Source organism: Micromonospora humi (assembly GCF_900090105.1).
GTDB lineage: Bacteria > Actinomycetota > Actinomycetes > Mycobacteriales > Micromonosporaceae > Micromonospora > Micromonospora humi.
The window spans coordinates 55448-101091 of sequence record NZ_FMDM01000020.1 but is presented as its reverse complement, the minus strand read 5'-3'; the positions used below and the strand labels follow the sequence as shown (position 1 = coordinate 101091).

The window sequence follows — 45644 nt, the reverse complement described above, 5'->3', positions numbered from 1 at the left end:
GCGCTCGTTCTTGCCGAGATCCTTGGTCGCAAGCAGGGCTTGCTTCACAGCTACACTCATCGCGGGCGGACCTCCGTTGTCCGTCAAGGCCCCGGGTAACAGGTGTTCCAGCACCTGCCGGGGCCGTTCTTCTCTTGTCGACTCACCTCCCTAACTCACGTTCACTGGTTCCAACGTCGCGATCATCGTGGGCGCGGTGCTGCTGCTGGCCCGCTGGGCGCGCGCCGGTCCGCGTACCGCGGTGGCGCTCTGCGGCCTCGCCCTGGTCGGCTTCGTCATCCTGGTCCGGCCCTCGCCGAGCGTGGTACGGGCCGCGGCGATGGGCGCGATCGGGCTCGCCGCGCTGGCCGCCGGGCGGTCCCGCGCGGCGCTGCCCGCGCTGGCCGCCGCCGTCGCCGGGTTGGTGCTGCTGGACCCGGACCTGGCCGGGGACCCGGGCTTCGCGCTGTCGGTCTGCGCCACCGGCGGGTTGCTGCTGCTCGCGCCCGGGTGGCGGGACGCGTTACGCCGTCGGGGCGTACCGCCGGGGTTGGCGGAGGCGCTGGCGGTGCCGGCCGCCGCGCAGCTCGCGTGCGGCCCGGTGATCGCCGGGCTGTCCGCGACCGTCAGTCTGGTGGCGGTGCCGGCGAACCTGCTGGTCGTGCCCGCCGTCGCGCCGGCCACGGTGCTGGGCGTGCTCGCCGCCGTGCTGTCTCCGGTGTGGCCGGCGGGCGCCGAGTTCCTCGCCTGGCTGGCGAGCTGGCCGGCACGGTGGCTGGTGGCGGTGGCGTCGCACGGGGCGGCGCTGCCGGCCGGGAACGTGCCCTGGGTGGGCGGGGTGGCCGGCGCGCTGCTGCTGGCCGCCGTGAGCGGGGCGCTGCTGCTCGCCGCCCGGCGGCGTCGGGCCCGACGGCTGGTCGCGGTCGTGGTGGTGGCGGTGGTGCTGGGTGCGGTGCCGATCCGGCTGCTGGCCTCCGGGTGGCCGCCGCGCGGTTGGGTGGTGGTGGCGTGCGCGGTGGGGCAGGGCGACGCGGTGGTGCTGCCGGTCGCCGCCGGGCGGGCCGTGGTGGTCGACGCCGGCCCGGAGCCGTCCGGCGTGGACGGCTGCCTGCGGCGGCTCCGCGTGCGCGAGGTGTCGCTGCTGGTGGTCAGCCACTTCCACGCCGACCACGTGGGTGGGGTGGCCGGGGTGTTCCGGGGGCGACGGGTCGGTGCGGTGGTCGGTCCGCCCTGGTCCGAGCCGCCCTACGGGGTCGCCCAGGTACGCGAGGCGGCCCGCCGCGGTGGCGCCCGCCTCGACCCGGTGCCGGCCGGCTGGCGCTGGCGGGCCGGCGTGGTCGAGCTGGCCGCGATCGGGCCGCCGTACCCGCTTCGCGGCAGCCGCTCCGACCCGAACAACAACTCCCTGGTGCTGACCGCCACCGTGGCCGGGGTGCGGATCCTCTTGGCCGGCGACGCCGAGACCGAGGAGCAGCGGGCGCTGGTGGAGACGGTGCCGCCCGCCGCGGTCCGGGCGGACGTGTTGAAGGTGGCGCACCACGGGTCGGCGTACCAGGATCCGGAGTTCCTCGCCGCGGTCCGTCCGGCGGTCGCGCTGGTCTGCGTCGGCGTCGACAACGACTACGGGCATCCCAATCCCGGTCTGATGGACCGGTTGACCAGGGGAGGGGCGCGGGTGATGCGCACCGACACCGACGGCGACGTGGCCGCGATCCGGGCCGGCGGCGGGCTGGCGGTGGTCGCGCGGGGTGTAGCGCGGGGGCGGTCGCGGTGAGGGTGCCGAACCGAGTCGAGGATCTTGTTGGCATAGGTGGTACATCAAGGCAAATGTCTGGATTTGCGTTGAGTGCGGGCTGCGCCGTCACAGTCCCCGACGAGCAGGCACGCACCGGTCGGGGTGCGTGCGAGTATGGGCGACGTGACCCCGGCCAGCCTGCCTCCCATTCTGCTCGTCCTCGGCGACGAGGAGCTGCTCGCCACGCGCGCGGTCTCCGAAGCCGTTGCCCGGGCCCGGGCGGTGGACCCCGACGTGGACGTGCGGGAATACCAGGCCGGCTCGGTGGCGGTCGGCGAGATCGGCGAGATGCTGAGCCCGTCGTTGTTCGGCGGTCGCCGGGTGCTGGTGCTCCGCTCCGGGCAGGACACCCGCAAGGATCTGTCCGCCGCGCTGCTGGCGTACGCGAAGAATCCCGACCCGGACGTGCAGCTCGTGGTGTTGCACCTGGGTGGCGGGAAGGGCAAGGCGTTCGCCGACGGGCTGCGGGCGGCGGGCGCCACCGTGGTGCCGGCGGCGAAGCTGAAGGGTCACCGCGAGCGGGTCGCCTTCGTCCGGGACGAGATCCGCCGCAACGGCGGGAAGTGTGCCGACGACGCGGCCGAGGCCCTGATCGCGGCGGTCGGCAACGACCTGCGCGAGTTGGCCGCAGCCTGTTCCCAGCTCGTCGCCGACACCGACGGGCGGATCGACGCCGAGACGGTCTCCCGCTACTACCGGGGTCGGGTCGAGGTCACCGGCTTCACCGTGGCCGACGCGACGATGGTCGGTGACATCCCCGGCGCGCTGGAGGCGCTGCGCTGGGCGCTGCACGTCGGGGTGGACCCGGTGCCCATCGCCGACGCGCTCGCCGACGGCGTCCGGACGGTGGCGCGTGTGGCTTCCGCCGGTCGGGGCAGCGCCTATCAGCTCGCCAGCACCCTGGGCATGCCGCCCTGGAAGATCGAACGGGCCCAGCGTCAGGGCCGTGGCTGGACGCCGGAAGGCCTGGTCGTGGCGATGCGGGCGGCGGCCGAGTGCAACGCGGCGGTCAAGGGCGGCGCCGACGACCGTGCCTACGCGCTGGAGCGGGCCGTCTTCTCGGTGGCGGCGGCCCGGCAGGGGGGCGCCCGGTGACCCGAGCGTGGTCGACCGTGCCGACGGAGGAGGAGCGGTACCGCCCGCTCTACTCCCGGGTGCTCGGGCTGCGCTTCGTCAACCCGGGCGGGGTGCTCTGCTTCCTCTTCTTCGAGGGCGCGGCGGCGCTGGCCGTGCTGCTCGCGCTCGCCGAACTGGTGAACTGGTGGGCGGTGCTGGTGTTGCCGACCGCCGTGGCCGCGATGGTCAAACTGAACGACGTGGTCGCCGAGATGGTGTTCCGCACCGCGGCCCAGGTGCCCGAGCAGGAGCGGGACCGCTTCCGCCGGCAGGTCGAGCCGGTCGTCGGCCGGGCGCGGGTGCCGACCCGGGCCCGACCGCTGCCCGGCGGCCTGAGCCTGGCCGCCGACCCGAGGGCGACCGGCCCGGCCGTTCCCTACCGCCAGTCGGGCCGCTCGGTGCTGCCGTTCGACCGGGCCGGGGAGGGTGAACGCCGGACGGAGTCCGAGATCACCTGGCCCGATTCCTTCCGCTGACCGCCGCCCGGTCCGCCCGGTGCCCGACCGGGAGCTTGATTGGATAGGGATCTGTCAATAGATTGAGGGTGGGCACCGCCGAGGTCCCGGGTGACCGGGCCGTCGGCGACGGACAGCTCCACCCCGAGCCGGGCACGCCGACCAGTCGCCGTGGCGCATCGCCGCGCCACATCAAGGGCACGTCGTCGCGCCGCATCCGGGCAGGATGCGCGTCGCCTCCGCCCCGCTCGATCCGAAGGATCCTTCATGACGCTTCTCCGCGCCCGCACCGCACCCACCCTGGCGGTGGTCGCCGCGCTGGCGGCCACCGTGGCCGCGACCGGAACGGCCCTGCTCGCCGGCCCGGCCGCGGCCGCCCAGGGCTGCCGGGTCGACTACACGCCGAACCAGTGGCCCGGCGGCTTCACCGCCGCCGTCAAGGTCTCACCCGGCGACACCGCCGTCTCCAGTTGGACCGTCACCTGGACGTACGCCGGGGACCAGCGTGTCACGAACGGCTGGAACGCCACGGTCACCCAGTCCGGCGCGACGGTGACCGCCCGCAACGTGTCGTACAACGGCGGCATCCCGGCCGGTGGCTCCACCGAGTTCGGCGTGCAGGGCACGTTCGCCGCCGGCGGCGGCGCGCCGACCGGGTTCACCCTCAACGGTGTGCCGTGCAACGGCGCCGGACCGACCGGCGGGCCCACCACGACGGTGCCGACCACCGCCCCGCCCACCACCGCCCCGCCGACCAGCGCGCCGCCCACCACGGCACCCCCGACCAGCGCGCCGCCCACCACGGCACCGCCGACCAGCCCGCCGCCCACCACGAACCCGCCCGTCGGGTGCGCCGGGGCGGTGCTCTGCGACGGCTTCGAGAACCAGGCCGGCTCGACGCCGTCCGGTGACTGGACCGTGGTGAACCCGGACTGCGCCGGCGCCGGCACGGCCACCATCGACACGGCCACCACCCACAGCGGCAGCCGGGCGGTCCGGATCAACGGCGCGGCCGGCTACTGCAACCACGTGTTCATCAGGTCCACGAAGAACCTCGCCGGCGTGGGCAGTGTCCGGTACGGCCGGATCTGGGTGCGGCACACCACCGCCCAGCCCACCGACCACACCACGATGATCGCGATGGCCGACTCCGCCGACGGCAACAAGGATCTGCGGATGGGCGGTCAGAACGGCGCCATGCAGTGGAACCGCGCCTCGGACGACGCGACGCTGCCCGAGCAGAGCCCGGCCGGCGTGGCGCAGAGCGTGCCGTTGCCCACCAACCGGTGGGCCTGCCTGGAGTTCATGGTCGACGGCTCGGCCGGTCAACTCCGCACCTGGCTGGACGGCGCCGCCGTCGCCGGGCTCACCGCCGACGGCGTACCGACGCACGACATCGACGGCCAGTGGTACAACCGCACCTGGCGGCCGCAGCTCACCGACCTGAAACTGGGCTGGGAGAGCTACGGCGGCGGCGCCGACACCCTCTGGTACGACGACGTGGCGGTCGGGTCCAGCCGGATCGGCTGCTGACCGGGTCCTGCCACGGCGGGGCCGGGTCCGGATACGCGGACAGCCGAAAGCCCCGGGACGACGTCGTCCCGGGGCTTCCGGTCGGGTCTACGGTCTCGTCAGGCCGAGAACGAGGCGACGCGCTTGGCGATCGCCGACTTCCGGTTGGCCGCCTGGTTGGCGTGGATGACACCCTTGCTGGCAGCCTTGTCCAGCTTGCGGGTGGCCTCCTGCATGAGAACGGTGGCCTTCTCGGCGTCGCCGGCCTCAGCAGCCTCGTGGAACTTCCGGATGGCGGTCTTCAGCGACGACTTGACCGACTTGTTCCGCAGCCGGCGCTTCTCGTTCTGCCGGTTGCGCTTGATCTGGGACTTGATGTTCGCCACGCGACAGCCTCGTCTTGATAGCTCGGGTTGGTCAGCTTCCGCGCACGACGAGCAGCCGTCATCGCCGCGCGAATGGCCAGGCTACCAGGTCGCCCCGGGCCGAGCCAAAACGAGGGTAAGGCGGGGGCCCCCTTTAACGCTTTCGGTAGAGGCGGGGGCCCCGCTTAACCAGCGTTGTTAAGCGGGGCCCCCGCCTAACCGCGCAGCCCGGCGAGCGGGCGGCCGGGAGAGCGGGCGGCCGGGAGAGCGGGCGGCAGGGAGGGGCGGGCGGCCGGGAGGGGCGGGCGGCCGGGAGGGGCGGGACGGCGCGGGCGGGTCAGGTCCAGCCCTGGCGGGCGGTCAGCCAGGCGAGCGCCTGCGCACCGCTCCACCGCTGGTGCGACCGCAGGTGCGGGGAGGAGGCGGTCGACGGTCCGGCGGCGGCGCCGGTCAGGAAGTAGCCGGCGAGCGCGGCGAGGCTCACGTCCAGCGCGTCGGCCGGCGCTCCGGCGGCTGCCGGGTGGCCGGCGAAGGCGGTATCCGCGTCCAGGCCGGTGGCGTACCCGGTGATCAGCAGTCCGGCCAGGTCGAACCAGGCCGGCCCGTGGCAGAGCCAGGTCCAGTCGCAGAGCCAGGCGCGACCGGCGGCGTCCAGCAGGAGGTTGTCCACCCGCAGGTCGCCGTGGGCCAGCCCGGGGGCGGCGTCGGCGTAGCCGGGCAGGCGGGACTCCAGCGCGACCAGCTCCGCCAGCGGGGCCCGGACCGCCGGCTCGGGCAGCGGCTCGCGGCCGGCGGCCACCTCGCCCCACCAGAGGATGTCGTCCCGGGCCAGGTCCGCGAGGCGGGGCAGGCCGAGCGCGACGAGGTCCGCGGGCGGGTCGCCGAGCGCGGCGGCCACCTCGGCGTACGTGGTGAGGGCCGCCGCCAGCTCGGCCGGGTCCCAGGGCAGCCGGGGGGTGTGCCCGTCGATCGCGTCCAGCGCGAGGGCGTACCAGCCGGAGTCGGTCAGCGCCCACCGCGGCCGGGGCACCGGCAGGCCGGCGGGGAGCCGGGCCAGGATCGCGGCCTCGTGGGCGTACCAGTCGACCAGGTGCCGTTGCCCGTCCAGCGCGGCCGCCTTGACGAACACCCGTTCGCCGGTCGGGCCGGTGAGCACGGCGGCGAAGCCGCTGGTGAAGCCGCCGCCGGCCACCTCGACCGCGGCCGGTGGGCCACCGAGCCGGGACGCCAGCGCGTCGCGCAGCCCGGCCGGCAGGTCTTCCCAGTCGGGCCGGACGGCAGTCGCCCCGTACGGCACGGGCGGTAGCGAGATCGGATGCACCGCACCATGCTGCCGCACCGGCGGCGCGTCGGTGGGCTCTGCCAGACTGCCGACCATGAGGACCGAGGAGTTCTGGCAGTTGATCGACCAGGCCCGGGCCGGGGCCGGGGGAGAGGCCGACGCGGTCGCCGCCCGGGCGGTCGCGCTGCTGGCCGAGCGCGACCCCGAGGAGATCGTCGGGTACGCCCACCATCAGCGGCGGGTGATCGCCGCCTCCTACCGGGTCGACCTGTGGGGCGCGGCCTACCTGATCAACGGCGGCGCCTCGGACGACGGCTTCGAATACTTCCGGGGCTGGCTGATGACGCAGGGTCGGGCCGTCTTCGCGCGGGCGGTCGGCGAGCCGGACTCGCTGGCCGAGCTGCCCGGGGTGCGGGCCGCCGCGCTCAGCGGTGAGGAGTTCGAGTGCGAGCGGATGCTGTCGGTGCCGTGGGAGGCCTACCGGAAGGCCACCGCGGCCGAGTTGCCCGCCGAGCGTGATCCGGTGCCGGTGCCCGACCTGAACGACTTCTGGGACTTCGACGACGAGGAGGAGGCCCGTCGGCGGCTGCCGAGGCTGGCCGCGCTCTTCGTCGAGCCGCCGGCGGAGTGACGGGGGAGCCCGGGCGCGGCCCGGACGGCGTGGGAGCATAGAGGGGGGCCGGCGCCACGCCGGCCCGCTCACGTCAGCCGACCAGAACGGACCGCTGTGCCACCGACGCTCGATCCCGGCGCGAACGCTCCCGGTGCCACCGACCCGGCGCGCATCCGGAACTTCTGCATCATCGCCCACATCGACCACGGGAAGTCGACCCTGGCCGACCGGATGTTGCAGCTCACCGGTGTGGTCGACCCGCGGCAGATGCGCGCGCAGTACCTGGACCGGATGGACATCGAGCGCGAGCGCGGCATCACCATCAAGAGCCAGGCCGTCCGGATGCCGTGGACGATCCGGGAGGGCGACCGGGCCGGCGAGACCGCCGTGCTCAACATGATCGACACCCCCGGTCACGTCGACTTCACCTACGAGGTGTCCCGGTCGCTGGCCGCCTGCGAGGGCGCGATCCTGCTTGTCGACGCCGCGCAGGGCATCGAGGCGCAGACGCTCGCCAACCTCTATCTGGCGCTCGAGAACGACCTGCACATCATCCCGGTGCTCAACAAGATCGACCTGCCGGCCGCCCAGCCGGAGAAGTACGCCGAGGAGCTGGCCCACCTGATCGGCGGTGACCCGGCGGACTGCATCCGGGTCTCCGGCAAGACCGGTGCGGGCGTGCCCTACCTGCTCGACGAGATCGTCCGGCAGTTCGTGCCGCCGGTCGGCGCGGCCGACGACCCTGCCCGCGCGATGATCTTCGACTCGGTCTACGACGTCTACCGCGGCGTGGTGACGTACGTCCGGGTGATCGACGGCCGGATCTCGGCCCGGGACCGGATCAAGATGATGTCCACCGGCGCGGTCCACGAGCTGCTGGAGATCGGCGTCATCTCGCCGGAGATGGTGAAGGCCGACGCGCTCGGCGTCGGCGAGGTGGGCTACCTGATCACCGGCGTGAAGGACGTGCGCCAGTCCCGGGTCGGTGACACCGTCACCATCAACGGCAACCAGGCCAAGGAGGCGCTCGGGGGCTACAAGGACCCGAAGCCGATGGTCTACTCGGGCCTCTATCCGATCGACGGCTCGGACTACCCCAACCTGCGTGAGGCGCTCGACAAGCTCAAGCTCAACGACGCCGCGCTGGTCTACGAGCCGGAGACCTCGGGCGCGCTGGGCTTCGGCTTCCGCTGCGGCTTCCTCGGCCTGCTGCACCTGGAGATCATCCGGGAGCGGCTGGAGCGGGAGTTCAACCTCGACCTCATCTCCACCGCGCCCAACGTGGTCTACCGGGCCATCACGGAGGACGGCGAGGAGATCGTCGTCACCAACCCCAGCGAGTACCCGACCGGCAAGATCGCCGAGGTGTACGAGCCGACGGTGCGGGCCACCGTGCTCACCCCGAACGACTACGTGGGCGCCGTGATGGAGCTGTGCCAGGGGCGTCGGGGCACCCTGCTCGGCATGGACTACCTCTCCGCCGACCGGGTGGAGCTGCGCTACACGCTGCCGCTGGCCGAGATCATCTTCGACTTCTTCGACCAGCTCAAGAGCCGCACCAAGGGTTACGCCTCGCTGGACTACGAGACCTCCGGCGAACAGGCGTCCGACCTGGTGAAGGTCGACATCCTGCTGCACGGTGAGCCGGTGGACGCGTTCAGCGCCATCGTGCACAAGGACAAGGCCTACAACTACGGCACGACGATCGCGGCGAAGTTGCGCTCGCTGATCCCGCGCCAGCAGTTCGAGGTGCCGATCCAGGCGGCCATCGGCAGCCGGGTGATCGCCCGGGAGACGATCCGCGCGATCCGCAAGGACGTGCTCGCCAAGTGCTACGGCGGTGACATCAGCCGTAAGCGCAAGCTGCTGGAGAAGCAGAAGGAGGGCAAGAAGCGGATGAAGATGGTGGGCCGGGTGGAGGTCCCCCAGGAGGCCTTCATCGCCGCGCTCTCCTCGGACTCCGGCGACGGCAAGACCGCCGGCAAGAAGTAGCCACCGGGGCCTCTCGACCGGCCGGTACCCCTGCGCGGGGTGCCGGCCGGTTCGCGTACTCAGGAATTTTTCAGCTTCTGACAGCGCTCCCACCTGCGGATTCGTTCGGCGGGGCGGTCGACGGCCGGATCGGCGGGGTTGGGGGCGGTTTCGATTTTCGGCCGGTCGGGCACTTAGCGGTCACGACAGCAACCGCACAGAACGTGCGAAACCGCTTATTTGGAGGACCGATCGTGGAGCTCACCGTCTGGGGCATCATCACCGCGCTGATCGTCGGCCTGATCGTCGGCGCGCTGGGCCGGCTGGTCGTGCCGGGCCGGCAGAACATGCCGATCTGGCTGCACATGGTCATCGGCGTCGGCGCCGCGCTGCTCGGCACCATCGTCGCCCGGGCCTCCGGCTTCGCCGAGACCGCCGGCATCGACTGGCGTGAGCTGCTGCTGCAGGTCCTCTTCGCCGCCATCGGTGTGGCCCTGGTGGCCGGTGTCGGCCGCCGGCGCGGCGTCACCCACCACTGATCGCGCAGCACGCGCCTCGACGGGCGCCCGGCCCACCGGCCGGGCGCCCGTCGGCGTTTGCGCATTGAAGCCCGTTAGTCCGCGCGATGCCGCGCCCAGCGGGCTTTTGCGGACTAAGCAGCAGCTCAGGGCCGGTTCGAACAATTCGTCACCGGAGTCGGTTTGGGATTTTGACGGGTCGGGAACTTAGCGGTCACGACAGAAACCACACGAACTCGTGTGACAAGATCCGAAGGAGGAGGGCGACCATGGAGCTCACCGTTTGGGGCATCATCACCGCGCTGGTCGTTGGTCTGATCGTCGGCGCGCTGGGCCGGCTGGTCGTGCCGGGCCGGCAGAACATGCCGATGTGGCTGCACATGCTGATCGGCGTCGGCGCCGCGCTGCTGGGCACGATCGTCGCCCGGGCCTCCGGCTTCGCCGAGACCGCCGGCATCGACTGGCGTGAGCTGATGCTGCAGGTGCTCTTCGCCGCCATCGGTGTGGCCCTGGTGGCCGGTGTCGGCCGCCGGCGCGGCGTCTCGCGCTACTGACCCCCGCACCACAGCTCGACGGGCGCCCGGCCGACGGCCGGGCGCCCGTCTGCGTACCCCCGCTCTGACCTGCCCGGACGGCACCCCTGCCGCCCGGGCCTTCGGCTGCGATACGGTCGCCTCGGCCGCCCGCCGCGAACTCCCCCTGTTGTAAAGGAAATTTTCCTACTAAGGTGCGGCGGAGAAGGTTAGTGCCAAACGGCCCTGAGGGAGATATGGCGTGAACAGGTGGAAGCGGCTGGCTCCGGTCACCGCCATCGTGGCGTCGGCCGCGCTGGTGCTGACCGGTTGCGGTGGCTCCGGCGACGACGACAAGGCCGCCGACAACAGCAAGCTGACGGTCTGGATGATGGGCGAGGGCGGCGACGCCCAGACCGCGTTCCTCGACACGGTCGAGGCGGAGTTCAAGAAGAAGCACCCCGAGACCGACGTCGTGGTGCAGTACATTCCCTGGCTCGAGGCGCCGAAGAAGTTCCAGGCCGCGCTGGCCGGTGGAGAGGGCCCGGACGTCACCGAGCTGGGCAACACCGAGACCCAGGGCTGGGCGGCCCAGGAGGCGCTCGCCGACGTCACGGACAAGTTCAACGGCTGGTCCGAGGGCAAGGACATCCTGCCCGACCTGGTGAAGAACGCCCAGCTCGACGGCAAGCAGTACGGCGTGCCGTGGTACGCCGGCGTGCGCGCCGTCTACTACCGCACCGACTGGTTCGCCGAGGCCGGCGTGAAGCCGCCGACGAACTGGGACGAGATGGTCGCCGCCGCCAAGACCGTCCAGGCCAAGAAGCCCGGCACCTACGGCATCGCCCTCCCCGGCAACTCGGAGCTGCCGTTCTACTCCTTCCTCTGGGGCGCCGGCGGCGAGATCGCCACCAAGGACGGCGACAGCTGGAAGTCCGGCTACAACACGCCCGAGGCGCAGAAGGCGGTCAAGTTCTGGACCGACCTGGTGACCGTGCACAAGGTCGCCCCGCCCGCCTCGGCCGGCTGGAACGAGGTCGATGCCCGCACCCAGTTCGCCACCGGCAAGGCCGCCATGGCGTTCGCCGGTAGCTGGCAGGGCGGCGCGATGAAGAAGGACAACCCCGACATCGAGAAGGTCTGGGGCACGTTCCCGATCCCCGGCCCGGACGGCAAGGCCGCCCCGGCGTTCGCCGGTGGCTCCGACATCGCGGTCTGGAAGGACAGCGAGCGGCAGGCCCTGGCCTGGGACTACACGACCGTGCTGCTGAGCAAGCAGAAGGACCAGGAGTTCGCCTCCAGCCTCGGCTTCTTCCCGGTCTACAAGGACCTGGTCAGCGGCGGCAACTACGCCGACGACAAGGTGATGGCCGCGTTCGCCACCGCCATCCAGAACACCAAGCTGACCCCGCTCACCCCCAAGTGGGTCGAGGTCAGCCGCACCAAGACGGTGACCCAGGCGATGAACAGCTCGGTCATCAAGGGCCAGAAGTCGGTCGAGAAGGCAACCGCCGACGCGGCCACCGAAATGGAAAGCATCCTCAACGCCAAGTGACCACGCTGACCAAGGCCACCGACGAGGCCGCCGCGCGGGAGAACCCCGCGCGGCGGCCCCGCCGAAAGGTGGACCGCCTCCCGTACCTGCTGCTCCTGCCCTGCCTGGCGATCATCGCCGTGCTCCTGCTCTGGCCGCTCGGCCAGGTCGTGATGATGTCCTTCTACAAGCTGGACAGCGTCCGACAGCTCCGGGGGGACCGCGAGTGGCCGTGGGTCGGCCTGGCCAACTACGCGCAGATCCTCGGCGACCCGTTCTTCCGTACGGTGTTGCGCAACACCGTGCTCTTCGCGGTCGCCAACGTGGCGCTGACCATGGTGCTCGGCACCCTGGTCGGGCTGCTGCTCAACCGGCTCGGCAAGAAGATGGCCACGTTCGTGGCGAGCTGCGTGATGCTCGCCTGGGCCACCCCGGCGCTCACCGGCACCATCGTCTGGAAATGGATCTTCGACGACACGAGCGGCCTGGTCACCTGGCTGTTCAACAAGCTCCCCGACGGCCTCTCCACCACCCTGTTCGGGCGCAGCGACTGGACCGGCTACGGCTGGTTCAACGACCCGCTGCTGTTCTTCGGCATCCTGACGCTGGTGGTGGTCTGGCACTCGTTCCCGTTCATCGCGGTGAGCGTGCTGGCCGGGCTCAAGAGCGTGCCGAGCGAGTTGCAGGAGGCGGCCCGGGTCGACGGCGCCGGCCCGTGGCGGGTCTTCTGGTCGGTCACGTTCCCGATGCTGCGGCCGGTCTTCGGGATCCTCGTGGTGCTCTCCACGATCTGGGACTTCAAGGTCTTCACCCAGCAGTTCGTGCTGGCCGGTGGCACCCAGGACCGGTCGACGTTCATGCTGTCGATCTACTCGTACGCGGAGGCGTTCTCGCCGCCGCCCAAGTACGGCCTCGGCTCCGCGATCGCCGTCATCCTCACCGTGATCCTGCTCGTGGTCACCGCCCTGTACGTCCGCATGGTGCTCCGGCAGGAGGACGAGTCGTGAAGAAGCTCGCGCTCAACGGGGCCGGCCTGCTGGTCGCGCTCTTCGCCGCGTTCCCCGTCTACTGGATGATCGCGACCTCGCTCAAGCCCAACCGGGAGATCTTCTCCGCCACGCCGCGCCCGGTGCCGGCGGAGCCCACCCTGGAGCACTACCGGGAGATCCTCACCGGCAACCTGATCCCGGGCGTGACGTTCCTCGACTTCTTCCTCAACAGCGTGCTGGTCGCGGTGGCCACCGTGCTGCTGAGCGGGTTGGTCGCGCTGCTCGCCGCGACCGCGGTGGCCCGGTTCCGGTTCACACTGCGCACCAGCTTCCTGATCCTGCTCCTGGTGGTGCAGATGATCCCGCTGGAGGCGCTGGTCATCCCGCTGTTCCTGATGATCCAGCGGCTGGGGCTCTACAACACGCTGCCCAGCCTGATCCTCACCTACCTGGGCTTCTCGCTGCCGTTCGCGGTCTGGATGCTGCGCGGCTTCGTGGCGGCGGTGCCGAAGGAGCTGGAGGAGGCCGCGGCGATCGACGGGGCCAGCCGGGCGCAGACCTTCCGCAAGGTGCTCTTCCCGCTCGTCGCGCCGGGCCTGGTGGCCACCAGCATCTTCTCCTTCATCACCGCCTGGAACGAGCTGATCTTCGCGCTGACCTTCATCAACGACCAGCAGAAGTACACGCTGCCGGTGGCGATGACGTTCTTCTTCGGGCGGGACGACACCGCCTGGGGTTCGGTGATGGCCGCGTCCACCCTGTTCACCCTGCCGGTGATCGTGTTCTTCCTGCTGGTCCAGCGCCGGATGGTCTCCGGGCTCGTGGCGGGCGCGGTGAAGGGCTGACCGCGGGCCGATCAGGTGTCGGCGAAGACCTCGGCCAGCACCTGTGTCGTCGGGTCGCCCTTCACCCGGGCCCAGGTGCCCTGCTCGGCCGTCCACTCCAGGCTGCCGAAGCGGACCGACTTCACGCCGTGGTCGTCGGCGTGTGAGACCAGCCAGTGTGCGTACCGCCAGCCGTTGCGGTCGTCGCTGGCCGGCACCGTCAGCCCGGTCAGGTTCGCCGCCGCGGTCAGCCGGGGCAGCCCCCAGTCGAGCGTCAGGCCCTCCAGCGCCGCGCTGGCCGCGGCCGGCCCGCGCATGGTCGGCGTCGACCCGACCGTGCAGGCCACCGCGCCGGTCGCCGAGCCGAGCAGCGCGCGGCTGAGGACCTCCGACTCGTCCGCCCACTTCTCGTACGCCTCGGGGTAGGCCGACCGCTGCACCCGCTGCGCGGCCTCGGTGACCCGCATGTCCTGCCAGCCCTTGACCTTCTTCAGCGCGGCGTAGAACTTCCGCGCCGCGTAGCGCGGGTCGCGGATCTCCTCCGGGGTGCCCCAGCCCTGGCTGGGGCGCTGCTGGAACAGGCCGAGCGAGTCGCGGTCGCCGTGGGCGATGTTGCGCAGGTGCGACTCCTGGTAGGCGGTGGCCAGCGCCACCACCACGGCCCGTTCGGGCATTCCGCGCTGCATGCCGATGGCCGCGATGGTGGCCGCGTTGGCCATCTGGTCGGCGCCGAGCACCACCTCACCGTCGGCCTGCACGGTGCAGGTCCGGCTGGCCAGCGGCAGCCGCAGGTGGTGACCGAACTGCTTGGTCACGAACCAGATCGCGAGCAGGGCCAGTACACACACCACCACACCAGATGCCACGATCGACGCTCGCGTCCGCACCAGCACCCCCAGTCCCGACAGTCCGACCAGCGTACGTCGCCGGCACCGCTTCCCGACTCGGCCGACCGGCCTGCTCGCCGCCGCGTCACCGCCCCGTGACGGGTCGCTGTTAAAAGGGGCCCCCGCCTATACCGAATACGTTAAGAAGGGGCCCCGCCTTTCATTCTCCGGCGGGCACCCACGCGGCGGGGCGCTTCTCGCGGAACGCGAGCACCCCCTCCCGCCCCTCGGCGGAGAGGAAGTACCCGGTGGAGAGCGCCGCCAACTCGGCGATCTCCGCCCGCAGATCGGTCGCGGCCGGCCGGCGCAGCAGTTCCTTCGCCCCGGCCAGCGCGGTCGGCGCCCCCTTCACCAGCGAGGCGCAGAGGCGCGCCACGGCGTCGTCCAGCCCCTCCGCCGGCACCGCGGCGGTGACCAGGCCGATCTCGGCGGCCCGACGCCCGTCGAAGGTGTCGCCGGTCAGGTAGAGCTCGGCGGCGGCCCGCGGGCTCAGCCGGGGCAGCACGGTCGCCGAGATGACCGCCGGGATCACGCCGATCCGCACCTCGGTGAACGCGAACGTGGCCGCCTCGGCGCAGACCGCCAGGTCGGCGGCGGCGATCAGGCCCAGCCCGCCGGCCCGGGCCGGCCCGGCCACCTTCGCCAGCACCGGCTTCGGGCACTCCCGCACGGCGACCAGCACGTCGCCGAGCATCCCGGCCGGCACCGACCCGCCGGCGTACGCGGCGGCGGTCTCCTTCAGGTCGGCGCCGGAGCAGAACACCGGGCCGGTGTGGTCCAGCACTATCGCCCGGACCGCGTCGTCGGCGACCGCCGCGGCCAGCCCGGCCAGCAGCTGGGTCATCAGCGGGGTGGAGAGCGCGTTGCGGTTGTGCGGGCTGTCCAGGGTGAGGGTGGTCACCCCACGGGCCGTGGCGACCCGCACGAGAGCGTCCGGAGAGGTCATGCCGGGCACACTAGTGGCCATGCCCGGCGTCCTTCCAGAAGGTGAACCCGTCCCGCGCGACGGGTCGCTGCCCGCTGCCGCCCGCCGCGCCGTCGGCGCCCGCGGCTTCGGGGTGTACGTGCACGTCCCGTTCTGCGCCAGCCGGTGCGGTTACTGCGACTTCAACACGTACACCGCCGCCGAGCTGGGCGGCGGGGTGAGCCGGGAGACGTACGCCGACAGCGTGCTGGCCGAGCTGGCGCTCGCCGCCCGGGTGCTGGGCGACTCCCCGCCGCCGCGGGTGGACACGGTCTTCGTCGGCGGTGGCACCCCCACCCTGCTGCCCGCCGACGACCTGGCCCGGATTCTCGACGGCATCGACCGCACCTGGGGGCTGGCGGCGGACGTCGAGGTGACCACCGAGGCCAACCCCGAGTCGGTGACCCCGGAGTCGCTGAAGACGCTGCGCGCGGCCGGCTACACCCGGATCTCGCTGGGCATGCAGTCGGCCGCGCCGGGGGTGCTCGCGGTGCTCGACCGGCGGCACAGCGCCGGCCGGGCGGTCGCCGCCGCGCGGGAGGCGCGGGACGCCGGCTTCGAGCACGTGAACCTGGACCTGATCTACGGCACGCCGGGGGAGACGGCGGACGACTTCGCCGCCTCGCTGGCCCAGGTGGTCGAGGCGGGGGTGGACCACGTCAGCGCGTACGCCCTGATCGTGGAGGACGGCACCCGGCTGGCCGCGCGGATGCGCCGGGGCGAGCTGCCGTACCCGTCCGACGACGTGGCGGCGGACCGCTACCTGGCCGCGGAGGCGGCGCTGCACGCGGCCGGTTTCTCCTGGTACGAGGTGTCCAACTGGGCCCGGTCCGAGGCGGCGGCGTGCCGGCACAACCTGCTCTACTGGACCGGCGCCGACTGGTGGGGCCTGGGCCCGGGGGCGCACAGCCACGTCGGCGGCGTGCGCTGGTGGAACGTCAAGCACCCGGCGGCGTACGCGGAGCGGCTGGCGGCCGGCGCGTCGCCCGCGCTGGCCCGGGAGCGGCTCACCGGCGACGAGCAGCACACGGAGGACGTGATGCTGCGGCTGCGGCTCGCCTCCGGGCTGCCGCTGGACGTGCTGGACACCGCCGGCCGCGCCGGCGCCGAGCGGGCCCGCGCGGGCGGGCTGCTCGACGCCGGGGCGTACGCCGAGGGTCGGGCCGTGCTCACGCTGCGCGGCCGGCTGCTGGCCGACGCGGTGGTGCGTGACCTGCTGCCCTGACCGGCCGGTCGGCCGAAGACCTCGGCCGACCGGACCGGGTCACTTGGTGAAGCTGTAGCTCATCGGGTAGCGGTAGAGCACGCCGTCGTTCGCCTTGACGCCGCCGATGATCCCGAAGATCAGCGGCACGAGCCAGACGAGCATCGGGACGAAGAACAGGATCCCGCAGGTGACCAGCGTGAGCACCCAGGCCAGCACGCCGGCGACGGCCCAGGTGATCTGGAAGTTCAGCGCCGCCACCGCGTGCGCGCGGACGGTCGGCGACTGCTGCCCACGGGTCATCAGCGCGACGAGCGGGGCGACCCAGCCGAGGAGGCCGCCACCGATGATCACGCCGGCGGCGCCGCCGAAGTGCGCGACCAGGGCCCAGGTCTTCTCGTCGTTGTTGGCGTAGGCGGCCGGGCCGTAGCCGGCGCCGGCGGGGTAACCGGCCCCGTAGCCCGGGGCGCCGCCACCCGGCGGCGGATAGCCACCCGCCGGAGGCTGGCCGCCCGGGGGCGGATAGCCACCGGGCGGGGGATAGCCGCCTCCGCCCGGAGGCCCGGACAGTGGTGCGGTGGGTGGCTCGTCGGTCGGCGACGAGCCGTAGGGGGCCGACGGCGCGGTCGGGTCGGGCTGGGGGTTGGGGTCCCCCGCTCCGGGCGGGCGAGGAGGTTCAGTCATGCACGTCACGGTAGGTCCCGGGAGCAAGCGGCACCAGGGCTGTTCGGCCCCGGCGCGGCGGGCCGTACCGGCGGGCCGGACCGGGGGTGCGTCACTGATCATCGCGTCCGCGGGGGTGCCGACGTAGACTGGCACTCGCTACAGTCGAGTGCCAGCCGCCCGGCGGATGCCGCGCGTCGTCCGGCCGAGGTGCGTCAGGAGGTGGGGGAGATGGGTCTCGACGACCGCAAGCTCGCCGTGCTGCGCGCCATCGTCGAGGACTACGTGGCCACGCAGGAGCCGGTGGGCAGCAAGGCCCTGGTCGAACGGCACCAGCTCGGCGTCTCGCCGGCGACGGTGCGCAACGACATGGCGGTGCTGGAGGAGGAGGGCTACATCCGGCAGCCGCACACCAGCGCCGGCCGGGTGCCCACCGACCGCGGCTACCGCCTCTTCGTCGACCGGCTCTCCCGGGTCAAGCCGCTCAGCCCGGCCGAGCGCCGGGCGATCGAGCGTTTCCTGGTCGGCGCGGTCGACCTCGACGACGTGGTGCACCGCACGGTCCGGCTGCTGGCCCAGCTCACCCGGCAGGTCGCGGTGGTGCAATACCCCAGCCTGGCCCGGTCCAAGGTGCGCCACCTGGAGCTGGTGCCGATCTCCACCACCCGGCTGATGGTCGTCATGATCGCCGACACCGGGCGGGTCGAGCAGCGGCTGGTCGAGCTGCCCGCCCCGGTCCCCGCCGAGGACGTGACCGACCTGCGCCGGCTGGTCAACGAGAAGCTGGTCGGCAGCCAGCTCGCCGAGACGCCGCCGCTGGTGCAGGCGCTGGTCGAGGAGTCCGCGACGCACCTGCGCCCGGCCATGACCACGCTCTCCACGGTGCTGCTGGAGACGCTCGTCGAACGGCACGAGGAGCGGATCGCGCTGGCCGGCACCGCCAACCTGACCCGGGGCGGCCTGCTCGACTTCCAGGGTTCGCTGCGGCCCATCCTCGAGGCGCTCGAGGAGGAGGTCGTGCTGCTCAAGCTGATCGGCGAGACGGAACCGAGCAACGCCACCCGGGTGCTCATCGGCGACGAGAACGAGATCGACAACCTGCGGGCCGCCTCGGTGGTCAGCACCGGATACGGCCCGGGCGCCACCATCGTCGGCGGGCTCGGCGTGCTCGGACCGACCCGGATGGACTACCCCGGCAATATCGCCATGGTAAGGGCCGTGGCACGCTACGTGGGCGAGCTGCTGGCCCAGAACTGACCAGTCAGGGCCGACGGTCGGCTGCGGCCGACGACCGGCGAGACGCGAGACGAACATGAGGACACCGAACCCAGTGGCCAGGGACTACTACGGCATTCTCGGCGTGAGCCGGGACGCCTCCGACGACGACATCAAGCGTGCCTACCGCAAGCTGGCGCGGCAGTACCACCCGGACGTGAATCCGGACCCGGAGGCACAGGAGAAGTTCAAGGACATCAACGCCGCGTACGAGGTCCTCTCGGACGACCGGAAGCGGCAGATCGTCGACCTGGGTGGCGACCCGCTCGCCCCGGGCGGCGGTGGCGCGGGCCCGGGCGGCCCGGGCGGGGCCGGCCCGTTCGTCGGCTTCCAGGACATCATGGACGCGTTCTTCGGCGGCGCCGCGGGCGGCAGCCGGGGACCCCGGCCGCGCACCCGGCCGGGCGCCGACGCGATCCTGCGCCTGGAGCTGGACCTCAACGAGACCGCGTTCGGCGTCGAGGCGCCGATCACCGTCGACACCGCGGTGCTCTGCACCACCTGCTCCGGTGCCGGCACCGCCGCCGGCACCCACCTGGCCACCTGCGAGGCGTGCGGCGGCCGGGGTGAGGTGCAGTCGGTGCAGCGGACGTTCCTCGGCCAGGTGGTCTCCGCCCGGCCGTGCACCGTCTGCCAGGGCTACGGCACCACGATCCCGCACCCCTGCCCGACCTGCGCCGGCGACGGCCGGGTGCGTACCCGCCGGTCGCTGACCGTCAAGATCCCGGCCGGCGTCGAGGACGGCATGCGGATCCGGCTGGCCCAGCAGGGCGAGGTCGGCCCGGGCGGTGGCACCGCCGGCGACCTCTACGTCGAGATCCACGAGCGGACCCACGACGTCTACTCCCGCAAGGGCGACGACCTGCACTGCCGGGTGACCGTGCCGATGACCGCCGCCGCGCTCGGCACCCGGCTGACCATCAAGACGCTCGACAGCGAGGAGGTCGTCGACGTCAAGCCGGGCACCCAGCCCGGCAGCACGCTGCGGCTGCGCGCCCGCGGCGTGCCGCACCTGCGCGGCACCGGCCGGGGCGACCTCTACGTCCACCTGGACGTGCGCACCCCGACCAAGCTCGACGCCGACCAGGAGCGGATGCTGCGCGACTTCGCCAAGACCCGGGGCGAGGAGGTCGCCGAGCTGACCAAGCAGGGCGGCTTCTTCTCCCGGATGCGCGACGCGTTCAACGGGCACGCCTGAGGTGTCGGCGCCGCTGTTCCTGGTCGAGGCGCTGCCCACCGGTGACACGGTGACGCTGGACGGCCCGGAGGGCCACCACGCGGCCACCGTGCAACGGCTGCGCGTCGGCCAGGAGCTGCTGCTCGCCGACGGCCGGGGCGGCACCGCCGCCGCGGTGGTCACCGCCGTCGGCCGGGGCGCCCTCGACCTGCGGATCACCGACCGGGGGTACGCCGACGCGTGCGTCCCCCGGCTGGTCGTGGTGCAGGGGATCGCCAAGGGCGACCGGGGTGAGCTGGCCGTGCAGGCGATGACCGAGGTCGGGGTGGACGAGATCGTGCCCTGGGCCGCGTCCCGCTCGGTGGCCCAGTGGCGCGGCGACCGGGGCGTACGGGCCCGGGAGAAGTGGGCCGCCACCGCCCGGGAGGCGGCCAAGCAGGCCCGCCGCCCGTGGCTGCCGGTGGTGGCCGGTTCCCCGGACGAGTCCACCGCCACCGTGGCGCGACGGATCGGCGGCGCCGCCGCGACCTTCGTGCTGCACGAGGAGGCCGACGAGCGGCTCACCACCGCCGAGCTGCCGTCGACCGGCGAGATCGTCCTGGTGGTCGGCCCCGAGGGCGGCATCGCCGAGCCGGAGCTGGCCGCGTTCCGCGAGGCCGGCGCCCGCACCGTCCGCCTGGGCCCGTCAGTGCTGCGCACCTCCACCGCCGGGGTCGCCGCGCTCAGCGTGCTCGCCACCCGCCTGGGCCGCTGGTAGGCCCTCGGCTCAGGGGCGCGGGAAGATCGGCACCGGCTGGTCCTCGGGGCCCAGGTCCAGGCCCGCCGGGCCGATGATCAGCGGGTCGGGCGTGCCGACCACGTCGACGTCCTTGCCGTCGTAGTCGAACCGGTGCAGCACGTGCCGCATCGCCTCCAGCCGGGCCCGCTTCTTGTCGTTGCTCTTCACCACCGTCCACGGCGCGTCAGCGGTGTCGGTCCAGAAGAACATCGCCTCCTTGGCCTCGGTGTACTCGTCCCAGCGGTCGAGTGAGGCCAGGTCCATCGGAGACAGCTTCCACTGCCGCACCGGATCCACCTTGCGCACCACGAACCGGGTGCGCTGCTCGTTGCGGGACACCGAGAACCAGAACTTGACCAGCCGGATCCCGGAGCGGACCAGCATCCGTTCCAGGTCGGGGGCCTGCCGCAGGAACTCCAGGTACTCGTTGCGGGAGCAGAAGCCCATCACCCGTTCCACGCCGGCCCGGTTGTACCAGGACCGGTCGAAGAGCACGATCTCGCCGGCGGTCGGCAGGTGGGCCAGCCAGCGCTGGAAATACCACTGGCCGGCCTCCCGCTCGTCCGGCTTGACCAGGGCGACGACGCTCGCGCCGCGGGGGTTGAGGTGCTCCATGAAGCGCTTGATGGTGCCGCCCTTGCCGGCGGCGTCGCGACCCTCGAAGAGGATCACCAGCCGCTCGCCGGAGTCCTTGATCCAGTCCTGGAGCTTGAGCAGTTCGATCTGCAGCAGCCGCTTCTGGTGGTCGTACTCGTCCCGGTCGAGGCGCTGCTCGTACGGGTAGTCGTCACGCCACGTCTGGACCGGGCTGCCGTCCGGCCGCAGCAGCACGGGGTCGTCGTCGTGCCCGTCGACCACGCGGTAGTCGGCGGAGATGTCCAGCAGCTCGGTGTCGGCCATACCCGGGGTACCTACCCCGCCACCCGGTTTCGACGCGTCAGCTCCGCAGGTAGGACGCGCCGTTCAGGTCGACGATGGTGCCGGCGGCCCACTCGGCCTCCGGGCTGGCCAGCCAGTGCACCGCCGCCGCGATCTCCTCCGGGCGGGCCACCCGACGGAACGGCGACTGCGCCCGCACCGCCTCGCCGCGCTCGCTCTTGAGGTGCTCGTTGGTCATGTCGGTCGCCACGAAGCCCGGCGCGACGCAGGCCACCCCGATGCCGTACGGCGCCAGGGCCACCGCCAGCGACTGCGCCATCGCGTTCATCCCCGCCTTGCTGGCCCCGTACGCCGGGTTGGCCGGCTCGCCCCGGAACGCGCCCCGGGAGGAGACGTTGACGATCCGTCCGCCTCGCTCCCGCATGTGTTGGGCGGCGCACCAGGACGCGTTCGCGGCGCCGACCAGGTTGGTGTCGAGCACCTCCCGCCAGCGCGCCCGCCACTGCTCGTAGCTGCTCTCGAAGACCGGGTGCGGCGGGTCGGCCGGCCCGAACACGCCGGCGTTGTTGACGAGCACGTCGAGCCCGCCGAGCAGCCCGGCGGCGGCGTCCACCATGGTCCGGACCGCGTCCGGGTCGGCCAGGTCGGCGCGGACCACCACGTGCCCGTCGCCGGGCAGCTCGGCGCGGAGCGCCTCGGCCAGGTCGGCGGAGTCCCGGTGGTGGACCGCGACCCGGTCCCCGCCGGCCGCGAACGCCCGCGCCACCGCCCGCCCGATGCCCCGCGAGGCCCCCGTCACCAGCACCGCCCGTCCCGCCATGCCGGCCATCCTGCCGTACGTTCCTTACACTGCTGCGATGGGAGTCGACTGCCTGTTCTGCCGGATCGTCGCCGGGGAGATCCCGGCCACCATCGTCCGTGAGACCGCCACCACCCTGGCCTTCCGGGACATCGACCCGAAGGCGCCCACCCACGTGCTGGTGATCCCCAAGGAGCACTACGTGGACGTGGCCACGCTGGCGCAGGGCGACCCGACGCTCGCCGGTGAGCTGCTCAACACCGCCGCGCTGGTGGCCGAGGAGGAGGGCCTGACGGTGGACGGGTTCCGGCTCATGTTCAACACCGGCCCGTACGGCGGCCAGGAGGTCTTCCACGTGCACGCCCACCTGCTCGGCGGGGCGCCGCTGGGCCCGATGCTCTGCCGCTGACCGGTGCCCCCGATCTCCGACCGGCTCGGCCGGATGGTGCGCCGGGCCCAGGCCAAGGGGCGCATCCCGGCCGTGTCGGCGGCCCTGCACCGGGCGGACCGGCCGCTCTGGACCTGCGCGGTGGGCGGCACCGGCAACGACACCCCGCTCGACCCGGAGACCGTCTTCCGGATCGGCTCGGTCACCAAGACGTTCACCGCGGTGCTGGTCATGCAGTGCCGCGACGACGGCCTGCTCGACCTGGACGACCCGGTCGGGCGGCACCTCGACCTGCCCGCGCACGGCGAACTGACCGTGCGTCGGTTGCTGTCACACACCGCCGGCCTGCAACGCGAGCCGCACGGCGACGTGTGGGACAGCCTGCGCGCGCCGGGCGTCGACGAGTTGCTGGCCGACCTGGCCCGGGCGGAGCGGGTGCTGCCCACCGGCCGTCGCTTCCACTACTCCAACCTGGGCATGGCGCTGCTCGGCGAGCTGGTCGCCCGGCGGCGCGGCGGCAGCTGGGCCGAGGTGCTCGCCGAGCGGGTGCTCGTCCCGCTCGGGCTGACCGCCACCGCCACCGGGCCGGGGGAGCGGGCGGCCACCGGGCATCTGGTCGACGCCTACTCCGACGAGGCGCACCCGGAGCCGCCCACCGACTTCGGCGCGGTGGCGCCGGCCGCCCAGCTCTGGAGCACCGCGCCGGACATGGCCCGCTGGGCGGCCTTCCTGGCCGACCCGACCGCGCTCGACCCGGCCGGCGCGGTGCTCGCCCCGGCGACCGTCGAGGAGATGCGCTGGCCGCTCACCACGACCGACGAGTCGCTCTGGTCGGCCGGCTTCGGCCTCGGGCTGATCCTGGTGCCGCAGCCGGACCGGGTGACCCACGTGGGGCACGACGGCGCGATGCCCGGTTTCCTGGCCGCCGTATACGGCCGGCGCGGCGGGGAGGGCACGGCCGGCGCCATGGGCTGCGCGGTGCTCGGCTCGTCCGGCGCCGGGGTGGAGGTGCTCGACCTGCCCCACGCGCTGCTCGCCGCCGCCGCCGAGCACGACCCGGCCGAGATCGAGCCGTGGCGTCCCGGCCCGCCCGGGCCCGCGCACCTGCGCGGCATGCTGGGCCGCTGGTGGGGCGAGGGCTTCGAGTACGTCTTCTCCTGGCACGACGGGGCGCTGCGGGCCCGGGGTGCGGACGACCCGGCTGGGAAGTCGCCGGCGGTGTTCGCGCCGCTGCCGGAGCGGCCGGACGTGTTCCGCACGGTCTCCGGGCGGGAGGTGGGCGAGCTGCTCCGGCTCACCCGGGACGAGCGCGGGGTGGTGGTCCGGATGCACTGGGCGACCTACCGTTTCACCCGGCGGCAGGAGACGTTCGACGGCTACGACTTCCGGGCCGGCGGCTGACCGCCGGGCACCGGAAATGGGCGCGGTGCGTGCGGTGTCGACCCGATACGATGGGAGCTACCGCACGCCGCGCCAGCAGGGCCCGGCGCCGAGATCGGAGAGCAGGTGGCGCAGGGCCCCCCGGCCCGACCTATGACCGGCACCCCACCTCCCGGCCCGCCCCGGGCGCAGACCAGGATCACGGTCTCCGACCCGAAGATCATGGTGAACCTGCTCGGCGCGGGCGACGAGATCCTGCGACTCGTCGAACGTTCGGTCACCAGCGACGTCCACGTGCGCGGCAACGAGATCACCATCACCGGTGCGCCCGCCGACAACGCTCTCGCCGAGCGCCTCTTCAGTGAGCTCCTCGAGTTGATCGAGAAAGGCGAGACCCTGACCACAGACGCCGTCCGGCGTACCGTCGGCATGCTCGAGCAGGGCAGCGCCGAGCGGCCCGCCGAGGTCCTGACGCTCAACATCCTCTCCCGCCGCGGCCGCACCATCCGTCCCAAGACGCTCGGGCAGAAGCGCTACGTCGACGCGATCGACTCGCACACCATCGTCTTCGGGATCGGTCCGGCCGGCACCGGCAAGACCTACCTGGCCATGGCGAAGGCCGTCCAGGCGCTCCAGGCCAAGCAGGTCAACCGGATCATCCTGACCCGGCCGGCGGTCGAGGCGGGCGAGCGGCTCGGCTTCCTGCCCGGCACCCTGAACGAGAAGATCGACCCCTACCTGCGCCCGCTCTACGACGCGCTGCACGACATGCTCGACCCGGAGTCCATCCCGAAGCTGATGGCCGCCGGCACGATCGAGGTCGCGCCGCTGGCATACATGCGGGGCCGGGCGCAGCCGTACGACGCCCGGGTGCTGACCCCGGAAGGGTTCACGCCGTTCGGGTCGCTCCAGGTCGGTGACCTGGTCATCGGCTCGAACGGGACGCCCACGCCGGTGATCGGCATCTACCCGCAGGGCCCGAAGCAGGTCTACCGGGTCACCACCCAGGACGGGGCGTCCACGCTCTGCTGCGGCGAGCACCTGTGGACCGTCGCCACGCCTGACGACAAGCGGCGTGGCCGGCGGCGAACGATCGAGACGCAGGAGATGATCGGCAAGGAGTGGCGGGGTCACACCCGCCGCTACGAACTGCCGCTCGTCGCGCCGGTGCAGATGGAGCCGAGGCCGGTTTCGCTCGACCCGTACGCGCTCGGGCTGCTGCTGGGTGACGGCTCGATCTCGTGCCGCACCACGCCGGCCTTCTCCACCGCCGACCCGGAGCTGGCGACCGCGCTGGAGGAGGCGCTGGTCGACATCCAGCTGGTCCGCAAGAACGACTACGACTACGTCCTCCGGCACGTCAACGGGCACCGCGGCGGCGTGATCGTGGTCAACCCGGTGACGGCGGCCCTCCGCGAGTTGGGCTTGGCCGGAGCGAAGTCGGGCACGAAGTTCGTCCCCGAGGTCTACAAGAACAACAGCGTCGGCGTCCGGCTCGCGGTCCTGCAAGGGCTGCTGGACACCGACGGCGGGCCGGTCACCCAGGCCGGACGCACCTGCCGCGTGCAGTACACGAGCACGTCGGCTCGACTGTGCGACGACGTGGTCCATCTGGTCGAGTCGCTCGGCGGGGTGGCCACGGCGCGGGTCCGCCCGGCCGAGGGCCGCAAGCCCGGCCTGGCGAAGGGCCGTCCGGTTCCGTACCGTTCCGACGCCTACGTCGTGGAGATTCGTCTTCCGGCCGGTGTCGCGCCGTTCCGCCTGTCGCGCAAGCGCCGGCTCTACGACGAGCACGGCGGTGGCCGACCCATGCGGTTCATCGACTCGATCGTCCCGGCCGGGGTGCAGGAGACGATGTGCATCCAGGTCGCGGCGGAGGACTCGCTCTACGTCACCGACGACTTCCTGGTCACCCACAACACGCTCAACGACGCGTTCATCATCCTGGACGAGGCGCAGAACACCACGCCCGAGCAGATGAAGATGTTCCTCACCCGGCTCGGCTTCAACTCGAAGATCGTGGTCACCGGCGACATCACCCAGGTGGACCTTCCCGGCGGGACGAGCAGCGGCCTGCGGGTGGTCCGGGAGATCCTGAACAACGTCGAGGACGTGCACTTCGCCCAGCTCTCCAGCTCGGACGTGGTTCGCCACAAGCTGGTGGGCGAGATCGTCGACGCGTACGCCCGCTGGGACGCCGAGCGGGAGAACCAGCAGGCGCAGAGCGTGCACGCCGTGCCGGGGCGCACCGCCCAGGGCGGCCGGGCCGGCCGGCGCCGCTAACCCACCAGAGGAAGACAGTTGTCCATCGAGATCGCCAACGAGTCCGGCGCCGACGTCGACACCGACGCCGTGCTCGCCGTCGCCCGGCACGCCCTCGACGAGATGGGGGTCAACCCCCTCGCCGAGCTGTCCGTGCTGCTGGTCGACATCGAATACATGTCGGAGCTGAACCACCGCTGGATGGGTGGGGACGGCCCGACCGACGTGCTCGCCTTCCCCATGGACGAGGGCAGCGTCGACCACGGGCCGGGCGAGAGCGCCCCGGCCGGCGGCGAGCCGGCCCTGCTCGGCGACATCGTGCTCTGCCCGGAGGTGGCGGCCAAGCAGGCGGCCACCGCCGGGCACTCCGCCGCCGACGAGTTGCACCTGCTCACCGTGCACGGCGTGCTGCACCTGCTCGGCTACGACCACGCCGAGCCGGAGGAGGAGCGGGAGATGTTCGGTCTCCAGGCCCGGCTGCTGGCCAGCTGGCGGTCGACCCGGTCGCGGTGATGGTTCCTCTCGCGGCCGGCGCCCCGGCCGGTCTGCCCGATCTCCAGCTCCTGTTCTTCGGCGCCGGGCTGGTGGTGCTCGCCGGCCTGATCGCGATGACGGAGGCGGCGCTGGCCGCGGTCTCCCCGGCGCGTGCCGCCGAGTTGGCCCGGGACGGGGCCCGGGGTGCGCGCGCCCTCCAGGCGGTCGCCGGTGACGTGGTGCGCCACCTCAACCTGCTGCTCCTGCTCCGCCTGCTGGCCGAGCTGACCGCGACCACGCTCGTCGCGCTGGTGGCGGTCGACACGTTCGGCGCCGGCTGGCGGGCGGCGTTGGTGACCGCCGGGGCGATGACGGTGGTGAGCTTCGTGGTGGTCGGTGTCGCGCCGCGCACGTTGGGCCGGCAGCACGCGTACGCGGTCGGCCGGGCGGTCGCGCCGCTGGTGCGCTGGCTGGGTCGGGCGCTCAACCCGCTGGCGTCGCTGCTGATCCTGATCGGCAACGCGGTCACGCCGGGCAAGGGATTCCGCGAGGGGCCGTTCGCCACCCAGGTGGAGCTGCGAGAGCTGGTGGACCTGGCCGAGCAGCGCGGTGTGGTGGAGCACGGCGAACGCCAGATGATCCACTCGGTTTTCGCGCTCGGCGACACCATCGCCCGGGAGGTGATGGTGCCGCGCACCGAGATGGTGTGGATCGAGGAGCGCAAGTCGCTGGCCCAGGCGCTGGCGTTGTTCCTGCGCTCCGGGTTCTCCCGCATCCCGGTGATCGGCGAGAACGTCGACGACGTGCTCGGGGTGCTCTACCTCAAGGATCTGATCCGGCGCACCCAGGGCGATCGGGGGGCGCGGCAGATGCCGGTGGCCGAGCTGATGCGTCCGGCGACGTTCGTGCCGGAGTCCAAGCCGGTGGACGATCTGCTCTCCGAGATGCAGGCGGCCCGCAACCACCTGGTCATCGTGGTCGACGAGTACGGCGGCACCGGCGGCCTGGTCACCATCGAGGACATCCTGGAGGAGATCGTCGGTGAGATCACCGACGAGTACGATGTCGAACGCCCACCGGTGGAGCACCTGCCGGACGGGGCCGTGCGGGTGACCGCCCGGCTGCCGGTGGAGAATCTGGGCGAGCTGTTCGACACCGAGCTGCCCACCGACGAGGTGGAGACGGTCGGTGGCCTGCTCGCCCAGGCGCTCGGCCGGGTGCCCATCCCGGGCTCCGGGGCCGAGGTGGCCGGCCTGAGCCTGGTCGCCGAGGGCACCACCGGCCGGCGCAACCGGATCGACACCGTCCTGGTGAGCCGGGCCGGGCCGGGTTCCGCGCCGGAGGGCGTGGGGCCGGCCGAGTCCCGTGGCAGTCCCAACCGTTCCGAGGAGAGGCAACCCGCCGATGCCTGAGTCAGCCGCCGTGCCGGCCGCACTGCCCACCCCCGCCGATCCGGCCGAGCTGAGCGCGGAGGACGGCAAGCTCGTCGTCCTGGCCCGGGGCGCGCGCGGCCGGGTGGGGGCCGTGGAGGGCGCGGCGGTCCGTGACCAGGACGGCCGGACATACGCGGCGGCGAGCGTCGCGCTGCCGTCGTTGACCCTGACCGCGCTCCAGTTGGCGGTCGCCTCGGCGGTGGCTGCCGGCGCGAGCCGGCTGGAGGCGGCGGTGGTGGTGACGGAGGCGTCGACGCTCGACGGGGCCGGGCACGCCGCGGTGCGTGACCTCTCCGCCGACGCGCCGATCCACGTGGCCGCGCCGGACGGCGCCGTCCTCGGCACGGTGGTCGAGTGACCTCGCCGGAGATGCGCCCCTATCGTGCCGGTTTCGCCTGTTTCGTCGGTAGGCCGAACGCCGGTAAGTCGACGTTGACCAACGCGATCGTCGGCACCAAGATCGCGATCACGTCGAGCAAGCCGCAGACCACCCGGCACATCATCCGGGCGGTGCTGCACCGGCCGGAGTCGCAGCTCGTGCTGGTCGACACGCCGGGTCTGCACCGTCCCCGCACGCTGCTCGGCGAGCGCCTGAACGACCTGGTCCGGGAGACCTGGAGCGAGGTCGACGTGATCGGGCTCTGCGTCCCGGCGAACGAGCCGGTCGGCCGGGGCGACCGGTTCATCACCGGCGAGCTGTCCAGCCTGAAGGCGACCGTGCTCGCCGTGGTCACCAAGACCGACCTGGTGGACAAGAAGCGACTGGCCGAGCAGTTGCTCGCGGTCAGCGAGCTGGCCGACTTCGCGGCCGTGGTGCCGGTGAGCGCGGTCTCCGGGCACCAGGTCGACACGCTCGTCGACGTGATGACCGACTACCTGCCGGAGTCGCCGCAGCTCTACCCGGACGACATGCTCACCGACGACCCGGAGCAGGTGCTCGTCGCCGAGCTGGTCCGGGAGGCCGCGCTGGAGGGGGTACGGGACGAGCTGCCGCACTCCATCGCGGTGGTGGTGGAGGAGATGATCCCGGAGGGTAACCTCACGAAGATCTACGCGGATCTCTACGTGGAGCGGTCCAGTCAGAAGGCGATCGTGATCGGTCACCGGGGCAGTCGGCTCAAGCACGTGGGGAGCACGGCGCGCCGGCAGATCGAGGAGCTGCTGGGCACCCGGGTCTATCTGGATCTGCACGTGCGGGTGGCGAAGGACTGGCAGCGCGACCCGAAGCAGCTGCGCAAGCTCGGCTTCTGACGCCGGGGCGGCGGGCCGGTGGTCAGGTTCAGCCAGGCCTATGGGGCATCTCACCTTGACCGGGCGTCTTTACACGTTTCACAGCTCGCCGGAGCAGGGTAGGAGCTTGTTCCTCTGCCCCCGAGCCCTGCCGCGAGCTGATGCGAAACCGCTACCTCGACCTGCTTCGCTTCCTGGCCATCCTGCGCGTCGTCACCTACCACGTCACCGGTTACGCCTCGCTCACGCTGGTGTTCCCGGCGATGGCGGTGATGTTCGCGTTGGCCGGGTCGCTGATGGCCGCGTCGCTGGACCGCAGCGGGGTGCGTGCGGTCGGGCGCCGGCTGCGGCGCCTGCTGCCCTCGCTCTGGGTGCTCGCCGCGGTCTTCGTGCCGGCGATGCTGTTCACCGGGCTGCCGTTCAGCCCGAAGGTGCTGCTCTGGCTCTTCCCGATCAGTGACCCGCCGGCCAACTACTGGGGTGGGCTGGCGCTCAGCCCGATCTGGTACCTGCGGGACTACCTGTGGTTCGTGCTCGCCTCGCCGCTGGCGCTCTGGCTGTTCCGGCGGGCACCGCTGCCCACGCTCGCCGCCCCGTACGCGCTGCTCGCCGCGATCGAGTTCGGGATCCTGCCGAACCCGCCGACCGTGCTGCGCGAGTTCGGTCTCTACTTCGGTGCCTGGCTGCTCGGTTTCGCCCACCACGACGGGCTGCTGCGGCGGACGCGCAACCGGGTGCTGCTGCCGCTCGCCGCGGTGGTGGGCGCGGCCGGGCTGGCCTGGATCGTCACCCACCCCGGCCCGCGGGGGTACGACATCAACGACATCCCGCTCGGCAACGCGCTCTGGGCGACCGCGTTCATCCTGGTGGCGATCGGCCGGGCGCCGACCGGCGCGGCCTGGGTCGACCGCGTCCCGGTGCTCGGCCGGGCGGTGACCGTGGTGAACCGGCGGGCGCTGACGATCTATCTGTGGCACATGCCGTTCGTGGTGGCGCTCACCCCGCTGGTGGGCCTGGTGGGTTGGTCGACCACCGACCCGGTCGGCCTGTGGCTGCGGGTGGTCCTGGTCTTCGCGCTGGTCGGGGTGGTGACGTTGCTGGTCGGCTGGGTCGAGGACGTGGCCGCCCGGCGTACCCCCGAGCTCGTGCCGGGCAAGCCACGGCGGTCCGTGGCCGATCGGGCGGCCGACGCGCCGGCGAGCCCGGCCCCGGCCGGCGCGGCGGGCGGGCTGGTCGGCGCCGGGGTCCGGGCGCCGGCGCCGCGCCGGAGCCCCGAGTCCGCCGACCGGGTCGCCTGGCCGGAGCGCGCCCGGCGGGGGAGCGGCGGCTCGCTCAGCGACCCGTGACGGTGACGTTGCCGCTGGTGGCGGAGACGTCGAGCAGCAGGGACGCGCCCGGGTCGTTCGTCACCTGCACGTCGGTGTCGCCCGACCTGGCGTCGGCCCGCACCCGGTAGCGGCCGTCCGGCACGGCCAGGTCGACGTTGCCGCTGGTGGCGTGCAGCCGGGCCGGGGCCGGCTGGTCCAGCTCGACCGTGAGGTTGCCCGAGGTGGCCTCCGCGTCGACCGTGGAGGCGAGCCGGCGGGCCTCGATGTCGCCCGACTTGGCCCGCAGCCGGACCGGTCCGCCCACCTCGACCAGCCGGATGTTGCCCGACGTGGTGTCGGCGCGCACCTCACCGGTCGCCCCGCTGATGGTGAGGTCGCCGGAGCTGAGCGTGAACTCCACGGCCCCGACGTCGGTGAGGTCGACGTTGCCGGAGCCGGTGCCACCGCGCACCGCCACGCCCTTCGGCGCGGTCACCTCCCAGGAGATGCTGCACCGGTGGCCGCAGTCGGTGGGCAGCACCAACTCGTCGCCCTTGAGCTCGTAGCGGCTCTCCGGCTCGCCGCCCTGGTAACGCACCGTGCGCTTGATCTTCACCTGGTCGGCGGGACCGTTGCCCCGGATCGTCACGTCGCCCGAGCCGCCGTCGTCCACGGTGATCCGGGTGACCTTCGCGCGTTCGGTCTGGTCGTAGTCGAGCCGGCGGAACGACAGGGTGTCACACCCGGCGAGCACGATGAGTGTGGCGGCGGCGGTCGCGGCCATCACCGCACGACCCGTTCGGAGCGAAGCCATGGCCAGAACCCTAGGTCCGGCGGGGCGGCCGGCACATCGGGGATGGGCCACCGGTCCACCCCGATCCGACCCTGAGATCACACCCCGAGAGAGAATGGACCGATGGCCGGATACCGCCGACAGCTCTACCGCGACGACGCGGTGGTGCTGCGCGTGCAGAAGCTGGGCGAGTCCGACCGGATCATCACCCTGTTCACCCGCCGGCACGGTCGGCTGCGCGCGGTGGCCCGGGGCGTCCGCCGCACCACCAGCAGGTTCGGCGCCCGGCTGGAGCCGTTCGGGCACGTCGACCTCCAACTCGCCGGTGACCCCAAGGGCAACCAGGGCAGCTCCCTGCACACCGTCAGCCAGGTCGAGGCGATCGAGCTGTACGGCAAGCGGTTCCTCGGCGACTACCCCCGCTACACGGCGGCCAGCGCGATCGCCGAGACCGCCGAGCGACTGACCCCGGTCGAGCGGGAGCCGTCGCTGCGGCTGTTCCAGCTCACCCTCGGCGCGATGAAGTCGCTGGCCCGCGGCGACCACGCCACCACGCTGGTGCTCGACGCCTACCTGTTGCGCGGCATGTCGTTCGCCGGCTGGGCGCCGGCGCTGACCGCGTGCGCGGTCTGCGGCGAGCCGGGTGCGCACCGCGCGTTCTCGGTGCCGGCCGGCGGCGCCGTCTGCCCGGACTGCCGGCCCCCCGGCGCGGCCCACCCGGCGCCGGCCACGCTCACGCTGATGTCCGCGCTGACCACCGGCGACTGGGCGTACGCCGACGCCGCCGACACCGCCGTACGCCGGGAGTGCAGCGGCCTGGTCGCGGCGCACCTCCAGTGGCATCTGGAGCGCGCGCTACGCTCGCTGCCGCTGGTCGACCGGGGTGTCCCGGCGCCCGGCGTGGTCCCGCCGCGCGCCGGTGGACCGGCCGCCGCTGGTGTCAACAGGGAGATGACCGAGTGATCCGATCGACGAGGACGACCCGTCGCGAGCCGTCGCCGCCGACCCCGCACCCGTCCGGCGCCCGGCCACCGGCGCTGCCGGCCGCCGCGCTGCCCCGGCACATCGCGATCGTGATGGACGGCAACGGCCGCTGGGCCAAGGAGCGCGGGCTGCCCCGCACCAAGGGGCACGAGCAGGGCGAGCACAGCCTCTTCGACGCCGTCGAGGGGGCGATCGAGCTGGGCGTGCCCTACCTGTCGGCGTACGCGTTCTCCACCGAGAACTGGCGGCGCTCGCCGGACGAGGTCCGTTTCCTGATGGGCTTCAACCGCGACGTCATCCGCCGCCGCCGCGACCAGCTCGTCGACCTGGGCGTGCGGGTGGTCTGGTCGGGCCGGGCCGGGCGGCTGTGGAAGAGCGTCATCTCCGAGCTGCAGACCGCCGAGGAGATGTCGCGTGACAACTCGACGTTGACGCTGCAGTTCTGCGTCAACTACGGCGGCCAGGCGGAGATCGCCGACGCCGCGGCGGCGATCGCCCGGGACGTCGCCGCCGGCCGGCTGCACCCGGACAAGGTCACCGAGAAGACGGTGGCGCGCTACCTCTACCACCCCGAGGTGCCCGAGGTCGACCTGTTCCTGCGTCCCTCCGGCGAGCAGCGCATCTCCAACTTCCTGCTCTGGCAGACCGCGTACGCGGAACTGGTCTACCTGGACACGCTCTGGCCCGACTTCGACCGCCGCCACCTCTGGTACGCCTGCGAGCTGTACGCCCAGCGGGACCGCCGTTTCGGCGGCGCGCTGCCCAACCCGGTCGCCCCGGGAGTCTGAGCTCACGCTTACCGACGCGGCGCGCGGGGTACCGGTAGGGCCAACAGCACACGCGGAGGTGAACCACATGATTCAGAAGCGGATCGGGCAGTGGGCGGTCATGGCGGTCGCCGTGCCGCTGGCGGCGGCCGGCGCGCGCCGGCTCAGCCACTCGCTGGAGGCCCGTCGCGGGCCGACCGGGGTGAGCCGCCTGCTGACCAAGGGCGCGGACCTGCTGCGGCCGCAGAAGGCCAAGCGGCGTCGGTTCTTCTGACCTGCCGGCCGGCGTCGACCGGCCATCCACGGAACGCCCCGCATCCGCGGGGCGTTCCGCTTTACCATCGGCGCAGGGCGCGCCGCCGGGACGCGCCGCCACGGGGGTGGAGGATGCGCGATCTCCGGTACGAGATGACGGCCGCCCTGGCCGCCGCCGACCTGGTGGAGCCGACCCGTCGGGAGGCGGTGGCCGAGCTGTGCGCCGGGGTGGCCGAGCGGCACTGTGCCGACCTCGGCCACACCCCGGCGGTCCGCTCCGGCGAGATCGGTGAGCTGGCCGCCGGCGAGCCGGCCGCCGGCTGGGCCCCCGACCCGCCCGAGCGCACGTGGTGAGGCTCAGCCCTCCACTTCGGAGCGGTCGCCCGCCCAGAGCGTGTGGAACGAGCCGGCCCGGTCCACCCGGTGGTAGGTGTGCGCGCCGAAGTTGTCCCGCAGCCCCTGGATCAGCGCGGCCGGCAGCCGCGCGGCGCGCAGCGCGTCGAAGTAGGCCAGCGACGACGCGAAGGCCGGGGCCGGCACGCCCGCCCGGGCCGCGTCGGCCACCACCCGCCGCCAGGCCGGCACGCCGGCGCTGACCCGCTCGGCGAACCAGGGCGCCACCAGCAGCGTCGACAGGTCCGGCTCGCCGTCGTACGCCTCCTTGATCCGGTCCAGGAAGCGGGCCCGGATGATGCAACCGCCCCGCCAGATGGTGGCCGTGCCACCCAGGTCGATGTTCCAGTCGTACTCCCGGCTGCCGGCACGGATGTGGTCGAAGCCCTGCGCGTACGCGACGATCTTGCTGGCCAGCAGCGCGCGGCGCACGTCCTCGACGAACGTGTCCCGGTCGTCCACCTGCCACTTCTCGCCGGCGTCGGGGAACACCCGGCGGGCCGCCTCGCGCTGGTCGGCGTGCCCGGACAGCGACCGCGCGAACGTGGCCTCGGCGATGCCGGTGATCGGGATGCCCAGGTCCAGCGCGCTCTGCACGGTCCAGCGGCCGGTGCCCTTCTGCTCGGCCTGGTCGAGGACCACGTCCACGAACGCCTTGCCGGTCGCCGCGTCCGTGTGGCCGAGCACGTCGGCGGTGATCTCGATGAGGAACGACTCCAGCTCGCCGCCGTTCCACTCCCGGAAGATCTCCGCGATCTCCGCCGGGGTCGCGGACAGGCCGGCCCGCAACAGGTCGTACGCCTCGGCGATGAGCTGCATGTCGGCGTACTCGATGCCGTTGTGCACCATCTTCACGAAGTGACCCGCGCCGTCCGGCCCGACGTGCCGGCAGCACGACTCGCCCTCGACCTGCGCGGCGATCTTCTCGAAGATCGGCCCGAGCTTCTGGTAGGACTCCGCCGAGCCGCCCGGCATGATGCTCGGCCCGCGCAGTGCGCCCTCCTCGCCGCCGGAGACCCCGGTGCCGACGAAGTGCAGCCCGTGCGCGCGCAGCGCCTCCTCCCGGCGGCGGGTGTCGGCGAAGTGCGCGTTGCCGCAGTCGACGACGATGTCCCCCTCCTCCAGCAGCGGGATCAGCTCGTCGATCACGGCGTCGGTGGGCGCGCCGGCCTTGACCATCACGATCACCGCGCGCGGCCGCTCCAGCGAGCCGACGAAGTCGGCGAGCGACTCGGACGGCACGAAGGTGCCCTCGTCGCCGTGCTCGGCGACCAGGCTGCGGGTGCGGGCAGGCGTTCGGTTGTGCACCGCCACGGAGAAGCCGTTGCGGGCCAGGTTCCGGGCCAGGTTGCGACCCATCACCGCCAGACCGGTGACCCCGATCTGCGCCGTCGCCTGTTCTGCCATGCGTACCGCCACCTCTCGTCCTCGTTGCCGTCCTGCGACCGTATCGCGGTCGCGGCATGAGCGGACCACACCTCGACCGTGGGTGAGGAGGCGGTGGCGCCGTGTCTCACCCCTCGGCGAGACGCGCCTCGACGTGCGCCACCTTCGCGGTCAACGCGTCGGTCACCCCGGGACGTAGGTCGGCCTTGAGTACCAGGCTGACCCGGGGCGACTGGGCCGCGACGGTGTCGACGGCCCGCTTCACCACCGCCATCACCTCGTCCCACTCGCCCTCGACGGTGGTGAACATGGCGTCGGTCCGGTTCGGCAGGCCGGACTCGCGGACCACCCGGACGGCGTCGGCGACCAGGTCACCCACGGATTCACCCACGCCGAGCGGGGTGATCGAGAACGCGATCAGCATGCCGACGATGGTGCCAGTAATTCGGGTGCGGCAGCGGTCCGCGTCGGGCTAGCGTGTCGGCATGCGTAAGTGACGCCCTTCCTCCGAGCCCGGTCCACCGCCGCAGATGCCGTGGACCCGTCCCGCTCCGGGCGTCCGCATCCTCTTCCCGCCGCCGTCGTGCGCGGTGTCTGTCGTGGTCGGATCGCACCGGGGCACCCGCTCGGCGCGTCGCCGGTCGGCGCGCCCGACAGACAGGAGGCCCGCGGATGCCCGCGAAGCGCAACCCGAAGAAGTCCCGCAAGCCGTCGCCGTCCCGGCGGCGGTCCGCCCCGCCGGATCTCGACGCGCTCGGCGTGGCGCCGCCCACCCCGGCGGCGCTGCTCCCGGATGTCGCGTCGACCGCTCCGGTCCTGCCCGGCGCGGCATCGCCGGGTGGTGCGTCGTCCGGCGCGGCGTTGTCCGGCGCGGCGTTGTCCGGTGCGGCATCGCCGGGTGGTGCGGTGCCCGGGGCCGACCCGGTTCCGTCCGGTGAGTTGCCGGGCGGCGCGTTGGCCGAGCCGGTGCTGCCCGACGACGCACTGCCCGACACGATTTCGGTCGAGCCCGCGTCGACCCGTCCGGCGCCGCCGAAGTCCGGGCCGCCCGGAAGCCGCGGTGGCAGGCTCAAGGGGCGCAGCCAGCCCGCCGGCCAGACCCGGTTCTACGCCTTCCGGCGCAGCTGACCGTCGCGGAGCTGCCGGCCCCCGGGGTGGGCCGGCAGCGCGGGACCGCGCTCACCTTCCGGGAGTGCACCCGCCGCGCACCGCCGCCGAACGCACCCCACCCGCTCCCCGGGAACCCCCCATTTCCCGAGCACCCATGCCGTTCCACCCACCGCCCACCGAGGCGGCGAGTGGAACGGCATGGGTGTCCCGGGCGCGCGCAGACACCCACCGCGTTCCACCCACCGCTCACCGAGGCGGCGAGTGGAACGGCATGGGTGCCTCGGGGCGCGAGGCAGACACCCGCGTTCGGCCGAAGGATGCGGCGCGCTCGCGGTGGGCGGGCCCCTGATCGCGCGCCGACGAGGCTCCCATCGACCGACCGCCTTCCTCTCCAAGCCCCCAGGGCGGGGGCGAGGGGGGTCAGCCGATCAGGGGGCGGAAGGTGCCCAGGAGGATGCTCGTGGTCAGGGCGGCGGCGGCCAGCAGGGCGGCGGTGACCACGAGCAGCGCGTCGGCTCTCGTGAAGCGCTGCCGGCGGGCGACCGTACGCGGGGTGCCCGCGTCGAAGCCGCGGGCGTCCATCGCCACCGCCAGTCGGGTGCCGCGCCGGATCGCGCCGACCAGCAGGGTGAACGCGATGGACGCGAAGAGTCGCAGTTTGGCGATCGGGTTGCGGCCGGCGTCCACGCCCCGGGCCCGCCGGGCCATGCTGATCATCCGCCACTCCTGTTCGAGGAGCGGCACCAGCCGGAACGCGGCCAGCGCGCCGATGGCGAACCGGGCCGGTGCCTTCGCGTTCTGGATCAGCGCGTCGGCCAGGTCGGTCGGGTCGGTGGTGGCGAAGACGATGATCCCGGGCAGCGCCACCGCGAGCATCCGCAGCACCAGCCCGAGCGCGGTGACCAGCACGCCCTCGGTGACCACCACCGGGCCGGCCTCGACGAACACCCGGCCGGACCGATCGGCGGCGAAGAGCACCAGCGTGACCAGGATGCCGCCGGCGGCGGCCAGCAGCGGCCACGCCCGGCGGGCCAGCACCCGGTAGCGGACGCCGAACAGCGGCAGCACGGCCAGCTCGACCGCGATGGCGATGGCCGGCGCGACCGGGTCCAGCGTCGCCACCAGCACGATGGTGAACACCATCGCGGCGGCCAGCTTCGCCACCGGGTTGCGTCGCGCCAGCGGGGCGCCGGGCGTGGCCACCGGCTCCAGGTCGATCACGGGTCCACCCCGCCCGGGTCGGCGGGGCGGTGCAGGGTGAGCGTCCGGTCGGCCAGCGCGGCCACGAAGTCGGCGTCGTGGGTCACCGTGACCACGCCGTGGCCGGCGTCGCGCAGCTCGGCCAGCAGGTCGACCAGCTCCCGCCAGGTGCGCCGGTCCTGGCCGAACGTGGGCTCGTCGCAGATCAGCAGGCGGGGCGCGGTGGCCAGGGCGGTCGCCACGCTCAGCCGCCGCGCCTCGCCACCGGAGAGGGTGTACGGGTTGGCGCCGGCGAGCCGGTCCAGCCGCAGCCGTTCCAGCAGCGCGTCGACGGTGGCGGTGGTCTCCGCCTCGGACCGGCCGGTGCGGCGCGGCCCGAGCGCCAGCTCGTCGCGGACCGTGGCGGTGACGAACTGGTGCTCCGGGTCCTGGAAGACCGAACCGATCCGGCCGGCCAGTGCGGGCGCCCGCCACCGGTGCGGGGGCGTACGCGCGTCCCGGCCGGCCAGGTCGGCCGAGGCGGTGACCGTGCCGGTGCCGGGGCGCGTCAGGCCGCCGAGGAGCAGCGCCAGGGTGGACTTGCCGGCGCCGTTCGGGCCGAGCACGGCGAGCGCCTCGCCGGTGCGTACCCGCAGGTCGGTGGGGGCCAGCCGGGGCGGCAGGCCGAGCCGGTCGGCGGTGAGCAGCACGTCGCCGGCCGGCGTGCCGGCGTGCCGGGGCGGCACGGTGTGGCCGGGCACCCAGACCCCGGCGGCGGCCAGCGCCTCCCCGTGGGCGGCGAAGACCGCCTCGGGTGGGCCGTCGGCGCGCACCCCGCCGCCGGGTTCCAGCACCACCACCCGGTCGACGAGCGGCAACGCCTCGGCGACCCGGTGCTCGACCAGGATCAGCGTGGTGTCGGCGTCGAGCGCGTCCGCGACGGCCCGGCGGACGAGCGTGGCGCCGGTCGGGTCGAGGTTGGCGGTGGGTTCGTCGAGCAGCAGCAGCCCCGGCCGCAGCGCGAGCGTCCCGGCGAGGGCGAGCCGCTGCTGCTCGCCGCCGCTGAGCGCGGCGGTGGGGCGGTCCCGGTGATAGGGGAAGCCGACCCGGCGCAGCGCCTCGTCCACCCGGGGCCAGATCTCCTCGGCCGGCACGCCCCGGTTCTCCAGCCCGAACGCGACGTCGTCGCCGGAGCGGGCCATCACGAGTTGGGTCTCCGGGTCCTGGAAGAGCACGCCGACGCGCTCGCGGGCCTTGCGCGGGTCGAGCCCGTCGATCTCGACGGTGCCCTCCTGCTCGCCGGAGTCCTCGGGCAGCAGCCCGGCCAGCGCCGCCAGCAGCGTGCTCTTGCCCGCCCCCGACGCCCCCAGCAGCAGCACCCGCTCCCCGCTCTCGACGCGCAGGTCCACCCCGCGCACCGCCCAGCGTCTTCGCCCCCCGTGCCGCCACCCGAACCCCCGCAGCACCACCCCGCTCACGGTCCCACCCCCTCCCCAGCCTCGGTGATCAAGGAGTTCACGTCAGGAGAACCGCCCACCGTCGACGCGAACTCCTTGATCGACGGGAGTCAGACCAGGGCCCGGTCGCGGCCGGCGGGGAAGCGGTCCAGGACGCCGGTGTTGGCCAGGGCGCGGGTGAGCACCCACGCGCCGAAGCCGGCGACGACGGTGGCGCTGACGATGGTGATCAGCGCGTACGGGATGCGGTAGGAGGTCAGGTCGTAGGCCTTGTTCCAGTAGACGAAGTCGAAGATCGCCGCGCCGAGGCCGGTCAGTGCGCCGGCCAGCACCGCCACCGGCAGCTTGAACGAGCGGTAGCGGAACGCGGCGAACGCCAGCTCGGCGCCGATGCCCTGCATCAGGCCCTGGAGGATCACGATGCCCGCCCACTGGCTGCCCAGCAGCGCGGAGACGATCGCGGCCACCGTCTCGCAGTAGAGCGCGGCACCCGGCTTGCGGATGATCAGGCCGGCGAGCACCGCCGGGATCAGCCAGACGCCGTAGAGCACCGCCTGCGCCGGCGGGAAGAACGCGAACGCCGCGTCGGTGGCGCTCCAGAGCAGGCCCCAGGCCCAGAAGACGACGCCGAAGGCGACGGCGATCACCGAGGCGACGACGATGTCGACGGTACGCCAGCGGTTGCTGTCGGTGTGGTTCATGACGGACTCCCAGTTCGTGGTGCGGAACCAGGAGAAGACGCACGCCGCACCCGGAAAACGCCCGGACTGCGGCGCGGCTGGAGGTCGACCGAACTCCCTGCGCTGGCATTACCCAGATCAGGTTCGAGGGTCTGCGGGCACCGGCCCGCACTCTCAGCGCTGTGCGCTCCCCTGTCGGATGTGAAGTTGTCTCGTCGCAGACGCTAGCACCGACCATGGCCCCGGGCCCAGCAGGGCGTCTGTCGGCTACGGTGGCGATCATGCGGATCGAGGCGCGGGGTCTGATGTTCGACGTACGCACCGGCGGCCCCGAGGACGGCGAGCCCGTCCTGCTGCTGCACGGCTTCCCGCAGCACGCCGGTGAGTGGGACGCGGTGACGCCCGCGCTGCACGCCGCCGGGCTGCGCACCTACGCGCTCGACCAGCGCGGCTACTCGCCCGGCGCGCGGCCGGAGGCGGTCGAGGCGTACCGGATTCCGGAGCTGGTGGCCGACGCGGCGGCCGTGCTGGACGCGCTCGGGGTGACCACCGCCCACCTGGTCGGCCACGACTGGGGCGCGATCGTGGCCTGGGGCCTGGCGGCGGCGCACCCGGAGCGGGTGCGGACGCTCACCGCGGTGTCCGTGCCGCACCCGGCCGCGATGGGGCACGCGCTCGCCACCGACCCGAGGCAGAAGGCGAAGTCCGCCTACATGGCGCTGTTCCGGATGCCGGGCAAGGCGGAGAAGGTGCTGCTGGCGATGCGCGGGGCCGCGCTGCGGCGGCTGCTGCGCGGCGTCGGCGACGCGGCCACCGTCGACCGCTACGCCGAGCCGATGCGCGAGCCGGGCGCGCTCACCGCCGCGCTCAACTGGTACCGCGCGATGAGCGGCTCGGACATGAAGGCGGTCGGGCCGGTGGCGGTGCCGACCACCTACGTGTGGAGCGAGAAGGACGTGGCGATCGGCCGGACCGCCGCCGAGGCGTGCGCGGCGCACGTCACCGGGGACTACCGCTTCGTGGTGCTGCCCGGTGTCAGCCACTGGATCCCCGACGAGGCCCCCGGCCCGCTGGCCGAGGCGATCCTCGCCCGCGTCCGTCCATGAGCGCGGGCACCCGACCGCACACCCGGGCGTCGCTCGCCGCCCAGCTCCGCGACCTCGGCGTACGCCCCGGCGGGACCGTGCTGGTCCACGCCGGCCTGCGCGGCCTCGGGTTCCTCTGCGGCGGGCCGGAGGCCGTCCTGCTGGCCCTGCGCGACGTGCTCGGCCCGGCCGGCACGGTCGTGGTGCCCACCCACACCCCGGAGAACAGCGATCCGGCGGGCTGGACCAACCCGCCGGTGCCGGCGGACTGGTGGCCGGTCATCCGGGACGGGCTGCCCGGCTTCGACCCGGCGGTCACCCCGAGCCGGTTCATGGGTGCCTTCGCCGAGCTGGTCCGGACGTCTCCCGGGGCACGGCGCAGCGACCATCCGCACGTCTCCTTCGCGGCGATCGGACCGGCCGCCGAGCGGATCCTGACCGGGCACCGGCTGGACGACATGCTCGGCGAGACCTCCCCGCTGGGCCGCCTCCACGACCTGGACGCCGACGTGCTGCTGCTCGGTGTCGGGCACGGCAGCAACACGTCGTTGCACCTGGCCGAGTACCGGCAACCGGCGGTGCCCCGGCAGCGGCTCGGCGCCGCCCGGCTGATCGCGGACGGCGGGCGCGAGTGGGTGTGGTGGGACGACGTCCGGCTGGACGACGGCGGGTTCGAACCGCTCGGCGTCGACCTGGACGCGAGCGGCGCGGTCCGGCTCGGGCCGGTGGGGGACGGGACGGGCCGGCTGATGAGGCAGCGGGCGGCGGTGGACTTCGCGGTGCGGTGGCTGGCCCGGAACCGAGGGACGGAGACGACATGACGGTGAGTGCCGAGGCGTACCTGGCGACGGTGACGTCGACGATGGAGCGGGTGGCCGCGGAGCAGCGGGAGAACGTGGCCGCGGCGGCCGACCTGATCGCCGCGGCGGTCCGCGCCGACGGGGTGGTGCACGCGTTCGGGACCGGGCACTCCGAGGCGCTCGCCATGGAGATCGCCGGCCGGGCCGGCGGGCTGGTGCCGACCAACCGGATCGCGCTGCGCGACCTGGTCCTGGTCGGCGGCGAGCCGGCCGACGTGCTCGGCCCGAAGCTGGAACGCGAGCCGGCGGTGGCGCACCGCCTCTACGAGCTGGCCCCGGTCCGGCCGTCCGACGTGTTCGTGCTCGCCTCCAACTCGGGGGTGAACGGGGCGATGGTGGAGTTCGCGTCAGTGGTCAAGGAGCACGGGCATCCCCTGGTGGCGATCACCTCGGCGCGCCACTCGGCGCGGATGACCTCGCGGCACCCGTCCGGCCGCAAGCTCGCCGACTTCGCCGACGTGGTGCTGGACAACGGCGCCCCGTACGGCGACGCCACGCTGCCGCTGCCCGGCGGCGGCGCGGTCGGCGCGGTCTCCTCGATCACCGCGGCGCTGCTGGCGCAGCAGATCACCGTCGAGGTGGTGGCCCGGCTGGTCGCGGCGGGGGACCGGCCACCGGTCTACCTGTCCGCCAACATCGCCGGCGGAGACGAGCACAACGCCGAACTGGAGGCGCGGTACGCGGGGCGGATCCGACGCGGATCCTGAGCGGGTTTCGTGATCATCTGAAGCGGGCAAGGCGCTGCTGCCGGCGGGCGTTCACCCGCCGGCGGTGCCGTCTTCACCGGAGGTTCACGAGTGTCCAAGGAATCCGAGAAGCAGCGTTGGCAGCGCAACTTCGCCGACCTGCTCCAGGAGCTGCGCGTCGCGCAGACCGGCGTACAGATCCTCTTCGCGTTCCTGCTGACGCTGCCGTTCAGCAACGGGTTCACCCGGACCACCGAGTTCCAGCGTGACGTCTACATCCTGGCGCTGCTGACCGCCGCCGCGTCCGCCGCGATGATCATTTCACCGGTCGCGTTCCACCGGGCGCTGTTCCGCCAGGGCCGCAAGCCGGAGCTGGTCCGCTTCGCGCACCGGATGGCCACCGGTGGCCTGTTCTTCATGCTGATCGCGATGGTCAGCTCGGTGCTGCTGGTCAGCGACTTCGTGCTGGACCGGCCGATCGCGTTCCTGCTCAGCGCGCTGACCGGCGTCTGGTTCCTGCTCTTCTGGGCCGTCCTGCCGTTCAGCCGGCGCAACTGGGGCGACGACGACATCGACGACGATGACGACGACCCGCAGATGCTGACCGGCGACTGACCTCCGCCAAATCGGGCGTGCACGCGACGCTACCCCTGGGTAACACCCGGGGGTAGCGTCGTTTTCGTCGCATCCGGACCGACCATCCAGGAGGCTCCCGTGACCACGACACAGAACAACGCCGACGGGGTGGGGCCGCTGCCCACCGAGGCCGGTCAGGTCTCGGAGAAGGAGGCCCGCCAGGTCGCCGAGGCGGCCCGCGAGGCCGCCTGGGACCGGCCCAGCTTCGGCAAGGAGCTGTTCCTCGGCCGCTTCCGGCTCGACCTGATCGACCCCTGGCCCCGGTCCGACCCGGCCGACGAGGCCCGCGCCGAGGAGTTCCTGGGCGCTCTCGGGGCGTACCTGGGCAGCGAGGTGGACGGCGCGGCGATCGAGCGCGACGCGCACATCCCGGACGAGGTGTTCCACGGGCTGGCCCGGCTCGGCGCGTTCGGCATGAAGATCGACCGGAGGTACGGCGGCCTCGGGCTGAGCAACCTGCACTACTGCCGGGCGCTGATGCTCGTCGGCTCGGTGAACCCGGCGATCAGCGCGCTGCTCTCCGCGCACCAGTCGATCGGCGTGCCGCAGCCGCTGAAGATGTTCGGCACGCCCGAGCAGAAGGAGCGGTTCCTGCCCCGGCTGGCCGCCGGCGAGGTGTCCGCGTTCCTGCTCACCGAGCCGGACGTCGGCTCCGACCCGGCCCGGCTGGCCACCATCGCCGAACCGACCGAAGACGGCACGGGCTACCGCCTCAACGGCGTGAAGCTCTGGGCCACCAACGGCACGGTGGCCACCCTGCTGGTGGTGATGGCCCGGGTGCCGGCCACCGAGGGTCGGCGCGGCGGCATCACCGCGTTCGTGGTGGAGGGCGACAGCGACGGCATCACGGTGGAGCGGCGCAACGCCTTCGTCGGGCTGCGCGGCCTGGAGAACAGCCTCACCCGGTTCCATGACGTCTTCGTGCCGATCCAGAACGTGATCGGCGGCGAGGGCAAGGGCCTGAAGATCGCGTTGACCACGCTGAACACCGGCCGGCTGTCGTTGCCGGCGATGTGCGTGGGCGCCGGCAAGTGGGCGCTCAACGTGGCCCGGGAGTGGGCCGGCGACCGGGTGCAGTGGGGCCGGCCGGTCGGCGAGCACGAGGCGGTGGCGAAGAAGCTGGCGTTCATCGCGGCCACCACCTACGGCATGGAGTCCATGCTGGACCTGTCCTGCCTGCTCGCCGACGACGACCGCAACGACATCCGGATCGAGGCGGCGCTGGTGAAGCTCTACGCCAGCGAGATGGCCTGGCGGATCGCCGACGAGCTGATCCAGATCCGGGGCGGGCGGGGCTACGAGACGGCCGACTCGCTCGAGGCCCGGGGCGAGCGCCCGGCCGCGGTCGAGCAGCTCCTGCGCGACCTGCGGATCAACCGGATCTTCGAGGGCTCCACCGAGATCATGCACCTGTTGATCGCCCGGGAGGCGGTCGACGCGCACCTGTCGGTGGCCGGCGACATCATCGACCCGGACGCCGGGCTGGGTCGCAAGGCGAAGGCGGGCGCGAGGGCGGGCGCCTTCTACGCGAGGTGGCTGCCCACGCTCGCCGTCGGCAAGGGGCAGGCACCCGGGGCCTACCAGGAGTACGGGCCGCTGGCCGGGCACCTGCGGCACGTCGAGCGGACCTCGCGGAAGCTGGCCCGCTCCACCTTCTACGCGATGTCCCGCTGGCAGGGGAAGATGGAGCGCAAGCAGGCGTTCCTGGGCCGGGTGGTGGACATCGGCGCGGAGCTGTTCGCGATGTCGGCGGTCTGCGTCCGGGCCCACGCCGAGCTGGGCGAGCACCCGGAGAACGTCGAGCTGGCCGACCTGTTCTGCCGGCAGGCGCGGCTGCGTGTCGACGAGCTGTTCACCGGCCTCTGGTCGAACACCGACTCGGTCGACGTGGCCGCCGCGAAGCGGATCGTCGCCGGCCGGTACGCCTCGGTGGAGGCCGGCGTGGTCACCCCGGCCGCCGACCTCCCCTGGGTGGCCCGCTGGCAACCGGGCCCGTCCACCGCCGACGACGTCCGCCGCCGGCTGAGATGAAAGGAGGGGCCCCTTCTTAACGCTTTCGGTAGAGGCGGGGGCCCCCTTTAACACCGCTCACCCGCGGGCGACCGCCCAGGCGATCACCGCGGCGAGGATCAGGCCGTTGAGGGCGGCCAGCACCAGGTACGCCGACGGCGGGATCTTGCGGCCCTTGCGGACGAAGCTCACCAGCACGCCCGCGTAGACCAGCAGCAGCACGGCGACGACGATCAGGAAGTACAGCACCGGCACACCCTACCGGCCGCCGCGCAGCCCCAGTCCGCGCAGCTCCAGCGCGGCGAGCGCGTCGACGGTGGCGTCGTCGCCGCGCCGCCACGCCTCGGCCACGTCCGGCGCGATCCTGGTGAGCTTCGACAGCGGCTGGCCGGCGAGCGCGCGCAGCGCCAGCAGGTCCCGGCCGGCCGGCGCGGCGGCCATCGCCTTCGCCGCGCCGGCGCGGCGCATCCAGCGCACCCGCAGCGGCAACCAGCCGAACAGCACCAGGCCGAGCGGGAACACCAGCGCCGCGACGGCCAGCGCGAGCGCCAGTTGCCCGACCAGCTCCTGCTGGTCGCGGCCGGCGTCGGCCATCGCGCGGGCGGCGTCGGCGGCCCGGGTGAAGGGGGCGGTCAGCTCGTCGCCGACCAGCGGCACCCGGCCCACCTTGCCGCCGGCGTCGGCCAGGTTGTCGGCCAGGCCGCCGCCCGCGCCCTCCAGCTTCTGCCCGGGTACGGCGAGCTTCTCCACCAGGTCGTGCAGCCAGAGCGCGAAGCGGATCGCCGCGTACACCCAGAC

At 73.2% G+C, this 45644-nt stretch carries 46 protein-coding genes, 4 pseudogenes and 1 riboswitch (1 of these 51 cut by a window edge); of the genes and pseudogenes, 35 read left to right on the top strand and 15 right to left on the bottom strand.

Translation table 11 applies throughout. The features are described from left to right. Positions 1 to 163: 163 nt before the first annotated feature. The 4 genes and pseudogenes from GA0070213_RS28460 to GA0070213_RS28445 all read left to right on the top strand — a co-directional run. A pseudogene (locus tag GA0070213_RS28460) lies at positions 164 to 1753 on the top strand (ComEC/Rec2 family competence protein); the annotation flags it as partial. 135 nt (positions 1754 to 1888) lie between these two features. Beyond that, positions 1889 to 2869, top strand: a complete 981-nt coding sequence (holA, locus tag GA0070213_RS28455) for a DNA polymerase III subunit delta (RefSeq protein ID WP_091071378.1) — start codon at positions 1889 to 1891, stop codon at positions 2867 to 2869. Next, positions 2866 to 3366 (top strand): hypothetical protein, encoded by a 501-nt coding sequence (locus tag GA0070213_RS28450; RefSeq protein WP_245716589.1) that lies wholly within the window; start codon positions 2866 to 2868, stop codon positions 3364 to 3366. The genes holA and GA0070213_RS28450 overlap by 4 nt, the downstream gene beginning before the upstream one ends. Positions 3367 to 3612: 246 nt before the next feature. Then, a complete protein-coding gene (locus tag GA0070213_RS28445; protein ID WP_091071375.1) occupies positions 3613 to 4878 on the top strand; it encodes a cellulose-binding domain-containing protein in 1266 nt (421 codons plus the stop codon). 98 nt (positions 4879 to 4976) lie between these two features. Here the strand turns inward: GA0070213_RS28445 and rpsT are convergent, their stop codons facing one another. After that, positions 4977 to 5243 carry a 30S ribosomal protein S20 gene (gene rpsT / locus GA0070213_RS28440; RefSeq protein WP_091071372.1) on the bottom strand — a complete coding sequence of 89 codons (267 nt, stop codon included), beginning with the start codon at positions 5241 to 5243 and terminating at the stop codon, positions 4977 to 4979. Between the two features lie 316 nt (positions 5244 to 5559). Then, positions 5560 to 6600 carry a phosphotransferase family protein gene (locus GA0070213_RS28435; RefSeq protein ID WP_091071370.1) on the bottom strand — a complete coding sequence of 347 codons (1041 nt, stop codon included), beginning with the start codon at positions 6598 to 6600 and terminating at the stop codon, positions 5560 to 5562. On the opposite strand from GA0070213_RS28435, the gene GA0070213_RS28430 reads away from it, so the two are divergent. The 7 genes from GA0070213_RS28430 (at position 6599) to GA0070213_RS28400 (ending at position 13486) form a co-directional block, all read left to right on the top strand. Beyond that, entirely contained in the window at positions 6599 to 7135 is a 537-nt protein-coding gene (locus GA0070213_RS28430) for a DUF4240 domain-containing protein (protein WP_091071367.1), read from the top strand. The two genes, GA0070213_RS28435 and GA0070213_RS28430, sit on opposite strands and share 2 nt — an antisense overlap. Positions 7136 to 7231: 96 nt before the next feature. Next, entirely contained in the window at positions 7232 to 9109 is a 1878-nt protein-coding gene (gene lepA / locus GA0070213_RS28425) for a translation elongation factor 4 (RefSeq protein WP_091071365.1), read from the top strand. A gap of 233 nt (positions 9110 to 9342) precedes the next feature. After that, complete coding sequence (locus tag GA0070213_RS28420) at positions 9343 to 9627, top strand: GlsB/YeaQ/YmgE family stress response membrane protein (RefSeq protein WP_091071363.1); 285 nt, start codon at positions 9343 to 9345, stop codon at positions 9625 to 9627. 248 nt (positions 9628 to 9875) lie between these two features. Next, a complete protein-coding gene (locus tag GA0070213_RS28415; RefSeq protein ID WP_030503112.1) occupies positions 9876 to 10160 on the top strand; it encodes a GlsB/YeaQ/YmgE family stress response membrane protein in 285 nt (94 codons plus the stop codon). A gap of 220 nt (positions 10161 to 10380) precedes the next feature. Next, a complete protein-coding gene (locus GA0070213_RS28410; RefSeq protein ID WP_091071360.1) occupies positions 10381 to 11673 on the top strand; it encodes a sugar ABC transporter substrate-binding protein in 1293 nt (430 codons plus the stop codon). Beyond that, complete coding sequence (locus tag GA0070213_RS28405; protein WP_091071357.1) at positions 11670 to 12659, top strand: carbohydrate ABC transporter permease; 990 nt, start codon at positions 11670 to 11672, stop codon at positions 12657 to 12659. The genes GA0070213_RS28410 and GA0070213_RS28405 overlap by 4 nt, the downstream gene beginning before the upstream one ends. Then, the gene (locus GA0070213_RS28400) at positions 12656 to 13486 is read left to right on the top strand and encodes a carbohydrate ABC transporter permease (RefSeq protein ID WP_091071354.1); all 831 of its coding nucleotides are present in this window, start codon (positions 12656 to 12658) and stop codon (positions 13484 to 13486) included. The genes GA0070213_RS28405 and GA0070213_RS28400 overlap by 4 nt, the downstream gene beginning before the upstream one ends. 11 nt (positions 13487 to 13497) lie before the next feature. Here the strand turns inward: GA0070213_RS28400 and GA0070213_RS28395 are convergent, their stop codons facing one another. Both GA0070213_RS28395 and GA0070213_RS28390 read right to left on the bottom strand, forming a co-directional pair. Next, entirely contained in the window at positions 13498 to 14358 is an 861-nt protein-coding gene (locus GA0070213_RS28395; protein ID WP_175441540.1) for a hypothetical protein, read from the bottom strand. Between the two features lie 154 nt (positions 14359 to 14512). Beyond that, positions 14513 to 15298, bottom strand: coding sequence for an enoyl-CoA hydratase-related protein (locus tag GA0070213_RS28390; RefSeq protein WP_091071401.1), 786 nt, complete (start codon positions 15296 to 15298; stop codon positions 14513 to 14515). Between the two features lie 19 nt (positions 15299 to 15317). Between GA0070213_RS28390 and hemW the strand changes: the two genes are divergently transcribed. Next, on the top strand, positions 15318 to 16541 hold the full coding sequence (hemW, locus tag GA0070213_RS28385; protein ID WP_175441539.1) for a radical SAM family heme chaperone HemW: 1224 nt from the start codon (positions 15318 to 15320) through the stop codon (positions 16539 to 16541). 39 nt (positions 16542 to 16580) lie between these two features. Here hemW and GA0070213_RS28380 read toward each other — a convergent pair whose 3' ends face one another. Beyond that, positions 16581 to 17204 carry a DUF4870 domain-containing protein gene (locus tag GA0070213_RS28380; protein WP_091071349.1) on the bottom strand — a complete coding sequence of 208 codons (624 nt, stop codon included), beginning with the start codon at positions 17202 to 17204 and terminating at the stop codon, positions 16581 to 16583. A 210-nt stretch (positions 17205 to 17414) separates the two neighbouring features. Here GA0070213_RS28380 and hrcA point away from each other — a divergent pair, with 210 nt between their 5' ends. From hrcA to GA0070213_RS28365, 3 genes are all read left to right on the top strand, one after another. Next, on the top strand, positions 17415 to 18440 hold the full coding sequence (hrcA, locus tag GA0070213_RS28375; RefSeq protein ID WP_091071346.1) for a heat-inducible transcriptional repressor HrcA: 1026 nt from the start codon (positions 17415 to 17417) through the stop codon (positions 18438 to 18440). Between the two features lie 73 nt (positions 18441 to 18513). Then, entirely contained in the window at positions 18514 to 19656 is a 1143-nt protein-coding gene (gene dnaJ / locus GA0070213_RS28370) for a molecular chaperone DnaJ (RefSeq protein WP_175441538.1), read from the top strand. A 1-nt stretch (position 19657) separates the two neighbouring features. Further along, positions 19658 to 20392: a 16S rRNA (uracil(1498)-N(3))-methyltransferase gene (locus tag GA0070213_RS28365; RefSeq protein WP_091071340.1), complete on the top strand. Its 735-nt coding sequence runs from the start codon at positions 19658 to 19660 to the stop codon at positions 20390 to 20392. A gap of 9 nt (positions 20393 to 20401) precedes the next feature. Here the strand turns inward: GA0070213_RS28365 and ppk2 are convergent, their stop codons facing one another. Both ppk2 and GA0070213_RS28355 read right to left on the bottom strand, forming a co-directional pair. After that, on the bottom strand, positions 20402 to 21313 hold the full coding sequence (gene ppk2 / locus GA0070213_RS28360; RefSeq protein WP_091071338.1) for a polyphosphate kinase 2: 912 nt from the start codon (positions 21311 to 21313) through the stop codon (positions 20402 to 20404). Positions 21314 to 21350: 37 nt separating this feature from the next. Further along, the gene (locus GA0070213_RS28355) at positions 21351 to 22112 is read right to left on the bottom strand and encodes an SDR family NAD(P)-dependent oxidoreductase (RefSeq protein WP_091071398.1); all 762 of its coding nucleotides are present in this window, start codon (positions 22110 to 22112) and stop codon (positions 21351 to 21353) included. A 37-nt stretch (positions 22113 to 22149) separates the two neighbouring features. Here GA0070213_RS28355 and GA0070213_RS28350 point away from each other — a divergent pair, with 37 nt between their 5' ends. The 10 genes and pseudogenes from GA0070213_RS28350 to GA0070213_RS28315 all read left to right on the top strand — a co-directional run bounded on the left by GA0070213_RS28350 (position 22150) and on the right by GA0070213_RS28315 (position 30604). After that, entirely contained in the window at positions 22150 to 22500 is a 351-nt protein-coding gene (locus GA0070213_RS28350; RefSeq protein WP_091071336.1) for a histidine triad nucleotide-binding protein, read from the top strand. Between the two features lie 3 nt (positions 22501 to 22503). Continuing rightward, on the top strand, positions 22504 to 23880 hold the full coding sequence (locus tag GA0070213_RS28345) for a serine hydrolase domain-containing protein (RefSeq protein WP_091071334.1): 1377 nt from the start codon (positions 22504 to 22506) through the stop codon (positions 23878 to 23880). A gap of 132 nt (positions 23881 to 24012) precedes the next feature. Next, positions 24013 to 24708, top strand: a pseudogene (locus tag GA0070213_RS32375) (PhoH family protein); the annotation flags it as partial. After that, positions 24697 to 25515: pseudogene (locus tag GA0070213_RS32710) on the top strand (LAGLIDADG family homing endonuclease); the annotation flags it as partial. The pseudogenes GA0070213_RS32375 and GA0070213_RS32710, both read left to right, overlap by 12 nt. Positions 25516 to 25779: 264 nt before the next feature. After that, a pseudogene (locus GA0070213_RS32365) lies at positions 25780 to 26142 on the top strand (PhoH family protein); the annotation flags it as partial. A gap of 18 nt (positions 26143 to 26160) precedes the next feature. Next, positions 26161 to 26634 carry an rRNA maturation RNase YbeY gene (gene ybeY / locus GA0070213_RS28335; protein WP_091071329.1) on the top strand — a complete coding sequence of 158 codons (474 nt, stop codon included), beginning with the start codon at positions 26161 to 26163 and terminating at the stop codon, positions 26632 to 26634. Then, a complete protein-coding gene (locus GA0070213_RS28330; RefSeq protein ID WP_245716595.1) occupies positions 26610 to 28007 on the top strand; it encodes a hemolysin family protein in 1398 nt (465 codons plus the stop codon). Before ybeY ends, GA0070213_RS28330 begins: the two co-directional genes overlap by 25 nt. After that, a complete protein-coding gene (locus tag GA0070213_RS28325) occupies positions 28000 to 28386 on the top strand; it encodes a cytidine deaminase (RefSeq protein ID WP_091071324.1) in 387 nt (128 codons plus the stop codon). Before GA0070213_RS28330 ends, GA0070213_RS28325 begins: the two co-directional genes overlap by 8 nt. After that, a complete protein-coding gene (gene era, locus GA0070213_RS28320; protein ID WP_091071321.1) occupies positions 28383 to 29279 on the top strand; it encodes a GTPase Era in 897 nt (298 codons plus the stop codon). Before GA0070213_RS28325 ends, era begins: the two co-directional genes overlap by 4 nt. A 140-nt stretch (positions 29280 to 29419) precedes the next feature. Beyond that, positions 29420 to 30604, top strand: coding sequence for an acyltransferase family protein (locus tag GA0070213_RS28315; protein WP_245716588.1), 1185 nt, complete (start codon positions 29420 to 29422; stop codon positions 30602 to 30604). Here the strand turns inward: GA0070213_RS28315 and GA0070213_RS28310 are convergent. Continuing rightward, a complete protein-coding gene (locus GA0070213_RS28310; protein ID WP_245716587.1) occupies positions 30591 to 31379 on the bottom strand; it encodes a DUF4097 family beta strand repeat-containing protein in 789 nt (262 codons plus the stop codon). The two genes, GA0070213_RS28315 and GA0070213_RS28310, sit on opposite strands and share 14 nt — an antisense overlap. A 102-nt stretch (positions 31380 to 31481) precedes the next feature. Between GA0070213_RS28310 and recO the strand changes: the two genes are divergently transcribed. The 4 genes from recO to GA0070213_RS28290 all read left to right on the top strand — a co-directional run bounded on the left by recO (position 31482) and on the right by GA0070213_RS28290 (position 33718). After that, a complete protein-coding gene (recO, locus tag GA0070213_RS28305; protein ID WP_091071316.1) occupies positions 31482 to 32321 on the top strand; it encodes a DNA repair protein RecO in 840 nt (279 codons plus the stop codon). Continuing rightward, positions 32318 to 33130, top strand: a complete 813-nt coding sequence (locus tag GA0070213_RS28300; protein WP_091071313.1) for an isoprenyl transferase — start codon at positions 32318 to 32320, stop codon at positions 33128 to 33130. The genes recO and GA0070213_RS28300 overlap by 4 nt, the downstream gene beginning before the upstream one ends. A gap of 67 nt (positions 33131 to 33197) precedes the next feature. Beyond that, complete coding sequence (locus tag GA0070213_RS28295; protein ID WP_089158089.1) at positions 33198 to 33383, top strand: hypothetical protein; 186 nt, start codon at positions 33198 to 33200, stop codon at positions 33381 to 33383. Positions 33384 to 33496: 113 nt separating this feature from the next. After that, positions 33497 to 33718 carry a thioredoxin reductase gene (locus GA0070213_RS28290; protein WP_091071312.1) on the top strand — a complete coding sequence of 74 codons (222 nt, stop codon included), beginning with the start codon at positions 33497 to 33499 and terminating at the stop codon, positions 33716 to 33718. 3 nt (positions 33719 to 33721) lie between these two features. Here GA0070213_RS28290 and gndA read toward each other — a convergent pair whose 3' ends face one another. Both gndA and GA0070213_RS28280 read right to left on the bottom strand, forming a co-directional pair. Then, on the bottom strand, positions 33722 to 35164 hold the full coding sequence (gndA, locus tag GA0070213_RS28285) for an NADP-dependent phosphogluconate dehydrogenase (RefSeq protein ID WP_091071309.1): 1443 nt from the start codon (positions 35162 to 35164) through the stop codon (positions 33722 to 33724). Between the two features lie 106 nt (positions 35165 to 35270). Then, positions 35271 to 35567: an MTH1187 family thiamine-binding protein gene (locus tag GA0070213_RS28280; protein WP_091071307.1), complete on the bottom strand. Its 297-nt coding sequence runs from the start codon at positions 35565 to 35567 to the stop codon at positions 35271 to 35273. A gap of 248 nt (positions 35568 to 35815) precedes the next feature. Here GA0070213_RS28280 and GA0070213_RS28275 point away from each other — a divergent pair, with 248 nt between their 5' ends. After that, a complete protein-coding gene (locus GA0070213_RS28275) occupies positions 35816 to 36271 on the top strand; it encodes a hypothetical protein (RefSeq protein WP_091071305.1) in 456 nt (151 codons plus the stop codon). Between the two features lie 402 nt (positions 36272 to 36673). On the opposite strand, the gene GA0070213_RS28270 is transcribed toward GA0070213_RS28275, so the two are convergent. The 3 genes from GA0070213_RS28270 to GA0070213_RS28260 all read right to left on the bottom strand — a co-directional run bounded on the left by GA0070213_RS28270 (position 36674) and on the right by GA0070213_RS28260 (position 39590). Further along, complete coding sequence (locus GA0070213_RS28270) at positions 36674 to 37474, bottom strand: energy-coupling factor transporter transmembrane component T family protein (RefSeq protein WP_091071304.1); 801 nt, start codon at positions 37472 to 37474, stop codon at positions 36674 to 36676. Then, positions 37471 to 38910: an ABC transporter ATP-binding protein gene (locus GA0070213_RS28265; protein WP_091071301.1), complete on the bottom strand. Its 1440-nt coding sequence runs from the start codon at positions 38908 to 38910 to the stop codon at positions 37471 to 37473. The genes GA0070213_RS28270 and GA0070213_RS28265 overlap by 4 nt, the downstream gene beginning before the upstream one ends. 89 nt (positions 38911 to 38999) lie before the next feature. After that, positions 39000 to 39590, bottom strand: coding sequence for an ECF transporter S component (locus GA0070213_RS28260; protein ID WP_091071297.1), 591 nt, complete (start codon positions 39588 to 39590; stop codon positions 39000 to 39002). Between the two features lie 76 nt (positions 39591 to 39666). After that, positions 39667 to 39773, bottom strand: a riboswitch (TPP riboswitch). Between the two features lie 77 nt (positions 39774 to 39850). Here GA0070213_RS28260 and GA0070213_RS28255 point away from each other — a divergent pair. From GA0070213_RS28255 to GA0070213_RS28235, 5 genes are all read left to right on the top strand, one after another. After that, complete coding sequence (locus tag GA0070213_RS28255) at positions 39851 to 40675, top strand: alpha/beta fold hydrolase (protein ID WP_091071396.1); 825 nt, start codon at positions 39851 to 39853, stop codon at positions 40673 to 40675. Next, the gene (locus GA0070213_RS28250; RefSeq protein ID WP_091071296.1) at positions 40672 to 41475 is read left to right on the top strand and encodes an AAC(3) family N-acetyltransferase; all 804 of its coding nucleotides are present in this window, start codon (positions 40672 to 40674) and stop codon (positions 41473 to 41475) included. Before GA0070213_RS28255 ends, GA0070213_RS28250 begins: the two co-directional genes overlap by 4 nt. Then, entirely contained in the window at positions 41472 to 42221 is a 750-nt protein-coding gene (locus GA0070213_RS28245; RefSeq protein WP_091071294.1) for a sugar isomerase domain-containing protein, read from the top strand. The genes GA0070213_RS28250 and GA0070213_RS28245 overlap by 4 nt, the downstream gene beginning before the upstream one ends. A 90-nt stretch (positions 42222 to 42311) precedes the next feature. Further along, the gene (locus GA0070213_RS28240; RefSeq protein WP_091071292.1) at positions 42312 to 42815 is read left to right on the top strand and encodes a DUF6328 family protein; all 504 of its coding nucleotides are present in this window, start codon (positions 42312 to 42314) and stop codon (positions 42813 to 42815) included. Positions 42816 to 42914: 99 nt separating this feature from the next. Further along, on the top strand, positions 42915 to 44867 hold the full coding sequence (locus tag GA0070213_RS28235; protein ID WP_091071289.1) for an acyl-CoA dehydrogenase family protein: 1953 nt from the start codon (positions 42915 to 42917) through the stop codon (positions 44865 to 44867). 57 nt (positions 44868 to 44924) lie between these two features. On the opposite strand, the gene GA0070213_RS31755 is transcribed toward GA0070213_RS28235, so the two are convergent. Further along, on the bottom strand, positions 44925 to 45095 hold the full coding sequence (locus tag GA0070213_RS31755) for a hypothetical protein (protein WP_175441536.1): 171 nt from the start codon (positions 45093 to 45095) through the stop codon (positions 44925 to 44927). A gap of 9 nt (positions 45096 to 45104) precedes the next feature. After that, a protein-coding gene (locus tag GA0070213_RS28230) for a hypothetical protein (protein WP_091071390.1) crosses the window boundary here: on the bottom strand, positions 45105 to 45644 show its 3' portion. It continues 66 nt past the right edge of the window; only the last 540 of its 606 coding nucleotides appear in the window; the start codon falls outside the window, past its right edge; its stop codon occupies positions 45105 to 45107.

What these genes read in the sequence shown, in the direction of transcription:
- recO (WP_091071316.1), top strand. Translation starts at nt 31,482, where the DNA reads ATGGCCGGATACCGCCGACAGCTCTACCGCGACGACGCGGTGGTGCTG.
- GA0070213_RS28280 (WP_091071307.1), bottom strand. Translation starts at nt 35,567, where the DNA reads ATGCTGATCGCGTTCTCGATCACCCCGCTCGGCGTGGGTGAATCCGTG.
- GA0070213_RS28310 (WP_245716587.1), bottom strand. Translation starts at nt 31,379, where the DNA reads ATGGCTTCGCTCCGAACGGGTCGTGCGGTGATGGCCGCGACCGCCGCC.
- GA0070213_RS28245 (WP_091071294.1), top strand. Translation starts at nt 41,472, where the DNA reads ATGACGGTGAGTGCCGAGGCGTACCTGGCGACGGTGACGTCGACGATG.
- GA0070213_RS28445 (WP_091071375.1), top strand. Translation starts at nt 3,613, where the DNA reads ATGACGCTTCTCCGCGCCCGCACCGCACCCACCCTGGCGGTGGTCGCC.
- GA0070213_RS28295 (WP_089158089.1), top strand. Translation starts at nt 33,198, where the DNA reads ATGATTCAGAAGCGGATCGGGCAGTGGGCGGTCATGGCGGTCGCCGTG.
- GA0070213_RS28255 (WP_091071396.1), top strand. Translation starts at nt 39,851, where the DNA reads ATGCGGATCGAGGCGCGGGGTCTGATGTTCGACGTACGCACCGGCGGC.
- GA0070213_RS28350 (WP_091071336.1), top strand. Translation starts at nt 22,150, where the DNA reads ATGGGAGTCGACTGCCTGTTCTGCCGGATCGTCGCCGGGGAGATCCCG.
- GA0070213_RS28435 (WP_091071370.1), bottom strand. Translation starts at nt 6,600, where the DNA reads ATGGTCGGCAGTCTGGCAGAGCCCACCGACGCGCCGCCGGTGCGGCAG.
- GA0070213_RS28290 (WP_091071312.1), top strand. Translation starts at nt 33,497, where the DNA reads ATGCGCGATCTCCGGTACGAGATGACGGCCGCCCTGGCCGCCGCCGAC.
- hemW (WP_175441539.1), top strand. Translation starts at nt 15,318, where the DNA reads ATGCCCGGCGTCCTTCCAGAAGGTGAACCCGTCCCGCGCGACGGGTCG.
- hrcA (WP_091071346.1), top strand. Translation starts at nt 17,415, where the DNA reads ATGGGTCTCGACGACCGCAAGCTCGCCGTGCTGCGCGCCATCGTCGAG.
- gndA (WP_091071309.1), bottom strand. Translation starts at nt 35,164, where the DNA reads ATGGCAGAACAGGCGACGGCGCAGATCGGGGTCACCGGTCTGGCGGTG.
- GA0070213_RS28325 (WP_091071324.1), top strand. Translation starts at nt 28,000, where the DNA reads ATGCCTGAGTCAGCCGCCGTGCCGGCCGCACTGCCCACCCCCGCCGAT.
- GA0070213_RS28430 (WP_091071367.1), top strand. Translation starts at nt 6,599, where the DNA reads ATGAGGACCGAGGAGTTCTGGCAGTTGATCGACCAGGCCCGGGCCGGG.
- GA0070213_RS28380 (WP_091071349.1), bottom strand. Translation starts at nt 17,204, where the DNA reads ATGACTGAACCTCCTCGCCCGCCCGGAGCGGGGGACCCCAACCCCCAG.
- holA (WP_091071378.1), top strand. Translation starts at nt 1,889, where the DNA reads ATGGGCGACGTGACCCCGGCCAGCCTGCCTCCCATTCTGCTCGTCCTC.
- GA0070213_RS28415 (WP_030503112.1), top strand. Translation starts at nt 9,876, where the DNA reads ATGGAGCTCACCGTTTGGGGCATCATCACCGCGCTGGTCGTTGGTCTG.
- GA0070213_RS28275 (WP_091071305.1), top strand. Translation starts at nt 35,816, where the DNA reads ATGCCCGCGAAGCGCAACCCGAAGAAGTCCCGCAAGCCGTCGCCGTCC.
- GA0070213_RS28260 (WP_091071297.1), bottom strand. Translation starts at nt 39,590, where the DNA reads ATGAACCACACCGACAGCAACCGCTGGCGTACCGTCGACATCGTCGTC.
- GA0070213_RS28355 (WP_091071398.1), bottom strand. Translation starts at nt 22,112, where the DNA reads ATGGCGGGACGGGCGGTGCTGGTGACGGGGGCCTCGCGGGGCATCGGG.
- GA0070213_RS28250 (WP_091071296.1), top strand. Translation starts at nt 40,672, where the DNA reads ATGAGCGCGGGCACCCGACCGCACACCCGGGCGTCGCTCGCCGCCCAG.
- ppk2 (WP_091071338.1), bottom strand. Translation starts at nt 21,313, where the DNA reads ATGGCCGACACCGAGCTGCTGGACATCTCCGCCGACTACCGCGTGGTC.
- GA0070213_RS28390 (WP_091071401.1), bottom strand. Translation starts at nt 15,298, where the DNA reads ATGACCTCTCCGGACGCTCTCGTGCGGGTCGCCACGGCCCGTGGGGTG.
- GA0070213_RS28315 (WP_245716588.1), top strand. Translation starts at nt 29,420, where the DNA reads ATGCGAAACCGCTACCTCGACCTGCTTCGCTTCCTGGCCATCCTGCGC.